The sequence below is a fragment of the Cohnella cholangitidis genome, from assembly GCF_014107495.1.
In the GTDB taxonomy this organism is placed as follows: Bacteria; Bacillota; Bacilli; order Paenibacillales; family Paenibacillaceae; genus Cohnella; species Cohnella cholangitidis.
Window position 1 is genome coordinate 4990069 of record NZ_CP041969.1, and the last position, 56131, is coordinate 5046199.

Annotated in this window: 62 protein-coding genes and 3 pseudogenes (2 of these 65 running past the window's edge); 51 read left to right on the plus strand and 14 right to left on the minus strand. The window is 50.1% G+C overall.

What is annotated here, in order from left to right; all coding sequences use genetic code 11:
- Positions 1-758 carry the 5' portion of a helix-turn-helix transcriptional regulator gene (locus tag FPL14_RS22915; RefSeq protein WP_182299922.1) on the minus strand. The gene continues 133 nt to the left of window position 1, outside the view, so 758 of the gene's 891 nt are visible here — the first part of the coding sequence; it begins with the start codon at positions 756-758; its stop codon lies beyond the left edge, outside the window.
- Between the two features lie 50 nt (positions 759-808).
- Entirely contained in the window at positions 809-1963 is a 1155-nt protein-coding gene (locus FPL14_RS22920) for a LacI family DNA-binding transcriptional regulator (RefSeq protein ID WP_267875385.1), read from the minus strand.
- Between the two features lie 328 nt (positions 1964-2291).
- On the opposite strand from FPL14_RS22920, the gene FPL14_RS22925 reads away from it, so the two are divergent.
- From FPL14_RS22925 to FPL14_RS22945, 6 genes are all read left to right on the plus strand, one after another.
- The gene (locus tag FPL14_RS22925; RefSeq protein ID WP_182299924.1) at positions 2292-3623 is read left to right on the plus strand and encodes a sugar ABC transporter substrate-binding protein; all 1332 of its coding nucleotides are present in this window, start codon (positions 2292-2294) and stop codon (positions 3621-3623) included.
- Positions 3624-3704: 81 nt separating this feature from the next.
- A complete protein-coding gene (locus FPL14_RS22930) occupies positions 3705-4997 on the plus strand; it encodes a carbohydrate ABC transporter permease (RefSeq protein WP_229263632.1) in 1293 nt (430 codons plus the stop codon).
- Entirely contained in the window at positions 4994-5824 is an 831-nt protein-coding gene (locus FPL14_RS22935; protein ID WP_182299926.1) for a sugar ABC transporter permease, read from the plus strand. The genes FPL14_RS22930 and FPL14_RS22935 overlap by 4 nt, the downstream gene beginning before the upstream one ends.
- A complete protein-coding gene (locus tag FPL14_RS30385) occupies positions 5821-5949 on the plus strand; it encodes a hypothetical protein (RefSeq protein ID WP_267875386.1) in 129 nt (42 codons plus the stop codon). Before FPL14_RS22935 ends, FPL14_RS30385 begins: the two co-directional genes overlap by 4 nt.
- A gap of 13 nt (positions 5950-5962) precedes the next feature.
- Positions 5963-7423 (plus strand): alpha-amylase family glycosyl hydrolase, encoded by a 1461-nt coding sequence (locus tag FPL14_RS22940; RefSeq protein ID WP_182299927.1) that lies wholly within the window; start codon positions 5963-5965, stop codon positions 7421-7423.
- A gap of 105 nt (positions 7424-7528) precedes the next feature.
- Complete coding sequence (locus FPL14_RS22945; protein WP_407644627.1) at positions 7529-8953, plus strand: hypothetical protein; 1425 nt, start codon at positions 7529-7531, stop codon at positions 8951-8953.
- A 93-nt stretch (positions 8954-9046) separates the two neighbouring features.
- Here the strand turns inward: FPL14_RS22945 and FPL14_RS22950 are convergent.
- Positions 9047-10800 (minus strand): annotated as a pseudogene (locus FPL14_RS22950) (alpha-glycosidase).
- A gap of 266 nt (positions 10801-11066) precedes the next feature.
- Here FPL14_RS22950 and FPL14_RS22955 point away from each other — a divergent pair.
- From FPL14_RS22955 to FPL14_RS22995, 9 genes and pseudogenes are all read left to right on the plus strand, one after another.
- Positions 11067-11603: a sigma-70 family RNA polymerase sigma factor gene (locus FPL14_RS22955; RefSeq protein WP_182299928.1), complete on the plus strand. Its 537-nt coding sequence runs from the start codon at positions 11067-11069 to the stop codon at positions 11601-11603.
- On the plus strand, positions 11593-12939 hold the full coding sequence (locus tag FPL14_RS22960) for a DUF4179 domain-containing protein (protein WP_182299929.1): 1347 nt from the start codon (positions 11593-11595) through the stop codon (positions 12937-12939). Before FPL14_RS22955 ends, FPL14_RS22960 begins: the two co-directional genes overlap by 11 nt.
- A 50-nt stretch (positions 12940-12989) precedes the next feature.
- Positions 12990-13556 (plus strand): DUF1802 family protein, encoded by a 567-nt coding sequence (locus FPL14_RS22965; protein WP_182299930.1) that lies wholly within the window; start codon positions 12990-12992, stop codon positions 13554-13556.
- A 182-nt stretch (positions 13557-13738) separates the two neighbouring features.
- Positions 13739-14518 (plus strand): Fe-S cluster assembly ATPase SufC, encoded by a 780-nt coding sequence (gene sufC / locus FPL14_RS22970; RefSeq protein ID WP_182299931.1) that lies wholly within the window; start codon positions 13739-13741, stop codon positions 14516-14518.
- Between the two features lie 17 nt (positions 14519-14535).
- Entirely contained in the window at positions 14536-15840 is a 1305-nt protein-coding gene (gene sufD / locus FPL14_RS22975) for a Fe-S cluster assembly protein SufD (RefSeq protein WP_182299932.1), read from the plus strand.
- 2 nt (positions 15841-15842) lie between these two features.
- Entirely contained in the window at positions 15843-17072 is a 1230-nt protein-coding gene (locus tag FPL14_RS22980; RefSeq protein WP_182299933.1) for a cysteine desulfurase, read from the plus strand.
- Positions 17056-17504: pseudogene (sufU, locus tag FPL14_RS22985) on the plus strand (Fe-S cluster assembly sulfur transfer protein SufU). Before FPL14_RS22980 ends, sufU begins: the two are co-directional and overlap by 17 nt.
- A gap of 18 nt (positions 17505-17522) precedes the next feature.
- A complete protein-coding gene (gene sufB, locus FPL14_RS22990; RefSeq protein WP_182299934.1) occupies positions 17523-18920 on the plus strand; it encodes a Fe-S cluster assembly protein SufB in 1398 nt (465 codons plus the stop codon).
- Positions 18921-19345: 425 nt separating this feature from the next.
- Positions 19346-20311 carry a C40 family peptidase gene (locus tag FPL14_RS22995; RefSeq protein WP_182299935.1) on the plus strand — a complete coding sequence of 322 codons (966 nt, stop codon included), beginning with the start codon at positions 19346-19348 and terminating at the stop codon, positions 20309-20311.
- 63 nt (positions 20312-20374) lie between these two features.
- On the opposite strand, the gene FPL14_RS23000 is transcribed toward FPL14_RS22995, so the two are convergent.
- The 3 genes from FPL14_RS23000 to FPL14_RS23010 form a co-directional block, all read right to left on the minus strand.
- Positions 20375-21427, minus strand: coding sequence for an HD-GYP domain-containing protein (locus tag FPL14_RS23000; protein WP_182299936.1), 1053 nt, complete (start codon positions 21425-21427; stop codon positions 20375-20377).
- A gap of 152 nt (positions 21428-21579) precedes the next feature.
- On the minus strand, positions 21580-22626 hold the full coding sequence (locus FPL14_RS23005) for a ThiF family adenylyltransferase (RefSeq protein WP_182299937.1): 1047 nt from the start codon (positions 22624-22626) through the stop codon (positions 21580-21582).
- A complete protein-coding gene (locus FPL14_RS23010) occupies positions 22623-23381 on the minus strand; it encodes a molybdenum cofactor biosynthesis protein MoaE (RefSeq protein ID WP_182299938.1) in 759 nt (252 codons plus the stop codon). The genes FPL14_RS23005 and FPL14_RS23010 overlap by 4 nt, the downstream gene beginning before the upstream one ends.
- A gap of 118 nt (positions 23382-23499) precedes the next feature.
- On the opposite strand from FPL14_RS23010, the gene moaA reads away from it, so the two are divergent.
- From moaA to ytvI, 8 genes are all read left to right on the plus strand, one after another.
- Positions 23500-24501: a GTP 3',8-cyclase MoaA gene (moaA, locus tag FPL14_RS23015; protein ID WP_182299939.1), complete on the plus strand. Its 1002-nt coding sequence runs from the start codon at positions 23500-23502 to the stop codon at positions 24499-24501.
- 12 nt (positions 24502-24513) lie between these two features.
- A complete protein-coding gene (locus FPL14_RS23020) occupies positions 24514-24990 on the plus strand; it encodes a molybdopterin-dependent oxidoreductase (RefSeq protein WP_182299940.1) in 477 nt (158 codons plus the stop codon).
- Complete coding sequence (locus FPL14_RS23025) at positions 24987-26432, plus strand: bifunctional metallophosphatase/5'-nucleotidase (protein ID WP_182299941.1); 1446 nt, start codon at positions 24987-24989, stop codon at positions 26430-26432. Before FPL14_RS23020 ends, FPL14_RS23025 begins: the two co-directional genes overlap by 4 nt.
- A 47-nt stretch (positions 26433-26479) precedes the next feature.
- Positions 26480-27331 carry an undecaprenyl-diphosphate phosphatase gene (locus FPL14_RS23030; protein WP_182299942.1) on the plus strand — a complete coding sequence of 284 codons (852 nt, stop codon included), beginning with the start codon at positions 26480-26482 and terminating at the stop codon, positions 27329-27331.
- Positions 27332-27485: 154 nt separating this feature from the next.
- Positions 27486-28601, plus strand: coding sequence for an HD-GYP domain-containing protein (locus FPL14_RS23035; RefSeq protein ID WP_182299943.1), 1116 nt, complete (start codon positions 27486-27488; stop codon positions 28599-28601).
- 161 nt (positions 28602-28762) lie between these two features.
- Positions 28763-29917, plus strand: coding sequence for a radical SAM/CxCxxxxC motif protein YfkAB (gene yfkAB / locus FPL14_RS23040; protein WP_182299944.1), 1155 nt, complete (start codon positions 28763-28765; stop codon positions 29915-29917).
- A 54-nt stretch (positions 29918-29971) separates the two neighbouring features.
- Positions 29972-31330 (plus strand): hemolysin family protein, encoded by a 1359-nt coding sequence (locus FPL14_RS23045; RefSeq protein ID WP_182299945.1) that lies wholly within the window; start codon positions 29972-29974, stop codon positions 31328-31330.
- A 33-nt stretch (positions 31331-31363) separates the two neighbouring features.
- On the plus strand, positions 31364-32398 hold the full coding sequence (gene ytvI / locus FPL14_RS23050; protein WP_182299946.1) for a sporulation integral membrane protein YtvI: 1035 nt from the start codon (positions 31364-31366) through the stop codon (positions 32396-32398).
- Between the two features lie 90 nt (positions 32399-32488).
- Here ytvI and FPL14_RS30390 read toward each other — a convergent pair whose 3' ends face one another.
- The 5 genes from FPL14_RS30390 to ssuD are packed head-to-tail and all read right to left on the minus strand — an operon-like array spanning position 32489 to position 36328.
- Positions 32489-32827 (minus strand): hypothetical protein, encoded by a 339-nt coding sequence (locus tag FPL14_RS30390; protein WP_220471179.1) that lies wholly within the window; start codon positions 32825-32827, stop codon positions 32489-32491.
- Positions 32824-33297 (minus strand): ATP-binding cassette domain-containing protein, encoded by a 474-nt coding sequence (locus FPL14_RS30395; protein ID WP_220471180.1) that lies wholly within the window; start codon positions 33295-33297, stop codon positions 32824-32826. Before FPL14_RS30395 ends, FPL14_RS30390 begins: the two co-directional genes overlap by 4 nt.
- A gap of 12 nt (positions 33298-33309) precedes the next feature.
- A complete protein-coding gene (locus tag FPL14_RS23060) occupies positions 33310-34350 on the minus strand; it encodes a taurine ABC transporter substrate-binding protein (protein WP_182299947.1) in 1041 nt (346 codons plus the stop codon).
- Between the two features lie 25 nt (positions 34351-34375).
- A complete protein-coding gene (locus tag FPL14_RS23065) occupies positions 34376-35143 on the minus strand; it encodes an ABC transporter permease (protein ID WP_182299948.1) in 768 nt (255 codons plus the stop codon).
- A 6-nt stretch (positions 35144-35149) separates the two neighbouring features.
- Complete coding sequence (gene ssuD / locus FPL14_RS23070; protein WP_182299949.1) at positions 35150-36328, minus strand: FMNH2-dependent alkanesulfonate monooxygenase; 1179 nt, start codon at positions 36326-36328, stop codon at positions 35150-35152.
- Positions 36329-36582: 254 nt separating this feature from the next.
- Here ssuD and FPL14_RS23075 point away from each other — a divergent pair, with 254 nt between their 5' ends.
- The 3 genes and pseudogenes from FPL14_RS23075 to FPL14_RS23085 form a co-directional block, all read left to right on the plus strand.
- On the plus strand, positions 36583-36816 hold the full coding sequence (locus FPL14_RS23075) for a spore coat associated protein CotJA (RefSeq protein WP_182299950.1): 234 nt from the start codon (positions 36583-36585) through the stop codon (positions 36814-36816).
- Positions 36817-36994: 178 nt separating this feature from the next.
- Positions 36995-37228, plus strand: coding sequence for a spore coat protein CotJB (locus FPL14_RS23080; RefSeq protein ID WP_182304115.1), 234 nt, complete (start codon positions 36995-36997; stop codon positions 37226-37228).
- Between the two features lie 16 nt (positions 37229-37244).
- Positions 37245-37448, plus strand: a pseudogene (locus tag FPL14_RS23085) (manganese catalase family protein); the annotation flags it as partial.
- 19 nt (positions 37449-37467) lie between these two features.
- Here the strand turns inward: FPL14_RS23085 and FPL14_RS23090 are convergent.
- The 3 genes from FPL14_RS23090 to FPL14_RS23100 all read right to left on the minus strand — a co-directional run bounded on the left by FPL14_RS23090 (position 37468) and on the right by FPL14_RS23100 (position 40308).
- The gene (locus FPL14_RS23090) at positions 37468-39054 is read right to left on the minus strand and encodes a recombinase family protein (protein ID WP_182299952.1); all 1587 of its coding nucleotides are present in this window, start codon (positions 39052-39054) and stop codon (positions 37468-37470) included.
- A 78-nt stretch (positions 39055-39132) separates the two neighbouring features.
- Positions 39133-39909: an ImmA/IrrE family metallo-endopeptidase gene (locus FPL14_RS23095; protein WP_182299953.1), complete on the minus strand. Its 777-nt coding sequence runs from the start codon at positions 39907-39909 to the stop codon at positions 39133-39135.
- Between the two features lie 21 nt (positions 39910-39930).
- On the minus strand, positions 39931-40308 hold the full coding sequence (locus tag FPL14_RS23100) for a helix-turn-helix domain-containing protein (RefSeq protein WP_229263633.1): 378 nt from the start codon (positions 40306-40308) through the stop codon (positions 39931-39933).
- A gap of 124 nt (positions 40309-40432) precedes the next feature.
- Between FPL14_RS23100 and FPL14_RS23105 the strand changes: the two genes are divergently transcribed.
- The 25 genes from FPL14_RS23105 to FPL14_RS23220 all read left to right on the plus strand — a co-directional run.
- The gene (locus FPL14_RS23105; protein ID WP_182299954.1) at positions 40433-40678 is read left to right on the plus strand and encodes a helix-turn-helix domain-containing protein; all 246 of its coding nucleotides are present in this window, start codon (positions 40433-40435) and stop codon (positions 40676-40678) included.
- 18 nt (positions 40679-40696) lie between these two features.
- Entirely contained in the window at positions 40697-40933 is a 237-nt protein-coding gene (locus FPL14_RS23110) for a hypothetical protein (protein WP_182299955.1), read from the plus strand.
- Positions 40934-40994: 61 nt separating this feature from the next.
- A complete protein-coding gene (locus FPL14_RS23115; protein ID WP_182299956.1) occupies positions 40995-41183 on the plus strand; it encodes a hypothetical protein in 189 nt (62 codons plus the stop codon).
- Between the two features lie 125 nt (positions 41184-41308).
- The gene (locus FPL14_RS23120; protein WP_182299957.1) at positions 41309-41587 is read left to right on the plus strand and encodes a helix-turn-helix domain-containing protein; all 279 of its coding nucleotides are present in this window, start codon (positions 41309-41311) and stop codon (positions 41585-41587) included.
- 60 nt (positions 41588-41647) lie between these two features.
- Positions 41648-41953: a hypothetical protein gene (locus tag FPL14_RS23125; RefSeq protein WP_182299958.1), complete on the plus strand. Its 306-nt coding sequence runs from the start codon at positions 41648-41650 to the stop codon at positions 41951-41953.
- A 486-nt stretch (positions 41954-42439) separates the two neighbouring features.
- Positions 42440-43309: a DeoR family transcriptional regulator gene (locus FPL14_RS23130; RefSeq protein WP_182299959.1), complete on the plus strand. Its 870-nt coding sequence runs from the start codon at positions 42440-42442 to the stop codon at positions 43307-43309.
- Positions 43296-43637: a hypothetical protein gene (locus tag FPL14_RS23135; protein WP_182299960.1), complete on the plus strand. Its 342-nt coding sequence runs from the start codon at positions 43296-43298 to the stop codon at positions 43635-43637. Before FPL14_RS23130 ends, FPL14_RS23135 begins: the two co-directional genes overlap by 14 nt.
- Positions 43634-45040, plus strand: a complete 1407-nt coding sequence (dnaB, locus tag FPL14_RS23140) for a replicative DNA helicase (protein ID WP_182299961.1) — start codon at positions 43634-43636, stop codon at positions 45038-45040. The genes FPL14_RS23135 and dnaB overlap by 4 nt, the downstream gene beginning before the upstream one ends.
- A 19-nt stretch (positions 45041-45059) precedes the next feature.
- The gene (locus FPL14_RS23145; RefSeq protein WP_182299962.1) at positions 45060-45269 is read left to right on the plus strand and encodes a hypothetical protein; all 210 of its coding nucleotides are present in this window, start codon (positions 45060-45062) and stop codon (positions 45267-45269) included.
- 35 nt (positions 45270-45304) lie between these two features.
- Complete coding sequence (locus FPL14_RS23150) at positions 45305-45496, plus strand: hypothetical protein (protein ID WP_182299963.1); 192 nt, start codon at positions 45305-45307, stop codon at positions 45494-45496.
- Positions 45497-45510: 14 nt separating this feature from the next.
- Entirely contained in the window at positions 45511-46044 is a 534-nt protein-coding gene (locus FPL14_RS23155; protein WP_182299964.1) for a hypothetical protein, read from the plus strand.
- A gap of 299 nt (positions 46045-46343) precedes the next feature.
- On the plus strand, positions 46344-46664 hold the full coding sequence (locus FPL14_RS23160) for a hypothetical protein (RefSeq protein WP_182299965.1): 321 nt from the start codon (positions 46344-46346) through the stop codon (positions 46662-46664).
- 244 nt (positions 46665-46908) lie between these two features.
- Entirely contained in the window at positions 46909-47214 is a 306-nt protein-coding gene (locus tag FPL14_RS23165) for a hypothetical protein (protein WP_182299966.1), read from the plus strand.
- Positions 47204-47593 carry a hypothetical protein gene (locus FPL14_RS23170; RefSeq protein ID WP_229263634.1) on the plus strand — a complete coding sequence of 130 codons (390 nt, stop codon included), beginning with the start codon at positions 47204-47206 and terminating at the stop codon, positions 47591-47593. Before FPL14_RS23165 ends, FPL14_RS23170 begins: the two co-directional genes overlap by 11 nt.
- A 197-nt stretch (positions 47594-47790) precedes the next feature.
- On the plus strand, positions 47791-48009 hold the full coding sequence (locus FPL14_RS23175; RefSeq protein ID WP_182299967.1) for a hypothetical protein: 219 nt from the start codon (positions 47791-47793) through the stop codon (positions 48007-48009).
- 102 nt (positions 48010-48111) lie between these two features.
- Entirely contained in the window at positions 48112-48744 is a 633-nt protein-coding gene (locus FPL14_RS23180; protein ID WP_182299968.1) for an ECF-type sigma factor, read from the plus strand.
- Positions 48745-49004: 260 nt separating this feature from the next.
- A complete protein-coding gene (locus FPL14_RS23185; protein ID WP_182299969.1) occupies positions 49005-49553 on the plus strand; it encodes a tyrosine-type recombinase/integrase in 549 nt (182 codons plus the stop codon).
- Positions 49554-49782: 229 nt separating this feature from the next.
- Complete coding sequence (locus FPL14_RS23190; protein ID WP_182299970.1) at positions 49783-50268, plus strand: hypothetical protein; 486 nt, start codon at positions 49783-49785, stop codon at positions 50266-50268.
- Between the two features lie 44 nt (positions 50269-50312).
- Positions 50313-50588 carry an HNH endonuclease gene (locus FPL14_RS30840; RefSeq protein WP_182299971.1) on the plus strand — a complete coding sequence of 92 codons (276 nt, stop codon included), beginning with the start codon at positions 50313-50315 and terminating at the stop codon, positions 50586-50588.
- A gap of 385 nt (positions 50589-50973) precedes the next feature.
- Positions 50974-51348 (plus strand): hypothetical protein, encoded by a 375-nt coding sequence (locus FPL14_RS23200; RefSeq protein WP_182299972.1) that lies wholly within the window; start codon positions 50974-50976, stop codon positions 51346-51348.
- Positions 51341-53083: a terminase large subunit gene (locus FPL14_RS23205; RefSeq protein WP_220471181.1), complete on the plus strand. Its 1743-nt coding sequence runs from the start codon at positions 51341-51343 to the stop codon at positions 53081-53083. The genes FPL14_RS23200 and FPL14_RS23205 overlap by 8 nt, the downstream gene beginning before the upstream one ends.
- A 12-nt stretch (positions 53084-53095) precedes the next feature.
- Positions 53096-53419, plus strand: coding sequence for a phage portal protein (locus tag FPL14_RS29665; RefSeq protein WP_220471182.1), 324 nt, complete (start codon positions 53096-53098; stop codon positions 53417-53419).
- Positions 53410-54297, plus strand: coding sequence for a phage portal protein (locus tag FPL14_RS23210; protein WP_220471183.1), 888 nt, complete (start codon positions 53410-53412; stop codon positions 54295-54297). Before FPL14_RS29665 ends, FPL14_RS23210 begins: the two co-directional genes overlap by 10 nt.
- Positions 54278-54922, plus strand: a complete 645-nt coding sequence (locus FPL14_RS23215) for an HK97 family phage prohead protease (protein WP_182299973.1) — start codon at positions 54278-54280, stop codon at positions 54920-54922. Before FPL14_RS23210 ends, FPL14_RS23215 begins: the two co-directional genes overlap by 20 nt.
- Before the next feature lie 28 nt (positions 54923-54950).
- On the plus strand, positions 54951-56131 hold the 5' portion of the coding sequence (locus FPL14_RS23220) for a phage major capsid protein (protein ID WP_182299974.1). The gene runs 40 nt beyond the window's last position; the window shows 1181 of its 1221 coding nt (coding positions 1-1181); its start codon is at positions 54951-54953; its stop codon lies beyond the right edge, outside the window.

Here is a 56131-nt window from a genome sequence, read left to right on the forward strand (position 1 = left end):
GTTCGGTTCGTGCTCGTCAAGAGGGATTTGGCCTTGGCCATCTTCTGTACGTGTATGTATTCCTGCAAATTCATGCCCATCGTCCGTTTGAAAAGACGGGACAGATAATCGCGGTTGTATCCGTATTTCTCCGCAATGAAGTTGACGGTTAACGGTTCTTCCGCATGCACCCTAATCCATTCCACGATCGAAGCGACCAGAGGATCGGGCTTATAGCGAACTTCATGGGTATTCGCCGACTCCGCTTGCTCGGCTAGCTCAAGCACGATGGAGGTTACCGCGTAGTGAAGGGCGCGACGATAATGAAGCTTCGAGTTGGCCAGATGCTGGAGTTGCTGAAATAAGACGTTGATTCGTTCTATGCTGCTTAATTGGAAAAAAAGCGGGAGGTACAGGGATTCGCTAAGAGAGGAGAGGAATTCGTTCGATTGGCGCAGCTTACGGTCTTGCTCGCGTTGATCATCGTCGGAAAACTGCAAGGAACCGTGAGATAGATAGTGAAACCAATAGAAGATCAGCTCCCCGTCGCTCGGCCGATAACCGGAGTGAGGGAGACCTGGAGGGAGCAGAAGGACGGAACCGGGAATGACCGCGTACCGTTCTTCTCCCTGTTCAATGTACATCGTCCCCCGCACGCCGACTATGATTTCATAGCTGTCGATCGTGCGGCGAGAGTGAGTCCATGGGATGGGGGAGTGAAATTGCCCTGCGGATAAAAATTCTAAAGGTTTACGAATGTCCGTTTTGACGAATCGCAAGGCAGTCGGACTCCCTTCCGTAATCGGATAGGGATATTATACAATAACGGTCACGCGTGCGTAACCGTCCTCAGCGAGGATTCGCGAACGACTAGGCGATGCGGGATAATTTGCCGAGTGGTGATCTCGACTTGCTGAATCATCCGGAGCACCATCTGCGATGCGGTATAACCGAGTTGGTAGGTGCCGACATCGACGCTGCTGATCGGAGGCATCGTCAATTCCGATAATGCGATGTTGTTGAAGCTCACGATCGCCACGTCATGCGGGATGCGGTAACCTAGCTCGGCAAGCCCTTTCAGCACTCCGAACGCCACGACGTCGTCAATGACGACCAGCGCCGTAGGCGGTTCCGGTTGAGACATGATGGATGCCATGGCGCGGTAGCCGCTTTCAAGCAGAAATTCGCCTTCCACGATCCAGCTTTGCTTGACCGGCAATCCGGCTTCCACGAGAGCCCTGGAGTATCCGGCCATGCGGTCTTGAGTCATCGCGAGCTTGGTTGGCCCGCTTACGAAACCTATCCGTTTCTGTCCTTGAGCTATCAGGTGGTTCGTCGCGTCGTACGCCGCTTGCACGTTATCGTTATCCACCGAAGGAACGTCCTCGTAATCCAAGCTGCGCCCTATGAGGGCGAAAGGAACCTTTTCTTTGCGCAGGAAACTAATGATGGGATCGGAGGAACGGGAATAAAGCAGCAGCAATCCATCGATTCTACCCCCGCGAACGAGCCGCGTAACGGTTTCCAGCTCTTCTTGCTCATTGCTTCCGCCGGCCATTAGCAGGTCATAACCCGCGCGGGTTAGTTGAGCGAGAACCCCTCTTATTAATTCATAGAAAAAGAAGTTCAATAATAGCTCTTCCGCCGGTTTCGGCAAAATAACGGCGATCGTGCGCGTCGTCCGCGAGACGAGGCTTTTCGCCATTAAATTCGGATGATATCCGAGTTCTTCCATGATTTCTTTTACTTTCCTGCTTGTCTCTAGGCTAATCCGAGGATGTTCGGCAATGACTCTGGAAACCGTGGAGGGAGATACTCCGGCTTTTTTAGCCACATCTTTAATCGTAACGCTCATCTTAGGTATCTTCCTTTTCCAATGAAAATGATATATATATTGTATCCTATTTAGTCGAAATAGTAATGCAGAACATGGTGAAGGGCTTGTGCAACATTTGCACTCGGATACGCTTACATTGTGCCACATAAGGCACGCGGTAACAACAAACGTAATTGTTTGAAAACAAGAGATAATGAAAGATAACTATAGATTATATTTAGAATTTGACTGAATTAACTCTGTGCAAACGATTTACTTTTTCTCATTTTCGATTATCATGAAATTAGCGTCAAAAGCGCTTACATCGGTCTCAAAACGTTGATATCATCGCATTATAGCGGCTTTTGGCGAAGTTTGAGCAGACTTGTACAAACGTTTGCACAACTTGCGAAGCCAATAAGAACGGTGAGACCAATGGACGGGAACGGGCGATGGCGCTCAATAACCGATATTCAGAGAGGGGTTCTACAGGTTAATGAACAAATCAAAAGGGTTGCTCGTATCACTCGTGCTGATGATGGTATTCGTACTTGCGGCATGCGGCGGTAAAAATGAGAACAACAACGCATCTTCCTCCCCGAGCGCAAGCGCTCCGGCTGCGACTTCCAGCGCATCTTCCTCCGAAGAAGCACCGGCGGAAGAAGAGTACCTGCCTGAAGAAGGCGCTAAATTGGTTGTATGGTATTCCGCAACTGAAAAAGCAATCATCGACGAAGCCGCAAAAGTCTTCAAAGAAAAATATGGCATCGACGTTGAATATCAAGACGTAGGCCCGGACAAATCGATCGAGAAAATGATCACGGACGGTCCTGCCGGAGTCGGCGCGGACGTATTCTTGGCGGTACACGACCGTCTTGGTTCCGCGGTTCAAGCGGGCGTCGTTCTTCCGAACGATCTTCACGCAGACGAGTCCGTCGCGAACAACTCCGAGAAATCGGTAGACGCTCTGTCAATCGACGGTCAATTGTACGGCTACCCGATGTCCGTTGAGACGACGGCCGTGTTCTATAACAAAGACCTGTTCCCGGATACGAACGGAGAAGCTCCGAAAGATTGGAACGGCGTTATCGAATTCGCTAAAAAATTCAATGACACGAAAGCTCAAAAATACGCCTACATGTGGGAAGTCGGCAATGGTTACTGGAGCTGGGGCTTCTTCGGCGGATACGGCGGATACGTATTCGGCAAAGACGGCACGGATCCTGCCGATATCGGCCTGAACAGCGCAGGCGCAGTCGAAGCGGCTAAGTTCTTCGGAAGCCTGAAAGAAATTCTTCCTATCAAAGCTGCGGATATCAAAGCCGACATCAAAACAAGCTTGTTCAGCGAAGGCAAACTGGCTATGAACGTCAGCGGTCCTTGGCAAGTAGGAGAATTCAAGAAAGCTCTTCCGAACGTTGCCGTAATGGAATATCCGACATTGCCTAACGGCAAACCGATGATGCCATTCTCCGGCGTTAAAGGATTCCTGGTTAACGCAAACACGAAATATCCGATCGCGGCTAAATTGTTCGCGCAAATCGCTTCCTCCGAAGCTATCCAAGCGAAAAACTTCGAATTGTTCGGAAGCCTGCCTTCGAACAAAAACGTAGCAGCAAGCCCGGCAGTAAGCGGCGACGCGTTCGCAAGCGTGTTCTTGAAACAGTTCGACAACTCTACTCCAATGCCTAAGATCGCGGAGATGGCCGGATTCTGGGGTACTCACGAAGCTGCTCTTTCTTCCCTCTGGAATGACGGCGCAGATGCTCAAACGACAATGGACGATTGGGCGAAAAAAGTAAAAGACAGCAACGCGGCAGCTAAGTAAATCGTTCCTAAGGCTTAATAAATACCATTCACCCGCCGTTCTACGGCGGGTGTAATGGGTTCAGAAAGGAGATGGCTCAGCTTGAAGCGAAATGCAGTAGCCGCCGGTTGGCTTTCGGTACTGTGCGCCGGACTTGGACAGTGGTATAACAAGCAATACGCGAAAGGCCTGCTGTTTGTTTTTATTCACGCTATCGGAATTTACCTCGTCTCGACGACCTTATTCACTAAAATCAAAGGACTTATCACCCTTGGCGAACAAGGGCAACACTTGGAAAAAGTAGGTAAAATATTCAAAAACGTTCCGGGAGACCACTCCATTTTCATGATGATTCACGGAGTTCTTGCGGTCATTGTTTTGGGTCTGTATATCGTCTTCTACATTTTGAATATTCGCGATGCCGTAGCTGTAGGCCGCAAACGGGACACGGGAAGTGCAGTGAAGGGATTAAAAAACGATATTTTCCCCTGGGCGCTTCTGGCGCTGCCGATTATCGGAGTTCTGTTTTTCACAATCATGCCTATCGTGTTTACTTCTTTGCTCGCATTTACCAACTACGCTTCGCCCCATCATATACCGCCGAAAAATTTGGTGGACTGGGTCGGCTTCGGAACCTTCGACAAGCTGTTTAACATGAACGTCTGGGCCGACACCTTCGGAGGTGTCTTGACCTGGACGATTATCTGGGCAATTCTGGCAACCGTCACCTGTTACTTCGGCGGGATTCTGGTTGCGCTGCTTATCAATCAACAAGGAATCAAGCTGAAGGGCTTCTGGAGAATGCTGTTTATTATTCCTTATGCGATTCCTCAATTCGTTTCCTTGCTGATCATGAGAAACATGCTGAACGAGAAGTTCGGGCCGATTAACCAATATTTCAGATATTTCGGTTTGGAAGGGTTACCGTGGCTGAACGATCCGTTCTGGGCCAAAGTATCCGTTATCGTAGTCAATATGTGGATCGGAATTCCGGTTTCGATGGTACTGGTCATGGGAATCCTGACGACGATCCCGAAAGATTTGTACGAAGCCGCGGACGTAGACGGAGCATCCGCGTGGATGAAATTCCGCAATATCACGATGCCGTATGTCCTTTTTGCGACGGCGCCTATCTTGATAACGCAATTCGCGGGCAATATCAACAGCTTTAACGTCATCTTCCTGCTGACCGGGGGTAATCCGGCGACGATGAAGTATAACAACGCCGGACAGACGGACTTGCTGGTTACCTGGTTGTACAAGCTGACGCTCGATTTCAACCAGTACAATATCGCTGCCACTGTAGCGATCCTGCTATTCCTAATCATCGCAGTCATGTCGGTTCTGTTGTATAGCAGAACTAGATCGTTCAAGGAGGAGGACATGATCCAATGAAACCGCGTATATTCTTCAGTTACCTATTGTTGATCCTGATCGCGCTCGCATGCGTATATCCGGCGTTATGGACGATCTTGTCCTCCTTCAGGGAAGGCAACTCCTTGTTCAGCGACACGATCATTCCGACCAAGTGGACTTTCGATCACTATCGGGATCTGTTCGTGGAAAGAGTGGACAGGAAAATTCCTTACGCGACCTGGTACTTGAACACGATGAAAGTAGCCGTAGCAAGCATGGTGCTTGGAACGCTGATCCAACTGTTGACGGCGTATGCCTTCTCGCGCTTCCGCTTTAAAGGGCGCAAATCCATGCTTATGATCGTTTTGATTCTCGGAATGTTCCCAGGTTTCTTGAGCCTGATCGCTATCTTTACTATTCTCAACACGCTGGATCTTCTGGATTCCTTGTGGGCGCTCATTCTCGTTTATTCCGCCGGGGCAGCTCTCGGGATGTTCGTCGCCAAAGGGTTTTTCGATACGATTCCCCGGAGCTTGGAAGAAGCGGCTAGAATCGACGGCGCAAGCCACATGAGGATATTCGTAAGTATTATCCTGCCTTTGTCGAGACCTATTATTACTTATATCTCGCTCACCACTTTCGCGGGGGCATGGGTAGACTTCATTTTCGCAAGAGCAATTCTAAGAACGCCGGAAAACTGGACGCTGGCCGTAGGACTTTGGAATATTATCGATTCCTATAACAGCACAGAGTTTACCTTGTTCGCCGCGGGCTGCGTCCTTGTGGCGATCCCGATAACGCTTCTCTTTATGTACACGCAACGTTTCTTGGTTGACGGCTTAACGGCAGGAGCCTCCAAAGGATGAGGAAAGCGATCAAGCATTCGCTTGGGCTCTTGTTCGCAACGATGCTGCTAGCCGGGTGCACTTCCGCTCCCCCCGCGGAGTCGCCGGCAGCGTCACAGGCGGTTCAACTATCCCCCGAAGGTTGAAGGGCCGACGAACGTGTATTATGAAGTATTCGTTCGATCCTTCGCGGATTCGAACGGCGATGGCATCGGAGATTTGAACGGGCTGACCGATAAGCTGGATTATCTGGACCGCTTAGGAGTAGATGGTCTGTGGTTAATGCCGATTCAGCCCTCTCCGAGCTATCATGGGTACGATGTGACGGACTACTACGGAATTAATCCCGACTACGGCACGATGGATGATTTCAAACGATTAATCGCGGAAGCTCACAAAAGAGATATTCGTATCCTGATGGATTTGGTCGTTAATCATACTAGCGTGGAGCACCCGTGGTTCGTAGATTCGGCCGCAGGCAAGGACAGTCCTTACCGGGACTGGTACACATGGGTCGACGACGCGGAGAGCGCGACGCCGGCCGACAGCGCGACAAGCAATCCGGCTTGGCATGCCGCGCTCAACGGCCATTATCTTGGCGTATTCTGGGAAGGGATGCCCGACCTGAATTTCGACAATCCGAAGGTTCGCCAAGAAATGATCGCCATCGGCCAGTACTGGCTGAAGGAAGGCGTAGATGGCTTCCGGTTGGATGCGGCTAAGCATATTTACGGCGATTTTAATGCCACGGTCGGTTCTAAGCCTATTCAAGCTAAAAATAAAGCTTGGTGGCAGGAATTCCGGCAAGGTTTAAACGCGGTGAAACCGGATGCTTATTTGGTCGGCGAAGTGTATGACAATACGGCTATCGTCGCCCCTTATTTGGATAATGCGTTTAACTCGGCGTTTAACTTCGATCTGGCCGAGTCGCTCATTAGCTCCGCATCCTCGGAGAGCGCGTCCGGCATCGGATTTACGCTGTCCCGGATCCACGAGTTTTTCTCCAAGACTTCGGGCGGCAAGTTCGCGGACGCCCCGTTCTTGTCTAACCATGACCAGAACCGCGTCATGAGCGCGCTCGGCAACAACGTCGATCATGCCAAAATAGCCGCCTCGATGCTGCTCACGATGCCGGGAAATCCCTTCATCTATTATGGCGAAGAGCTGGGAATGAGCGGAGTGAAGCCGGACGAGAGAATCAGGGAACCGTTTCCGTGGACGCGGAATGCGGGATCGCCGGAGGAAACCGCTTGGGAAAGCTCGACTTACCGGGATCCTGAAGTATCCGTAGAGGCGCAGGAGAGCGCCCCCGACTCGTTGCTTAACCATTATCGAAAGCTAATCTCTTGGCGCGCCCAGGAGAAGGCTTTAAGAGAAGGGACGATCGGTTCTTACGATACGGATAGTTCGTTCGTGACTTCTTACACGAGAGTAAGCGGAGACGAACAAGTATTGGTGTTGCACAATATGACCAAGGATCCTCAAAGCTTAACGCTTGAGGCAACCAAGTCTCAGCCTACCGTATTCGCCAAAATAGCTCATTCGAATAACTCCGAAGCGAAGCTTGATGGCCGGAAGCTCGAACTGCCGCCTTATTCGACGGTTATCTTGAAACCCTGAAAGATTTTCAAAGAATTTCAACCCCGAACCCGAACCCCCTTCAGGTTCGGGGTTTTTTAATTGTACGAACGCTATCCATCCTCCGACATACAATGAAGCACTTACATGAAAGACTGGAGAGTGGCTCTGGTGGACATTCAATTAACTTCGCTGCATTGGGTCTATTTAGCCTTCATTGCCTTTATTTTAGCGCTGCTGTTGAAGCGTCGGGACACGACTCTCATTTGCGTTGCCGGTATTTTCACGCTCGGCTTGATCGCTACGGAAAGCTTGAACGGCTCCGTGTCCGGCATTTTCAATAGTTTCATCTTCGCGACCAAAGAATTGCTCGGCACTATTTTCATTATTTCCATAATCGTCGCGATGAGCCGCGTATTAATCATTACGGGCATAAACGAAACGATGGTAAAACCGCTTACCGGATTTCTGCGAACCCCGACGCTGGCCTTCTGGGGAATCGGGATCATCATGTTGGTAACCTCGCTGTTTTTCTGGCCGTCTCCCGGGGTTGCGTTAATTGGAGCCGTTCTTCTTCCCGTGGCCCTGCGCGTTGGATTGCCGGCGCTTGGAGCGGCTATCGCCATGAACCTATTCGGGCATGGGATCGCTTTATCCGGCGACTATATTATTCAAGGGGCGCCTAAGCTGACGGCTGACGCGGCAGGTTTGCTGGTGTCGCAAGTCATGGAAGCGAGCGTGCCTCTCGTCATCGTAATGGGGTTGGTGACGACGATCGTCGCTTTCTGGATGATGCGCAAGGACATGAAAAACGGAAAATGGAGAGACGGTCTCGTAAGCGGAGCGGGAACCGGCGTAACGGGAGCAGGTTCTGCGACGGTTGCCTTGCCCCAATCGCTTAAGAGGGTTCTGGCGATGATCATTCCGCTTTTATTCGCTATAGACGTAGTCGCCATGTTCGTCTTTGATCTTCAAGGCGGGGATGCCACGGCATTGATCGGGGGAACCGCGGTAGTCATTCTGATCGGAGTGACGATGATCGCGCATCGAAACAAGGGCTTGGAAGAAACGACTTCCTATTTAATAGAAGGGTTTCAATTCGGATTTCGAGTATTCGGTCCCGTTATCCCAATCGCCGCGTTTTTCTATTTGGGGGACTCGGCGTTCAAGGATTTGTTCGGCGATCAACTGCTACAAGGCTCGCACGGAATCGTGAACGATCTCGGGGTCGCGCTGGCGAATCACGTTCCGATGAACGGAGCGGTCGCTTCCGCGACGTTAACGGCGACTGGAGCTATTACGGGGTTGGACGGCTCGGGGTTCTCGGGCATCTCTCTCGTCGGCTCTATCGCTCACATGTTCTCTGCGGCGATCGGAACGGGAGCGGCTACATTGACCGCGCTCGGCCAAGTGGCGGCGATCTGGGTCGGCGGCGGCACGTTGATTCCGTGGGCGCTTATCCCGGCGGCGGCGATCTGCGGCGTGAGCCCGTTCGAGCTGGCGCGACGCAATTTCAAGCCGGTGTTGATCGGTTTGGCCGTAACGACGTTCGTTGCGATGTTCTTAGTTTGAAGATTAGTTTAAAGAAAAAAAGCTGTGCTCCCTGCTCATGATGAGAAGAGGGGCACAGCTTTCATGCGTTCCAAGGTTCGAACAATGGCCGGTCTACTTCAGTTGCAAGACGGCAAATCCGATCGCTGGAACGGATACTCTCAGCATGCCGGCCGACGCGCTCAGGACGCCGTCGCCGAACACGACTCGGTAAGCGGAGGTTTCGCTGCCATCCACGGGGATAGGCACGGAACTGCCGCTCTCGCTTGCGTTCAGCACGACGATGAATTTTTCTCCGTCCGCTTCGCGCGCATACGCAACCGATTTATCGCCGGGCTCCGAGTATAGCAGTCGGTAGCTTCCATCCCGCAAGGCGCGATGATCGTTGCGCAGCTTCACCAAGTCAGCGAAAAATCGGAACAAATCCCGATCTTGCTTGGATGTATCCCATTCCATGCATTTGCGGCAGCCTGGATCGTGCTCTCCCGTAAGACCGATCTCGTCTCCGTAATAGATACACGGCGTACCCGTAAGCGTAAACGGAATGGCGTAAGCCAGCTTCATTCGGCGTTTGTCTTCATTGCAGACGGTAAGCAACCGCGGCGTATCGTGGCTTCCCAGCAAGTTAAACGCGACTTCGGATGCTTGCTGCGGGTAAGCGGCATGCAAATAACCGACCAAATCGGCGAACTGGCGGCCGTCTCGGGTATCTTTAACCGCATAATCGATGACGGCTTCGGTCAAAGGATAGTTCATAACGGCATCGAATTGATCCCCGGCTAGCCATGGCTGGGAATCGTGCCAGATTTCCCCGAGAATATACGCTTCCGGATTGGCGGCCTTGACTACGTCGCGGAATTTTCTCCAGAAGCGGTGATCCACTTCGTTGGCTACGTCCAAGCGCCAGCCGTCAACGCCGATATCTTCGATCCAATACCGGGCAACCTCGAGCAAATATTCCTGAACGGCGGCGTTCTCCGTGTTGAGCTTAGGCATATGCGGCTCGAAGGCGAATGCATCGTAAGTCGGCACGCGATCCCGGACCTCAAGCGGGAACTCCCTTACATGGAACCAGTCCGCGTATCGGGAGTCGGCCCTTTCTCCTTCACGTCGAGGAACGGAGGGAACATGCCGCCGCTGTGGTTGAATACGGCATCCAGCAGCACTTTGATCCCGCGTTCATGGCAGGCTTGCACCAGCTCTTTCATTTTCTCGTTAGTCCCGAAGTGCGGGTCGATCTTCATATAATCCATCGTATCGTATTTGTGATTGGTAACGGCTTCGAACAACGGATTAAAATAAATCGCGTTAATTCCTAGATCAGTCAGATGGTCGAGATGATCGATAATGCCTTGCAAGTCTCCTCCGAAAAAATTGTGAGGAGTAGGCACTCCTCCCCAAGGCTCCACGTTGCTCGGATTAATGGACGGATCTCCGTTCGCGAATCGTTCCGGGAAGATTTGATAGAAAACCGCGTCTTTCACCCAAGCAGGAGGAGCGAACACGTCCGCCGGATTAAGGAACGGATATTCGAAATACAGATTCAGGTTATCCGGCTCGCTATCGTGGAACCCTTGCTCGTTTAACCAGATCGTTTCCGTTCCGGATTGAAACTTAAAGCCGTATTTCAGCCTGCGATATGTCGGCTTGATCTCAGCCTGCCAATAATCGAACAGGTTATCTTGGGAAATGATCTTCATTGCGGAAGTTTGCGAACCAAGAGTCGGCCAAATGTATTTGTCTCCGTGGATAAGGGTAACGGACTCGACGTCATCTCGTTTGGTGCGAATGCGCACATGAATCGTTTCGCGATCGTAGGCATAAGACCAATTGTTCTTAGGACGGTGGTAAATAGCTTCTTTTTGCATGAGATGAGCTCCTTTGTTTGAATAAATAGGGCACGATAATTCCCAACATAACAAAAAATAGGCGCAACCAAGGAACATTCGCTCCGAGGTTGTGCCTATCGTCGTTTGACTGGGCAACAGGGCCTTTAGATTTAATGAACCCATTATACGCTATAATGAGTCGAAATGGAATCTTCTAAATAAAATGAACCGAGATTGCCGCTCCGACATCTAACGGATAGGAAACATTAAGATCGTCATAAATACGCAAAAGAGAGGGGAACGTTATGTCGGAACTGGCATGGAAAACAGACGTGCAGCTGGCTTGTTCCGGCGATCGGGACGCCTTCGCGAGGCTTGTTCGCGAGATGCAAAACGAGCTTTACGGGATGGCCAGGACTCTGCTGAGCAAGGACGAAGATTGCGCCGACGCGATTCAAGAGGCGATCCTGAAAGCCTACCGCGGCGTTCCGAAGCTACGGGAGCCGGCTTATTTTCGAACATGGATAATGCGGATATTGATTCACGAATGCCAACAAATTTACCGTAAGCAGAAGCGGACGACGCTATCGGATAATCTACCGGAGAGAGCCGCGCAGTCGGCGGAGAGCGATCTGGATTTGCGGCAAGCCGTGGAGAGGTTGGAAGAGCCGTTGCGATTGTTGGTTAAGCTGCATTATTTCGCGGATATGCCGCTCGCGCAAATCGCCGAGATGATGGACGTTTCCGAAGGAACGTTGAAATCGAGATTGTATCGGGCTAGACGTTATTTGGCTAAGTGGCTGAATTTGCCGGAGAGAGGGGAAGTCGGTTATGAGTTCTAACGAATTGGACGCGCTGCTTCGAAACGAGAGGCCGGCTATGCCGTCGAACATGCCTTGGAGCGTTGCGCAACGAATGGAAGAAACGCTGCAAGCCTTGCCGACGCGGGACGCGCTAAAGCGGGGAACGCAACGGATTCGCAGGCTGGCGGTTGCGGTCGCGTCCATCGCGGTTATCGGAGGCGCGGTCGCGAGCTATGTTTTATTTGCCAAGGATCAGCCTTCGGAAATCGCGAAATTGCCACCCGATAGCACGGTCGAGCAACGATCGGAATTCATTCGGACTCCCGTACTGGGCTCGTTGATCCATGATGCGAATATGGAAAAGAACGGTCCGGCCGTGACGGATCAAGGAATTACGTTAATGGTGCGCGACGTTACTTATGACGGGTCCGAGATGGCCATACGATACTCCGTTCAGTCGGATAAAGAAATTGACGGATATATGATGGATGCTATTCTGGCAATGGATAGTCGCGATATTGGAAAAGTGGGGTACATCTCATCCTCGGAAAATTATGAGCAACTACAGCATCGTTACGAGAAGTTGGATTCGGATCAATACGAGGGGGCTATTAACTCTTGGAAACTAGCCTACTCGGACTATCGTCCGGAATCCTTTAACTTAAAATTGGAAGTTACGAGAATCGGCAATCAAGCCGGTAACTGGTCGTTGAACATTCCGGTGTCCAAAACCCCGGACATGACCGTCGTTACGTCCGACTTAATGAAGACGACGGATGAGGGCACTCTGGAATTGAATCGGATTGTGCTTTCTCGGATATCTTCTCAAGTGGAATATCGCTTCGAGGGGGGGGGTAAGAACAAGTCATCCTGGTTCGGCGTAGAAGTGACGGATGACAAAGGAATCCATTACGGAAGCCATATCGCAGATAACGTTACTTCATTGGGTTATATGGACTTAGGTCCCGTGGCTAGCGGAACGCAAGCATTGATTATTCGCCCCTTTTACGAGGACTTTCGAAATAGTAAGAAAATAGAGGTAAAGGATCTCTTCCACACTCCGATGCTGAAGCAGCCGACGGAAGACGAGCCGCTTGTCTTGCCTCTTGGGGAAGGGCGAGAGATGTACGTTACGGGATTGGAATATTTGGCGGACAAAACGATCGTACATTCGAAGTCGACATCGGTGAGCGGAGGGTTTGCCATTCAAGACGAGAACGGCAAATTGCTTCCGGTTCTGTCGTTTGGATCGGACGGCTCGGTCGAATTCAAGCCGATTCCCGAAGATGCTAAGCTGACTTTTCTAACCCGACCTACATATCCGCGGACTTACATTCCCGAGCTCGAGCTTAGAGTCGACCTCCCTCAACGGTAACTGTGCTATAATGAAACCATTATTGTTGAGGCAAAGGGGAGCAGCTCAGAATGGACAATCCGATCGCGCTCAGGGAATGGGCGGTAGCAGTCAAGGCGCTGGAGGAAGGCCGGCAAGTCATCGTCTTGCGCAAAGGCGGGATTTCCGAAGAGACCAAGGAATTCAGGTTGGAGAGCCCGCGGTTTTATTTATTCCCTTCCTTCGAGCACCAAAGAGCGAATCTGGTCAAACCGGAAGCGAGCGGGATGGTCGGTCTGACGCAAGCCGAGGCGGAGGAACTGGACGGCCAAGTACGCATAGCCTCGTATGCGGAAGTGATCGAGGATATTGAGGTGACGGACGTAGAGACGCTGCAGAGGCTGGACGGACTGCACATCTGGACCGAGGATTACGCGGAAGAACGATTGAAATGGAAGAAGACGAAACCTCTGCACGTTCTAGTGCTTAGAGTGTACAAATTGGATACGCCGCAAACGATTCCGATGAAGGAAAGCTACGGCGGCTGCAAATCTTGGATAAGCATTGAAGATATTTCGTCGGCGACGATGAAGCCGGTGCTGAACGATAGAGACTTCGAGCAGCAGGCCAATGCGGTGAGGAAGCGAATAAACGGTTAACGGAACGGCCATTCCGGACCTCTTACCCATGCGGAAGAGGCCCGGTTTGCTTTTTTGCCGTTTCTTTCATAAAATTGTTATTGAGAATCAGTGAGAATCAAATTAAAATGATTATAAATAAGGATTTATTTTAGTTGCAGCTTTGACTTCTATAAATCCTCATAGAAACTTGGAGGTTAAGTATGTCTACTCAATTCGAAATTCAAGGTTTGAAGTCGTCCATAGAGGGCAAAGAGATTTTGAAGGGGATCGATCTTAAGATCAAAGGCGGCGAAGTTCATGCGATCATGGGCCCCAACGGTACGGGTAAAAGTACGTTGGCATCCGCGCTCATGGGCCATCCCAAATATGAAGTAACGGACGGTTCCGTAACGCTTAACGGCGAAGACGTGCTAGAGATGGGCGTGGACGAGCGCGCGCGCGCGGGCCTGTTCTTGGCAATGCAATATCCTAGCGAAATTACGGGCGTGACGAACGCGGACTTCCTGCGCAGCGCTATCAACGCTCGTCGCGAAGAAGGCAACGAGATCTCCTTGATTAAATTCGTGCGCCAAATGGAAGGGAAAATGAAGGAACTGGAAATGAACCCCGAGTTCATGCACCGTTACCTGAACGAAGGTTTCTCCGGCGGCGAGAAAAAACGGAACGAAATTTTGCAAATGATGTTGCTCGAGCCTAAGCTCGTCATTCTGGACGAAATCGATTCCGGTCTCGATATCGATGCTCTCCGCATCGTAGCCGAAGGCGTTAACGCCATGCGTTCCGAGGATCGCGGTTTCCTGATCATCACTCACTACCAACGTTTGTTGAACTATATTACGCCTGACTTCGTGCACGTCATGATGCAAGGGCGCATCGTGAAATCCGGCGGGCCGGAGCTGGCTCACCGTCTGGAAGCCGAAGGATACGATTGGGTTAAAGAAGAACTGGGCATCGTCGACGAGACCGTCGGCCAGGCTTAAGAGGGGGCATAGCAATCATGAGTACACCTACCACCTCCTTCGGCCGGGAAGCGGCTGCCGCGTTGGCTCGCAGCAAGAATGAACCGGCATGGCTCGTCGCTCAGCGCGAAGAAGCCGGACAATTGGCGACGGAATTGAATTTGCCGAAGCCGGAGAAGCTCCCGCTTACCCGCTGGACGTTAGACCAATACGGCACGAACCGTCCCGGACAGACCGTATTGTCCGTATCCGATTTGCCGGCCGCCATTACGGCGCTGCTTCCGGAAGATCATGCAGGCACGTTGATCGTGCAGCACAACTCTTCCGTTGTCTTTACCCAGTTGTCCGATGAATTGAAAGCGCAAGGCGTTATCTTGACTAGCATAGAGGATGCCGCGCGGAATCATGAAGAGCTGTTCCGCAAACATTTTATGACCGCATATACGAAAGACGAGCACAAGCTGGCGGCGGTGCACGCGGCGTTATGGAACGGCGGGGTATTCTTGTACGTGCCTCGCAACGTAACGATCGAAGCTCCTATTCAAGCGCTTCTGTTCGCGGACGACGCGGAAGCGACATTCATGCCGCATATTCTCGTGATCGCGGATAGCAACAGCCGCGTCTCCTTCGTAGAACAGCTTGCGTCCTCTTTAGGGGATTCGACGGCAACGCTGCTTCATAACAGCGCGGTAGAAGTATTCGCCAAAGCGGGAGCGGTTGTCCAGTACGCGGCAGTTCATCAGATGGACAATAGCGCGATCGACATTGCATACCGTCGCGCCGTCTTAGATAACGATGCTCGCATCGAATGGATCATCGGAGACTTGCATAACGGCAATTCCGTTACGGACACGAAATCGGTGCTTAAGGGCAACGGCTCGACTTCCGATTCGAAGATCATTTCCGTCGGAACGGGAAGCCAGCGGATGAGCTTGACTACGCAAGCCGTTCACTTCGGCCGTTCGACCGAGAGCGACATGATTACCCGTGCCGTCATGAAAGAAGAAGCGACCGCGATCATTAACGGCATCACGAAGATCGAGAAGGGCGCAACGAAAGCGAACGGCCAGCAGACGGAGAAAGTTCTGATGTTGAGCCCGAAAGCGCGCGGAGACGCCAACCCGATTCTATTGATCGACGAAGACGACGTAAAAGCGGGCCATGCGGCCAGCGTCGGCCAAGTGAACGCCGACCAAATATACTATTTGATGTCAAGGGGTATCTCTCGCAGCGAAGCGGAACGTTTGATCATTCGCGGATTCCTTGATCCGGTCGTTTCCGAAATTCCGCTGGAAGGGCTGCGCGAGCAATTGCACCGCATCCTCGAAAGAAAGCTGGGCTAACTATGGATCCCATCGCGTTGAAATCGGAATTTCCGATTCTTCATCAAGATATTAACGGTCATCCGCTCGTATACCTGGATAATGCGGCTACGACACAGAAGCCGCGATCCGTTATCGAAGCGGTTAAACGCTACTACGAGTGGGACAACGCCAACGTGCACCGCGGAGTTCATACGCTAGGCTCGAGGGCGACGGACGCCTATGAAGGAGCAAGGGAGAAAGTCGCCCGGTTCCTCAATGCTCCCGCTTCCCGCCAGATTATTTTCACGCGCGGAACGACGACGGCATTGAATATCGTAGCTTCCGGCTATGCCCGCCAGACGCTTCGCGAGGGCGACGAAATCGTCATTACACCGATGGAGCATCATAGCAACTTGATCCCTTGGCAGCAAGCCGCCAAGGCTACGGGAGCCACCCTGAAGTACATTCCGTTGCAACCGGATGGGACGATTACGCTCGAGGACGTAGAAGCTACCGTGACTGAGCGGACGAAAATCGTCGCCATCACGTACGTCTCCAACGTGCTCGGCACCGTCAATCCGATTGCCCGGATCGCCGAGATCGCTCACCGTAAAGGCGCGATTATCGTCGTTGACGGCGCGCAAAGCACTCCGCATCTTAAAGTGGACGTACAAGCGCTCGACGTGGACTTCTACGCGTTCTCCGGCCATAAAATGTGCGGACCGACCGGAATCGGGGCATTATACGGGAAAGCGCAATTGCTTGAACGTATGGAGCCCGTGGAGTTCGGAGGCGAGATGATCGATTTCGTCGAGCTGCACGATTCGACATGGAAGGAGCTGCCTTGGAAATTCGAAGGCGGTACGCCGATTATCGCAGGCGCCGTAGGATTAGGCGCGGCGATCGATTTCCTCGAGCAGGTCGGCCTTCACAATATCGACCAGCATGAGAAAAAGCTAACCCGGTATGCTATGGAGAGGCTTTCCGCTATTGAAGGCTTGACGATCTACGGACCGCGCGAAGAACGGGCCGGGCTCGTGACCTTCAATCTGGGGGATGTTCACCCCCATGACGTCGCGACCGTGCTGGATACCGACGGAATTGCCGTTCGCGCAGGGCATCATTGCTGCCAGCCGCTCATGAGATGGCTGAAAGTGAGCGCGACGGCGAGAGCGAGCTTTTATTTATACAACACCGAGCAAGATATCGACCGGCTGGCCGAGTCCTTGGTTAAAACAAAGGAGTTTTTCGGTTATGAGTCAATTAGATGATTTGTACCGCCGCGTCATTATGGATCACTATAAAACGCCGAGAAATCGCGGCGAGCTAGAAGAAGGCTCCGTTACGGTTAACTTGAACAATCCGACCTGCGGCGATCGGATTTCCCTTCAGCTTCAACTCGAGGACGGGATTGTCCGAAACGTTAAGTTTACCGGAGAAGGCTGTTCGATCAGCATGTCGTCGGCTTCGATGATGACGGAAGCGGTCATGGGCAAGACGAGCGAAGAAGCGCTCAAGCTAGCGGATAAGTTTTCCTCCCTGATGAAAGGCGAGCCCGTCGAATTCGAAGATTACGAAGACGTCGAGGCGCTGTCGGGGTCAATAAGTTTCCTGCGCGGATCAAATGCGCGACGCTCGCTTGGAATGCGCTTCGCAAAGGCGTAGAGCACGGAGAAGGCAAGCATGAAGGCATTGAAGAATAAACAAGGAGGTTGAACGTTATGGCTAAGCAAATGCCCGAGATGGAAGAGTACAAATACGGGTTTCGCGATGAGCATAAAGCGATTTTCCAATCCGGTAAAGGCCTGACCGAAGAGATCGTCCGCACGATCTCGGAAATGAAAGGCGAGCCGGAATGGATGCTGAAATTCCGCCTCAAATCGTTGGAGCAATTCCGCAAGATGGAAATGCCTAAATGGGGCGGCAACATGGACGATCTGGATTTCGAGGACATCCAATACTACGTCAAACCATCCGAGAAACAAGGGAAAACGTGGGAAGAGGTTCCGGAAGAAATCAAGGCTACGTTCGATAAGCTAGGTATTCCCGAGGCGGAACAGAAGTTCTTGGCGGGGGTATCGGCCCAGTACGAGTCCGAGGTTGTCTACCACAGCATGCAAGAGGATCTGGAGAAGCAAGGCGTTATCTTCATGGATACCGACACCGCTATCCGCGAGCATCCGGAAATTTTCAAAGAATACTTCGGCACGGTCATTCCCCCAGCCGATAACAAATTCGCGGCGCTTAACAGCGCGGTATGGTCGGGCGGAAGCTTTATCTACGTACCGAAAGGCGTTCAATGTACGGTTCCGCTTCAAGCCTACTTCCGCATCAACTCCGAGAACATGGGCCAATTCGAGCGTACGCTGATCATCGCGGACGAAGGCAGCTCCGTTCACTATGTCGAAGGTTGTACGGCTCCGGTATACAGCACGAACTCGCTTCACAGCGCGGTCGTTGAGATTATCGTCAAGAAGGACGCCCGCGTCCGTTACACGACGATCCAGAACTGGGCGCCCAACATCTACAACCTCGTTACGAAACGCGCGGTTGCGGAAGAGAACGCGACGATGGAATGGGTCGACGGCAACATCGGTTCCAAGCTGACGATGAAATACCCGGCCGTCGTTCTGAAAGGACGCGGAGCGAAAGGCATGGTACTCTCCATCGCGGTTGCAGGCAAAGGCCAGCACCAAGACGCGGGCGCTAAAATGATTCACTTGGCGCCGGACACGAGCTCGACGATCGTATCCAAATCGATCTCCAAGCACGGCGGTAAAGTGACGTACCGCGGTCTTGCCTCTTTCGGACGCAACGCGGAAGGCGCGAAATCGAACATTAAATGCGATACGCTCATTCTCGACGACCAATCGACGAGCGATACGATTCCTTACAACGAAATCATGAACGACAACATTACGCTAGAGCACGAAGCGACGGTGTCCAAAGTATCGGAAGACCAACTGTTCTATCTGATGAGCCGCGGATTATCGGAAGCGGATGCTACGCAAATGATCGTTATGGGCTTCATCGAGCCGTTCACCAAAGAACTGCCGATGGAATACGCGGTCGAGATGAACCGTCTGATTAAGTTCGAGATGGAAGGTTCGATCGGTTAAGTAAAATATAACGTTAATAAAATGAAATCCCGTCCGGCCTTAAGTGGCTGGACGGGATTTTCTTTATGGCAGCGGCTCGTTATTTCGATTCGTCAGGCTCCGACATAAACCAAGCGATATGCGTACATTTTCGACAGACGAGTATGGTGGCATTTTTGTTTGCCCAATCTAATCCGAAAAAAGTCGCTCCCCTTGAATTCAGTTGCCGGTAGTCTTTATCAAAGGTATCGTTTCCGCAACATGGGCATGAGAGCGAAGCGCCGCCAGCATGATATCTCATCGTAAACCGCTCCTTTTTATTCTTGTTCCTCTTTCGTGAAATATACGTACTTTAATCTCAAAGGTTGCATAGCGGGCATAAAAGGTAAGCCGCAACGCCATTCTATAGGTGAATGACTATCTACTTGGAAGGCGGATTAAACTCCATGAAGCTCACCAGAACGTTATCGTTAGCAACATTCCTGACCTTGTTGGCCGGCTGCGTCCAGAATCCAGGCGATACGATGAATCTTAAGCAGCATTCCGGTCCGGTCAAGGTTCAGTCCAACGGACAATCTCCGGCGGATTTGACGGAAGGCCGGCACATCGTACCGATCCAAAACTTGCAAAATACGGGCTATGTTTCTCTAGACGATCTTGCCCAAGCAACGGGGTATCACGGAGCCTGGTTGCGGGACGGGACGTACGGAGTAGGCGACTACGATGCGGCATGGTTATTCAAAACGGGAGACAGCACGGTAACGGTTGCCAACAATAAAGTTGAAATGCCGGCTTCGGCGATCAAAGACAATAATCATTTGTACATTCCCGTTGCTGCATTGCAGAAGCTGTTCGGAGACGTAACGGTGTTTACTGTCGAACCGGACGATGTCGCCTTTTTCCCCAAGCCGTCGCCTAACGAAACGGGAGCGAACGGCCGTAATTTGGATTTCGCGGATGCCCGGCCTACGAAACCCGCTTTAGCGGCGGATTCGGAAGGAATTATGAATGCGGCAAGCGAAGATTCGCGAATGATCGCGTTCGCCAAGAAATTTCTGGGGATCAAATACGAGTTCGGTACAGGCGCGTACAAACAAACCGGAACTTTCGATTGCTCGTCGTTTACTCGCTACGTCTTCGACCAGTTCGATGTAGACCTGCCAAGAATAGCTAGAGCGCAAGCCGAGAAAGGACATTATGTCGACAGAGATAAGCTTGAAGTCGGCGATTTGTTGTTCTTCTATGTGCCCGGGCGTTTCAAGAGCAATGAAACGGTAGGGCATGTAGGCATCTACATGGGCAACGGGAATATGATTCATGCGAGCCCTAAGCCGCAAGACGGAGTTCAAATTACTCCGATCAACAAAGCCTACTGGAAAGATACCTTTTTGTACGCCAAACGCTATTTGTAATTTCCGGAACAACAATAAAAGGCAATTCCTTGAGCCCGCGGCTCGGGAATTGCCTTACGTTATTTAAGCATGAACGTGTTTGATTTCATAATTCCGTTTCACGGACAGATCGAGAAATTGATCGCCGACTTGTACGAGCGGCCGGAAAAAGTCGGTCGGATGGGTCATGACGATCGTTCCGATTTCTCCAGTCGATAATTCAACGCTCTTGCCGATAAAATTGGGAACCATATGACGGATAAAAGTATGGGTGATATCCGGATCGAGCTCCCGGAAGCTTAGCTCGAACATCTCCCGTAAAACGTGCAGCAGATCTCTTTTCTCGCGGTATACCCGAGAAGATATCATAGCGCTATAGACGTCTGCCACGGCAACGACTTTGGCCATCGGATGAATCTGATCTCCCGAAAGTCCGTGCGGATAGCCTTTGCCGTCCATTCGTTCGTGATGCTGCAAAGCGGCTAGAGCGATTGCGTTGTCGTCGAAGGAGTTTTTCAGGATATCGTATCCGAATTGAGGATGGTTTTTGATTTCGTTGTATTCTTCGTCCGAGAGCTTGGTAGGTTTATTAAGAATCGTTTCGGCGATCTTGCATTTGCCGATGTCATGCAGAAATCCCGCTTTGCCGGCCCGTACGGTCGCTTCCTCGTCCCAGCCCAGCCAACGCGCTATGTAGTAACTAAGCATGCCTACTTGTACGGAATGCTGGTAAGTGTAGTCGTCTTGGCTATTAAGCATCAGCAATAAAGAGACGACATCGCGTTCCGCGCGGAAGTTCTCGACGAGAGGCTGGAAACTTTCTTTGACATCGTCCTCGTAAATACGCCCTTCCTCCAGAGCGCGTTCGAACAACTGCTCGGCTCCGGCTACCGCGTCGTGGTAGAGCGGGCGAAGCAGCGGATTGTAAGTAGAAGGCGCAGGCTCTTCTTCGGCTTGAAAAGGCGCGTTGCCGGGGCGCCATTCGATTTCGACGAAATCAATCTGGTGTTGGTACATACGAGATAATTCTTTTTCGTTAAGAACGGTCCCTTTGGAAAGGACGTGTAACCCGAAGGAGTTAAATATATCTTCGGATAATTGGTCTCCCGAACGCACATCCGTAATATGAACTCTCATATGACACCTCGATAAGGTTATCGTGAAGAAACGACGATTTTCGATGAAATTCTTCCCAATTCCTATGCTACCAAGTTAAGCGTTTTCTTGCAATAAATTGTTGGTAGATTCTTTAAGGCGTTAATTTAATTTCAGGGATTCCGCAAATTTCATCATTCACCCATTAGCTCAGCGTAAATCCGCCTGGCCAGCAAGGGATCGTCCGTGCCCATGACGAGCGCGCGCCCGTCCGAGAAGAGCAAGAAAGTCATTCCGTCAGGTAAGTGCAATCTTAAGGAGTAAGGATTGAGTTCGGTACGTCCGGCTTTGCCGAACCGCAGCTCTATCGATCGCAGGTCCAAGGATAAGGGGGTTCCCGGCGACACTTGAACCGTATTGCGTCCGCAAAGGGATGCGGTCATGGTTTCGCTCTGCTTTTCCTCGTCCAGCAATGCGAAACGGCGCTCGCCGCAAACGGGGCAGGAAATCTTCCTGGCTCCTTGGACGGATAAAGATTGCCAATTATGCTGCCAGAGGTCGATCTGCAACAGAGAGCCGTGCAGAGCTTCAGGCTGGCCCGTCAGCAGCTTGATCGCTTCCATGACTTGAACGGAACCTATCGTGTCCACGATAGGAGAGAGCACTCCCGCCGTTTCGCATGTATCCAGCGAGCCTCCCGGAGGAGGCTCCGGAAACAGGCAACGCAAGCATGGAGTCGACCCGGGAACGACCGTAAGCGACATGCCGGAGGCGCCGACCGCTCCGCCGTATATCCATGGAATCCGATGTTTGACGCTGAACTCGTTAATTAAATATCTAACGCTGAAATTGTCCGTTCCGTCGACGATAACGTCGGCTCCGGATAGAAGCGCTTCCGCGTTGAAGGAAGATAAGTCCGCCACGCGGGGAACCAGGTTAATTCCGCTATTGACGGCAGATAGCCGGGAAGCGGCGGCGATCGCTTTCGGAGTGCCGCCAGCCGCGTCCGTCTCGTCATAAAGAAGCTGCCGCTGCAAATTGCTTCGATCCACGATATCCCTATCGATCAGGGTGAGCTTACCCACGCCTGCCCGGGCTAAGTGGTTGGCGATTACGCAGCCTAAAGCGCCGACTCCGACGATAGCCGCGTGGGAACCAAGCAAGCGCTCCTGCCCTTGTTCCCCGATCGCCGAAAATCGCGCTTGCCTGGCGTAACGCGAATCCTTGCCGGCGCTAGTCATTGTTCCTCTCCTCCAGCTCCGTCAAGCGAAGCGATCGGATTCCAAGGTCCCAACTGATGGCCTTTCCACTCCGTACCGTCCTCGTAAATTTCTTTTTTCCATATTGGCACCTTCTGCTTCAACCGTTCGATCGCATAACGGCTCGCTTCGTAAGAAGCGGCCCGATGGGAGGAAGAGATGGCGATGACGACGCTGATCTGCCCGATCCCGACAGTGCCGATCCGATGGGATATGGCGCACAGCGTGCCAGGCCAACGCGCGGATATTTCTTCGCCGATCTGGGCTAAAGCCGACTCGGCCATGGGGATGTACGCTTCGTATTCCAAAGTGACGGTCCGCTGTCCCGCCGTCCATTCTCTAGTCGTGCCAACGAAAGCGATAGCGGCTCCGTGGTCGGGATGGTACACCTTGGCTAAAATGCTATTTACGTCTATATCGCTTTCGGTTATGACGTACCGCGGCTCTTCGCCGATACCGTCGTCCGCGATCGTGCCGCCGTCCGAACCTCCCGAGACCGGAGGCAGCAAAGCGAGCTCGTCCGAGCTGCTTACGAGAGTGTCGTCGCCGGCATAGGATTGATTTTGCGCCAAGAAACATACGGATAGAATATCCGCGTGTTCGGGATATTGAGCTGCAAGCTTCTGCTTGATCTGTCCTGCCGTAAGCCGGGAGTCTTCCCAATCTTGTTGAATGGCGCGCGTTCCTAATCGTTCGGCAAGTCCTGCGAATAATGAGATCGTCCAAATGTTTGTCATCTTTATTTACAACTTCCTCCCGCGAAACGTTGAACATTACTTACCAAGCATACCATATCGCTTGCGAAAATGTTATGCTAGAAGGACACCAGAAACGGCACCGAAGGAGAGAGTCGAGATGCCAGACTTAATAGATCGGTTCGGAAGAAAACACACCTACTTGCGTATTTCCGTAACGGATAGATGCAACTTGCGATGCCTGTATTGCATGCCCGAAGAAGGCATGGTTTTTATGGAGCAGGAAAAATTGCTGTCTTACTCTCAGATTATTGAAGTCGCGGCCAGCGCCGCCAAGCTCGGCATTCGCAAATTCAGGATTACCGGGGGAGAGCCGCTCGTCAGGCCCGGACTGGAAGAGCTGATCGCCGGCTTGTCGGCTTTGCCCGGCGTGGACGATATATCTCTGACGACCAATGGATTGTTATTGGCTCCTCAGGCCGCGAAGCTTAAGCAAGCGGGACTTAAGCGCGTGAATATTAGCTTGGATACGATGGATTCCGCCCGGTTCAAATTTATCGCCCGTCGCGGGAACCTTGATAAAGTATGGGAAGGAATCGAAGCGGCGGTTGAAGCGGGATTAAACCCGATTAAGCTTAATTGCGTGCTGCTCAAAGGAATCAACGAGGATGAAATCGGACGGTTCCTCAAGCTGTCGATGGAACAACCGATGCATATCCGATTTATTGAATACATGCCGATCGGACACGATGACGATGGCTGGAGGAAACACTATCTTCCGCTCTCCAGAGTGTTGGAAGAGGCGGCGCGCTTGGGCTACGAGCTTGTTCAGGAAGAAGGACCGATGGGAAGCGGGCCTTCCGAGAATTGGAAAATCGTCGGCGGCGCGGGATCGTTCGGGCTCATCCATCCGATAAGCGAGCATTTCTGCAAAAGCTGCAACAGGTTGAGATTGACCGCGGACGGTCATATTAAACCGTGTTTGTATTGGGTTGACGAGCTGAATGTCAAACCTGCGCTCGGCTCTCCGGAAGCGATGGAGCAGTTGTTCCTGAAGGCGATGGACATTAAGCCGGAAAATCATGAAATGGCCGCATTGCTTGCGGGAGACAAACAAAGCCATGTGCCGACGGAGCGGCGGATGTCGCAAATCGGCGGTTAGGAGAGAAGACACTTGTCCGTAATCGTTATTTTGCCGAATGAAGAGAAGTCCGAGACGACGCCGGTAGCGATGGCGGAACTGTCGAATGAGCTTTTCCCCGTCAGCGCGCGCGTTCCCGGAACAGTCGGAGAAGGCTTTGATTTGCTTAAGTGGTACCGCGCTTACGTTCGCTTGAACGTTGCCGACGGGAATCCGACGCCAGAGGAACCGACTCATCTTATCGTAAGGGCGGCCGACGAATTCCAAGCGACCATTCCTTGGCAGCAATTAGACAACGCCCTGTTTCAATACGCGATCGACGGACAACCGCTCGTCAAAGGGAAACCGCTGCGTTTATACGTTCCGGATGGAACAAGCGCGTGCCTAAACGTGAAAAGCGTCGTTTCCATACGTTTCGCAACCGACGCCGCGCTGGGAGAGGAAGCGAAGTACGGTTTTCTAAACGAAGTTTCACCGGATCTGATGATCAAAGGGTTGAAAACCCGATGAGCGAGACGAAACTAACGCTAACCCTGTTGCATACGAACGATACTCACAGCCATTTCGAAGAGGTCTCCCGGATCGCCGGTTATTTCGCGCAAGTCAGAAACCGGGTAGAGCCGGATAATCTGATCGCGATCGATTGCGGCGATTTTCTCGACCGCGCGCGGATGGAGACCGAAGGCACCAAAGGCGCCGTGAATCGCGCGGTGATCGAATATATAGGTTACGATGCGGTTACTCTCGGCAACAATGAAGGATTAAGTTATACTCCCGGCGAGTTGGATGTACTATTCCAAGGGTTGCCGATTCCGCTCGTGTGCTCCAATATGAAGCTTCAGCAATCCGGACAATGCCCCTCCTGGATGGTGCCGTCGCTTAAAATCACGAAATCGGGCGTGCGAATCGGGATCATCGGGCTAACCGCGCCATACAACGATTATTACGACCTGCTAGGCTGGAAAGCGGCGGATCCAATGGCCGCCTTGAGATCGGAAGCCAATCTTCTGCGAGGCGAAGTCGACGTTTTGATCTTATTGTCCCATCTTGGCTTGCGTCACGACGAGAACATCGCTTCTACCGTCGAAGGCATCGATCTTATTTTGGGAGGGCATACCCATCATTTGCTCGAGGTCCCTTTGCAGATCGGAACAACGACCATTTGCGCTGCCGGGAAATTCGGTGCCCATGTCGGACATCTGGAGCTTGAGTTCGGCTCCGATCATAAGTTGATCAAGATATCGGGCGGGAGTCGGGCGACGGAGACGTTTCCCCGCGAACCGGGCTTGGATCGACTCATCGAGAGCTATCGCTTGCAGGCCAAACGGAAGCTGAACCGTCAGATCGCGAATTTGGCGCAACCGATCGAATTGCGGCTGGATCAGGAATCGCCTTTGCCGACATTGCTCGCAAGCGCGGTAAGGCGGTTAACTTCGGCCGAGATCGGGCTCGTGAACGCGGGACAATTTCTCGAGGGATTGCCTGCCGGTCCGGTTACCGAAGAGATGATACATGCGATCTGTCCTTCGCCGATTAACCCGTGCGTTATTCAGCTGCTCGGGAGCTCGATCGTTAGATCGTTAGAAGAGAGCTTGCTGCCCGAGTTTCAAGGACTTGAATTTCGAGGATTCGGCTTTCGGGGGAAAGTACTGGGAACATTGTGCGTAGACGGGCTGGAGATTATAGCGGACCTGGCTCAGGCGCCTTACCGTCGAATCGCGGAAGTCAAGGTCAATGGCGTTCCGCTTGAGGAGTCGCGAACGTATTCCGTCGGAACACTGGATATGTTTACGTTCGGAGTCGGTTATATCGGATTGAAAGAAGGGCAAGACGTTCGTTACTTTTTGCCGGAATTCATTAGGGACGTGCTGGCCAAGGCGCTAAATGAACAGCAGATGATCCAAGACTGCCGTTTGCCTCGCTGGAGGCTTGCGGGTCAGGAGCAAAAATAAATGACCCAAATTCAGAGTTTATCCAAGGTTAGGAGTGAAGGGCAGTCATGCTGCATTGGTTCGATTCTATTATTCTAGGCATCGTAGAAGGATTAACCGAGTTTCTGCCGGTATCGTCAACGGGACACATGATCCTTACGAATAAGCTGCTAGGCTACGAGGAAACGCCCGAACAGCTTAAGACGTTCGAGATCGTTATCCAGTTCGCCGCGATTCTTGCGATCGCGCTAGTGTACCGTCAGAAGATTTTGCAAGTATTCGGTCTTGGCAAAAAGGAAACCGTTCAAGGGCTTTCCGTCGATGCTTTTCCGAAGCGTCGCTTGAATCTCGTTCATGTCGCATTGGGTATCGTTCCGCCGCTCGGAATCGCCTTCCTCTTCCGCGATTACATTAAAGAGATCGGCTTCCATACCGCGCCGGTTCTATGGGCGCTCGTCGTCGGCGGTATTTACATGTGGGTGACCGAGGCGTTGTACGATTCGGGCAAAATCAAACGAACGGCGGAGACGATGGATGACATTTCGTACAAGCAAGCGCTGCTGATCGGGGTGTTGCAGTGCGTATCCGCCGTCTGGCCGGGTTTCTCCAGATCGGGATCCACCATTGCGGCCGGGATGTTAGGCGGCGTAAGCTATCGGGCATCCGCGGATTTTTCGTTTTTCATCGCGATTCCGATCATGACGGTCGCGACGGGTTATGAAGTACTAAGCAATATAGATAACTTCCGTTCGGGCGCGATCGACGTTGGATTTTTATTGACCGGATTTATCGTTTCTTTCCTCGTGGCATGGATCGTCGTCGTTGCGTTTTTAAAAGCTTTGCAGAAGTTTAAATTAAAATATTTCGCTTGGTATCGTTTTGTGATTGCCGCTCTATTCTACGTTTTTATCATGAGATAGAAACTGCCGCATGATGAATTATGTCGATTTATGTGGAAAAAAGTGATATATCTATATTGAAAACTCTTAAATAATCGAGTCGGACTTCCGATGTTAAGAATAACGGTCTAGAATTCAAGTTGAAAATTTCCAGTAAAAGGGGGGAAATGAAGAAATGCGCATGATGCCGATTTCTCTAAGTCGGCCGGGCATGAAACTGGCCAAGAAAATTTACTCCGATGACGGCATCGTGTTATTGGCCGAAGGGGTCGAGCTGACGTCGTCGCTCATCCGCCGATTGGGAGATTGCGGTGTCAGTTTCCTGTATATCCAAGATGCGAGATTGGACGACTTGGTCGTACCGGAGCTGCTGAGCGAAGAAACGCAACGAAACACGATTCAAGCGATTCGTCACGCTTTCCGTGAGTTCGTCGATTTTCCTCGTCGCAACAAATCCGCAACATATCCTTACATCGGACGAAACATGCGCAACGCGATGCAACAAATTATGGACGAACTTGGCAGCAGCAAAGACGCGATGATCATGCTGATGAATTTGCATACGGTAGATCATTATTTGTATATGCATTCGTTGAACGTGTGCGTATATTCGACTCTGCTTGGCATCGCCAGCGGTTATGACAATGAGCAACTGATGACGTTGGGGCTTGGAGCGATGCTGCACGACATCGGCAAAACCCAAATTTCCATGCAGGTGTTGCTGAAGCCGGGAGAGCTATCGGCTTACGAGTTCGAAGAGATGAAGCGGCATGCGGAACGCGGCTATTATCTGCTCAAAGACGAGCCTAACATTCCTTTGCTGGCGGCCCATTGCGCTTACCAGCACCACGAGCGGATTAACGGTTCCGGTTACCCGAGAGGGATCAAAGGCGATGAAATCCATGAGTACGCCAAATGGATCGGCATCGTGGATTCTTACGATGCCATGACCAGCCACAGAGTCTATCGCGATGCTATGCTTCCGCACCAAGCGGTGGAGGCATTGTACGCCGGCAGCGACATACTGTACGATACCTCGAAGCTGCAATTGTTCCGGGATAAGGTAGCCATTTATCCCATCGGAATTACGGTAAAGCTTAATACGGGACAAAGCGCGGTCGTCAGCGACATTAATTCGACGTGCGTCCATCGCCCCGTCATCCGCGTCCTTACCGACGAAGAAGGCATGGAGCTTAAGGTGCCGTTCGATATGGACTTGTCGAAGCATCTTAACGTCTTGATTTCGAAAATCGAGCTGAACTCGGACGAAATGAGTTCGCAGCCCGCATGACGGAGTTTAACGGCTGACCCTGAAGCAGTGTGGATACTGCGAAGGGTTAGCTTGTTTTATTTTACCGATCGTTGAACTATCGAACTTTATTAAGAGTTTGTTTTTATTCCTCTCGACCAGTACAATAAAAGGAACGTAACAAACGACAGGAGTATGAACAAATGCAAGCAATTTCCCAACCGGCTGCAGTGGCTCCGTTCGCGCCGCCATCAGGCTGGAGAGCTTTAAACCCTTCGTACGATCCTTGGGATCCGATCCGTTCGCTGCAACGGTTCGGACGCCATGAGCTTACGAGCGTCGAATTAACCGTCACCCATTTGTGCAATATGAGATGCGAGCATTGCGCGGTCGGAGATAGCCTGACGATGAAAGAGGCGCCGAATATTCCGCTGGAGCTGATTTTCAAAAGACTAGACGAAGTCGAGCACCTAGAGACGATCAGCATGACCGGCGGAGAACCGACTTTCAGCATGGACACGGTCCGCAACGTGATTATACCCGTATTGAAGTACGCGAGAACCCGCGGGGTGCGCACGCAGTTGAACTCGAACGTCACGATGGATTACGAAAGATACGAGCTTATCGCGCCTTTTTTGGATGTCATGCACATATCTTTTAATTATACGGAAGCGGCGGACTTCCATCAGGTCGGATTCGCCCGGACAGGCCGCGAAGTCAAACCGGCGGCGACGGCCAAGATGTACGAGCGAATGATCGAGAACTCGCGGAAGCTTGCCGAAGGCGGTTTATTCGTCTCCGCTGAATCCATGATCAACTTTAGAACGTATAACAAGATATCGGATATCCATCGGATCATTGTCGAGATGGGTTGCCTGCGTCATGAGGTACATCCTATGTACCCCAGTTCCTTCGCTTCGGGTCTTCCCGCTATTACCCGCAAGCAAATGTTCGAAGCCGTGGAGACGCTATTGAACACCCGCGATCCGAACGTTTGGATGTTGTTCGGCACTTTGCCCTTCTTCGCTTGCAGCGAAAATGAAGTGGAGCGGCGGTTAGTAAAAAGGCTAAGGGAAGAAACTAACGTTACCGTTCGCAATGATCCGGATGGACGAAATCGGGTAAACGTAAATATATTCAGCGGAGACGTCTACGTTACGGACTTTGCCTCGGTGCCATCATTCGGAAATATTCATAACGAAAAGTTAGACGATGTATTCGCCAAATGGCGGGAGCATCCGATGCAGCAAGCCGTGAATTGCCATTGCCCGAGCGCAAGCTGTTGCGGTCCTAATTTACTCGTATCCGATATGTATTATCGAGAAGTCGATTTTACCAAAAGGCTTGCAATCCCCTAAGGCATCGAGCCTTGAATTGTCCGGACGGGGTAGATGAGGAGGAGCACGATTTAATTGGAACTACAATGGGGTTTAATTTTTTGGAACGTTGTTTTGGTCTTGTTTCTAGTGTTTCTTAACGGTTTTTTCGTGGCATCGGAATTCGCGCTGGTCAAAGTGCGTCAAACTCGGTTGACCCAATTGAGCAACGAAGGGAACGTACGCGCCAAATACGCCCTTAAGGTCAACAAAAGATTGGATGCTTATTTGTCGGCGACTCAGCTGGGGATCACTCTGGCTTCGCTCGGACTCGGTTGGGTAGGGGAGCCGGCGATCGCCGACTTGATTATCGCTCCGTTGCTGCACGATTTCGGCGTCACCGATGAAACCGTTATTCATACGATCGCATTTACCGTAGCCTTCTGCGTCATTACTTTCTTGCACATCGTGCTTGGCGAATTGGCGCCCAAATCGTTGGCCATCCAGCGGTCCGTAGGCGTTTCGCTCTGGCTTTCGTTCCCGCTGTTGATGTTCTACAGACTGTTTCTTCCCGTCATTTGGTTCCTGAACGGTACCGCTAATCGCCTGCTGAAGCTTGTCGGCGTAGAGCCTGCCAGCGAGCATGAAGCTGCCCATACCGAGGAAGAAATCCGCATCCTGATGGACCAAAGCGCGAAGAGCGGCATTATCGATAAAGACGAAATGACTTTATTCGATAACGTCTTCGAGTTCGCCGACCGCGTAGCCCGCGAGGTTATGTTGCCGAGAACGGATATGGACTGCTTATTCACGAATATGTCCTATGCGGACAACATGAAACAGGTGTATCTGTCCAAGCATACCCGTTATCCGGTTGGCTTAGAGGATAAAGACCAGATTCTCGGTTTCGTGCATATTACCGATCTATTGACCGCGGATCCGGACGAAGAGCACGATCTCAAGGAATTCCTTAGGCCGATACTGAGCGTCCCTGAATCGATGGAGATCAGCAAAATATTGAAGCTGATGCAGCGGAAAAAATCGCAGGTCGCCATCGTCATCGACGAATACGGCGGAACGGCCGGAATGCTTACAGCCGAAACGATTCTAGAGGAGCTCGTCGGCGAGCTGCACGACGAGTTTGACGATGAGTTGCCAATGGTCGTCGTAAAAGGAGAATTAACGTCCGTAGAAGGGCGTATGCTTATTGAAGACGTAAACGATTTGTTCGGTCTCGAGATCGAAGACGAGGAAGTGGATTCGATCGGCGGTTGGTTGTTCAATTACCTGGAAGGCAATATTTCCAAAGGCCAGAAGGTCAATTACGAGAACTACGTGTTCGAGATCGCGCAGACCGAGCGCTTGCGGGTTCAACGGGTACATATTTATAAAAATAAAACGGCCCCGGTCGAAGTCGGGGAGCCTGGATCGCAGTCGAAAGATCAAACGAAATAATCGGGGGATTACGGGAGTAAGAGGAGATAGGCCATGCCGATTCGAACGTTGGTGTTGATGGTTGTTTCGCTCGCCTTTCTGTATTTATTGTTTACGGTGGGCGCTCCGTTTCTATTAGCTCTAGTCGCGGCTATCTTTCTTGAGCCGTTGACGGAGCTGCTCATGGTCAAGACCCGAATGAATCGATTGGCCGCCTCCACGATCTCCAGCACCTTGTTTACGGTCATTTTGCTCGGGCTCTTAGGCTTGATCGGGATGAAGCTGGTCAGCGAGCTTAGAGCGTTCTTCGATAAGCTTCCGGGCATGCTCGAGACCGCGAATGATTACATACGCGATTTGATCGAACAGGCTCAACGGTATTCCAGCAATGGATCCGCGCCCGTCCCCGACCAATTGGAGCAATGGGTTACGAACGCAACCGGGGCTCTAACGCAGCTGTCTACAAAAATTTCCGGAGTCTTGTTCGGTTTCGCTTCGGGAATACCGGACTTCTTCATCTTCTTCATCGTATTTTTGGTAGCCGTGTATTTATTCACTTTGAGCTTGCCCGTTATGAAGAGCTCGTTCTTGTCTTTGTTCGAGGATAAGTCCAAGCTTCAGGTTGAAGAGGTATTGGTAAGCTTGCGCAAATCGGTATTCGGATTTCTCCGCGCGCAACTGCTGCTTAGCATTATTACATATGTGTTATCGTTTATCGGTCTATTAATTATTGGCACGGGATACCCTCTAGCGATCGCTCTATTGATTGTGGTCGTGGATATCTTGCCCGTACTCGGCGTCGGATCCGCGCTAGTGCCGTGGGCGTTATATCAACTGGTAACGGGTAATGTATACACCGGTGTCGGCTTGATTCTGCTGTTCCTCGTCATAACGGTCGTTCGTCGCATCGTGGAGCCGAAAATATTGGGAGATGCGGTCGGTATCGGGGCTTTGTCCGCATTGATCAGCCTATACGTGGGGTATGAGCTCGTGGGCGTTATCGGTGTGTTCTTAGGCCCGATCGTCGTTATCGTATTCATGGCGATGCGCAAGGCAGGCTTGTTCGACTTCAAGATCAAGTTCCAGTAGTCCCGTTCCCGGGAAATAGATAACACAAAGAAAAATGGAGGGCCTCGGCTGGGAGGCTCTCCATTTCGATTTTGCGCGAGATTAACGAGTTTACATGCGTTCTAGCAACGTCTCCCTAAGGAACGCATATTCTTTGCTCTTGCGTAAAGACGCCGTGCTTCCGCCTTCTTCGAACAGGGGATTCGCCATATCGGTGCCGATCGTTCCCGGGGAACCGCGCATGACGATAATCCGCGTGCCTAAGAACAAGGCTTCATCCACATCGTGCGTAATGAAGAAGACCGTACGGCGCTCGGTGCGCCAAATCGATTTGAGCAAATTTTGCAACGATTCCCGGGTAATGGCATCCAGTGCGCCGAACGGCTCATCCATCAGCATGATCCGCGGCTCGGAAGCTAGCGTTCTGGCGATCGCCGCCCTTTGTTTCATTCCTCCGGACAGCTGGAAGGCAAATATTGAGCGTAAGGCCCAAGCCCTACTTGAGCGATTATTTCCGAGGCAATACCGTTGCGCAGTTGCTTGGGAACTCGCTTCATTTTCAGTCCGAACTCCACGTTTCGTTGCACGTTAAGCCAAGGAAACAGGTTGGCATGCTGGAAAACGACGCCTACTTCGGCATTGGGAGAGGAATGGGCTCGACCCAACACGTTGAAGCTCCCGTCCGTCGGTTGCTCGTATCCCGCAAGCAAGCGAAGCAAGGACGTTTTACCGCATCCGGATGAGCCTAACACGGCTACGAATTCATGCTCTCGAATGGTTAAGTCGATCCGTTCAAGAACTTGTTTGTTCTGACTGCCCGAACGATAGCTCAATGACAGATCGCGAAGCGCGATTAGAGTCTCAGCTTCGGCGGAAGGGGAGCGATCGGCCCGGCTGTCCGTAGAGATAGAGAGCGCCATACTCCGGACCTCCTATCGTTTCAATGCTTCTTGGCGAATCGCATTCCGAAAGCTCTGGATATCGGGAGCGGACGGAATTTGTTTCTGGTCGACTAGAAATTGTCCGGTCTGAAGAAGGACGTCCGCAAAGCCGCTTTCGCTTTTTTGGCTGCCCAAATATTTAGCGTCGCCCTGCTCCTCGGAAGTGAGCCATACGAGTTGCTTCGTCTGAGCGAGCGCGTCGTTCTCGTCGGTGCTGAGCACGGGCGCCAACGCTTTGGCGACCTCTTGCGGGTTATCCCGGTATTGCTTAACTGCCTCATCGAGCACGGTTACGTAATCCTTCACGAAATCCGGATAATCGTCGGCGAACGCGGTGCGAACGACGCCTACATCGGCGGTAATGATTCCTTTGTCCGCCAGTTGCTCGGCCGTAATCAACACGGAGCCGTCATCGGCAATAAGCTTGGCGAGCGTCGGGTTCCATACGAATGCGCCGTCGATGTCTTTGCGTTGCCATGCCGCGAGAATATCCTGCGGCTGCAGGTCGAGAATCGTGACCGAAGCGGGATCTACCCCGTCCGATTTCAAGGCGGACAGCAAGCTGAAGTGAGCAGTGGAGCCGAAAGGCACCGCAACCTTCTTGCCGGCCAAGTCCTTCACGCTTTTAACGTTGGAGCTGTTGCGCACCGCTAACGACTCGGCTTCTCCTATAATGTCGTGAAGGAAGTAGACTTGATAAGGCAGTTTGTTCGTAATGCCTATGGCGACCGGAACCGAGCCTGCCAAACCGAGATCGATGCCTCCTGCGGCAATGGCCGTATTCACGTCGCGGCCGGAATCGAAAGCTTTCCAAGTGATCTTGGTATCCGGGAATTTTTTCTCCGCCAAGCCTTGCGTTTTGACTAGCAATTCCGCGTTCGGAATGACTTGATAGCCAATGGTCACTTCTTTAGGAGTTTTCCCCTTGTTATCCGAATCGCCGGAACCGCAACCTGCCGATAGAACGGATAATACGATAATAAGCGCTAACGATAAGAGAAGACTTTTTCCTTTGAATAGGTTTGCTGCCATGTTGATTAACCCCATCTCCGTTTTATTATTCTTTGCCTTTCCAAGGTACCCGGTTATGCTCCAGCCATCTGATCGACGCATCGATCAAAATGGCGATTAACCCCATAAGGATAATGCCGGCGAAAATGATGTCGCTGCGAAGAAATTTACTAGCGTCGAGTACCAACCAGCCCATTCCGGATACGGCAGCTACCATCTCCGCGGCAACCAGCGTCGTGTACGTCATGCCGATCGACGTGCGGATGCCGGTGAAGAGATCCGGCAACGTTGAAGGGAAGATAACATGGGCGAAAATATCCCAATCCTTCGCGCCGAGAGAGCGAGCCCCGTTAATTCGATCGCGAGGCACTTTGGAAACGCCGGATACGACGGATAAATAAAGCGGTGCAAATGCCGCGAGAGCGAGCAAGGCTACCTTCGAGGAGTCGCCGATGCCGAGCCATAGTACGAGCAAAGTGTAATAGGCGAGCGGCGGAAGAGGACGATAGAACTCGATGAAAGGATCGACGAACGCCCGGACTTTGGCAAAATACCCGCTCAATAGACCAAGAGGAATCGCGGTCAGCAGGGCGATGGCGAAAGCAAGGGCCAATCGCTTTAAGCTTTGGCCGATATGGATGATTAAAGGGCTTCCTTTGTAACCGTCTTGCATGATTTCCATGAAGGCGTTCCATACCGCTGCCGGAGTCGGCAGGAATAAAGAACTGACGGCGCCGCTTAAGCTTACGATCCACCATGCTCCGAGAGCCGCGAGTACGGCAACGAAAGAAATTCCAAGATTGCGAACGTTCATCGGCGGTCATTCCTTCCGGTTGAAAGTCGGGATAGGCAGAGGGGCGCTGCCGTTTGCCGCAGGGAAGTGCTCATATGCAACGATCTCGCCCGCCGGGGGGTTCTGCTGCCCGCTGTTGGCCTCGGCAACGGCCGAAGTCCGCGGCAATAACGGGAATAGCAGTTCGGCTATCCTATGAGCTTCCTCAAGATGCGGATATCCGGACAGAATAAACTTCTCGATGCCCAAATCCGCGTATTCGCGAATCCTTTCGGCAACCTGCTCTGGGCTGCCGACGAGAGCCGTTCCCGCTCCGCCTCGGGCCAAGCCGATTCCAGCCCATAGATTGGGGCCGATCGCGAGCTTGGACCGGTCTCCTCCGTGCAAGTCCGCCATCCGTCTTTGACCGTGCGAATCCATTCTCGCGTATACTTTCTGGGCTTTGGCGATCGTATCGTCATCTAGATAACGAATTAAGTCGTTCGCGGCTTCCCATGCTTCCCGTTCCGTTTCCCGAACGATCACATGAAGCCGGATACCGAATCGCAACGTCTTTCCGCTTGCCGCCGCCTGCTCCCGGACGTTTTCGATTTTCTGTCTGATCTGCTCCGGCGGCTCTCCCCACGTTAAATACACGTCGCAATGCTTAATGGCCACGTTGATTCCGGCAGGCGACGACCCTCCGAAAAATAGCGGCGGGTGGGGCCGTTGAACGGGAGGATAGAAAATTTTGGCGCCCGTTACCTTCAAATGCTCCCCTTCATGATCCACGGAATGTCCGCTCAGCGTTGAGCGCCAGACGTGCAGGAATTCATCGGTTACCTCGTATCGTTCGCCATGCTCAAGATAGACTCCGTCGCCTTCCAACTCTTCGGGGTCGCCGCCCGTCACGACGTTCACGAGCAATCTGCCTTCCGAAGCCCGATCGAATGATGAAGCCATTCTAGCCGCCAAGGTGGGAGACATAAGCCCGGGCCTTACCGCTACGAGAAACTTGAGCTTGCGAGTGAACGGAATAAGCGTGGATGCCACGACCCATGCATCTTCGCATGCTCTGCCCGTCGGCAGCAGCACTCCTTCGTAACCCAGTTCGTCCGCGGCCGTTGCGATCTGCCTGAGATACGCGGGCGTTATCGCCCGGGCGCCTCGGTTAGTACCGATGTGGCGACCGTCTCCGTAAGTCGGAATAAACCAAAACAGTTCCATGAGGTTTTCCTCTCTTTCCTTTAATGGGTAACGCAAAAAGATCCATCCAAGAGGAGCCAGATAAAGGCGACTTCGGATGAATCTCCAGTCATCTGGTAGATTCTTTACGAGTTATGAAAAAAATGTTAACCGAATATTCCGAGTATGTCAATCGGAATTTAACGATAAAAATTAAAGGGAAAGAAGACATGTATACCGGGCATAGGATATAAGCGGATAGGTTAGGTGAACTCACATCGAGGAGGTAATAACCGATGTATGATGCCCAGTGGCGAGATTATAAGCCTTTCGTTAGCCCGTTCGACCCTTGCCCTCCTATTCGCGTAAAGTGGTATATCGTACCGCCTAACCAATTTATTAATTTCCAGCCGATGAATTTGCCGCAATATTCATTAGACGAAGCCTTAAGGCGGGGAACTTTATGGCCTGCGCTCTATAGCCCTTATCCGTCCAGACGCGCGGTTAAAGGAGGCAAAGGGAATGGTTGACCGATTCGAACGGGAGGAGCGAGGCGGACGTATTGACCGTAATGAACATTTCGAGTACCGTAACGATCGGGATATTCGCAGCGATCGGGATGTACGAATTGAACGCAACGAACGCAACGAACGCGAAGAGCGAGGCAAAAAACCGGCGCAGAGCCTGCGCGGAGACGAAGCATTTTACATGGAGCTCTTGGAGCTTCAGAAGGTAGATTTCGCTCTCGTGGAGCTGACTTTGTATTTGGATACCCACCCGACGGATATGCAGGCGGTGCAGCAATTTAACCAACTGGCCCAAAGAAGGCAACAAATCGCCAACGAGTTCGAGATGAGATACGGCCCCTTATTGCAGTTCGGACATAGCTACAGCCGTTTTCCGTGGCAATGGGTGGAGAGCCCGTGGCCGTGGCAAGTATAAGAAGGGGGGGAACGTAATGTGGATCTACGAGAAAAAGCTGCAGTATCCCGTTAGAGTAAGCAAGTGCGATCCTAGGATGGCTAGATATTTGGTTGAGCAGTATGGAGGCGCGGACGGCGAGCTGTCGGCCGCATTGCGGTATTTGAATCAACGGTACACGATACCGGATAAAGTGATCGGATTGCTGACGGACATCGGGACGGAGGAATTGGTACATATATGTTATAAGTGATGATAAATTACTGAATGGCTTTAGGGAATAGGTCTAGTGTGAATTGATCTTCAACACCAGACCACCGACCGCCTTTGTCTTTGCGGTAGGTTGCAGAAGATAGAACCGACTTTAACAACTCGTTCTTCTTACTTGCCTCGCTTGTCCTCGGATATAGAGAAAGAACCTCTTTAACTTTTGGTATGATCTCCTTATTAGCAGAGATGCGTTTTTCCTCTTCCTCAAGAACAGCCTCAGCATTCCGTATACCTTCTTCTATTTCTTCAATCGTCTTTTTCAATGCAACAGAACGTTCCATAAACACATCAACCGTATACACTCCCTGTTCCAGTAAATCATGGAGATTGTTTTTTTGTCCCTGCAAGGTCGACAGTTTCTTCCTCATACCCTCTACGGCGCTCTGTACGGCTTTCTGTTTAACTGCGTCAGTCTGTTCAGCAATATGACTCTTTCGTTCCCATTGGGTGCTGTAACGCTTCAACCACTCCGTTAGACCCGATAGAATCCGTTCTTCAACGATATGGAGGTATGAGCTGACGTTTGGGCATCTCGGGCGAGAGCAAATTAGCGAAGTATAATCCTTGTCCTTGTATGGTCGTCCAACCATTGCTTTACCACAAATTCCGCACTTAACTAGACCGGCTAATGGGTTTGTGATTTTCCCTTCGACCGATCGTATATGGGAGTTTCCCTTCATTATCCGTTGCGCAAGATCGAACGTTTCTGATGTTACGATTGCAGCATGAAGTCCTTTCTTTTCTATCGTATTCTCTCGGGCGACCCGAGGGCGGCTTTTTCCATCTTTCTTTCGAACCTGTGGGCGCGATTTCCAACGAACATTTCCAATGTATGTCGGATTCCGCAATATGCCATTTATTGTTGCGACCGTCCATTCTGCTCCCTTGAGAGTTGGTATTTTAAGAGTTTCATTCAAATAACGAGCGATCCGTGAACTACCCATACGCTTTTCGGGATCTGGGTCGGTATATAGAGAGAAGATGAGTTCCACGATCGGGGATTGTTCTTGATGAGGTTCTAGAGTCCATCCCTTACCTTCAAGCTTTTTACGTACATAGCCGTAAGGAGCGATGTTCCCAGCGTATCGGCCATCTATTACTGCGGTCGTTCGTCCGCCCTGTAGTCGGCGTGTGATTGTCTTAAACTCGCGACGACTCATAAATAATCCAAATTCGAAATACTCTTCATCATCTGGGTTTGTTGGGTCGTATGTACGCATAGGCGTAATAATTAACGTGTTAGAATATTTGAATGCTTGAGCAACAATGCCTTGATCCATAGTATCGCCACGGGCTAGTCGTTCAACTTCTACAACCAAGATTCCATTCCATTTACCTCCCTCAACATCTCCAATTAGGCGAATCATCTCCGGACGCTCCGAAATACGTTCTCCTGATGTCGCCGGCTTCTCCTGATACACTTCTGAAATAGTAATATTGAAACGTTTAGCTAGGTCAATGAGCGTTCGTCTGTGTACTTTGAACGTGTCCTCTGCACCGCGAGATTCACTCTCAAGATCTATACGTGATTTACGAAGATAAGCTGCATATTCTCCGGGCGGTAACTGTCCGTACATTTGTATCCCTCCTGAAAAGAAAAAGCCCTGCTCGGGCTTATTTCATGGCGTCCCAAAAAGTGACTTCAAGGGCTATAACTATTCGTAGCCGTACATTCTTCGATATCTGTCGAGCATGTCCTCATTCTTTTTCCAAATAGCTTCGTACCGTCGTTCAAATAAGCGTTGTTTTATTTTTAATAAGCGTTCAGTTTCTTCGATCGCGGCTGCGGACTCCTCATATGCAACCCAAGTCGCGAACTTCGCTTCTAAAGGAGGTTCAGGCAGTACAACTTCTTCAATAGGCGGCCATTCATCCAGCCTTGCAGAACTAATAAGGCTATCACGTATATTTGGAGCAAGGTTATTTATTCGTTTGTTTGCTGCCGTTATATTTACATCGCATTTATCAGAGAGATGCTGAGCGGATAGATCGGCAACACTATTAAATATGTAATTTGGCATCAACACCCGACTCGCGAACCAATGTGCCTCGACTTCCATAATTCCGGCCACATAATCTGGAATAGCGGACATGTCGGAATGACTGTTCAGGAGAAATTGTCCGTGCAATAAGATATGACCGAGTTCGTGAACTTTAGTAAAAAGTTGTCGTCGGCGCATGGTCTGTTCGTCATATTTAATATCTATGTCTGTTGCTAGAAAGATGATATACCTGCACTTATTTCCTTTGATGAGTTTGACCATATAACCATCAGGACCTTCGAGTTCTTCGTATCGAATCTTCCACTTACGCTGCTCAAGGTATTTTTCGATTCGGATCGGGGGGGGAGGATATCCGAGTTCTGCTAGTACCGATTGTGCCACTCGGTTGACAAGTCTAAAGCGCGGAGCGGTCAAGTTCGGTAATTTCAAATTGTGATCGCCCCTTGAAAATTAGTCTTCGTCCTCGTCAAATGCTTTCTTAGCTTGTTCGACAAGCTTCAAGAATTTAGCGTATGCCTTGGGAGACATTTCTTCTTTTGCACGCATGATAAACTGAACTTCCGGAAGGCTGGCAATATCCTGAGAGTCCTTTTTCAAAGTAGGGTCATCAGATCTGCCAAGTAAATAGTCGGTCGAGGTATTAAGTACTTTTGATGTGGTCTGGATGTCCATAGAGTCAGGTATGGAATACCCGCGCTCCCAATTAGAAATAACCTGCGGAGAAACGTTAACGCGTTTCCCGAGGTCTTCTTGGGTCCATCCCCGTTTTTTTCTTAGTTCTTTTATCCTTGATCCAACGCTCTTTTCCATATAGATCACCAATTTCATAGTATCACCAACTAACGGATTATGATATAAAACTAACGAAATATGAGAATATCCCTTGACACTAACGGAATCTGTTAGTAATATGAAATCAACGGATTGCGTTAGTTGAATGGAGGTGATCTCGATGGTACATGAAAATGTTGAGAAAATTCGTACCGCAAAAGGAATTACAAAAACGTTCGTTGCAAATAAGCTTGAACTGTCATTGCAAGGATATCGTCACATCGCCTCTGGTAATGTTCGGCTTGATACGGAGCGATTGAAGGTAATTGGCGAAGTTCTAGGCGAAGATCCGGCAATTTTTTTATCGAATGAACTAACGGAATCCGTTATAAATCGATTGTCCGGTAAGATCGCATCAACAGCTTAAGGTGAGGAGTGAATCTATTTGAAACGCCCAGGACATGAAGAAATCGAGGCAGCTCTCGCACAGATTGCTGCGACTTCGAGCGATTATCACGTTGCGGAAACGCCGGAAAGACTTTTGGAGCTCAGCGGAATGTCCGCGAGCTTCGTGAAAATCGCGGTAGAAACGAAATCAGTCACCCCGTCCGAGCTACGATTGACGGTTGCGCTGTTCAACCAAGCAGCGGACAAGTGGCTCCGACTTTACGAAGCGAGGTGAATTTTGAATGCCCGTCCTCCAGTTACAGCCGCATATAACTCCTAATGGAGGGGATGCGGTTATGAAGAAAGAGAAGGCACCATTGCATGGGAATATCGTTAAAACAATGATGATCGGAAATACGACGATTAATTTTTGCGATGACTGCATTGTTAAGACCCCCGAAGAACTTGAGAAAGTCCTTGATCGATTCCACGCAGCCGGTTGGGCCATTATCGAAGAGTTGGTAGCGAAGGGCGAGTCTGTGTAAAAAGAAAGCCCGCCAACCGGCAGGCCATAAACAGAAGGTGTGGGGTTACACCGGGTACACAACTAGATTACTATAGCCCATTGATCTTTGTCTGTTCCAAGTCGGAACAAGGAGAGGCTAAGAATATGGAACAAATCGGAATGCTATTAAAAAAATGCAGGGAGCGTAAAGGCTGGAGTCAAGAGTTCTTAGCAGAACGGCTGAACTACTCCAGAAGCAGCATAAGCAAGATCGAGAAGGACCGAAAGGGCATCGACTTTCAAGTCGCGATCCAGTGGTTCCGAGAAACCGGCGCACAAGATGCCGCCTACGCGATCATTTCGGGAACGGATGTAATTTCTATTATTCAAAACATTTTCGATATGGGAACCGGCATTATGAACCTCTTATTATTAGTTGCTTAATATACAAATTGTATCATTATTTGAAAATAATAACAAGATGTATCGAAAGGTAGTGATAGTGTGTTCCACGGAAACGACACTCAGCGTGCCGCCAAGCATATTGAAGCGGCTTTGCAACACTTGAACGAAGCAAAGCATCTATTGCTTCGAGCGAAGAACGACCAACGAATTCACCTTTGCGTGAACGTCGGATCGCTGGAAGAAATTAATGCGATTTTGTTAGACCCGCAGTGTACGCCGGATATTGCAGAAAGTTATGACGAGCTAGAATACGCTCCCATATTTGATGACTGCGCATGGGACGGGGATCGCATCGACGCTACAAAATCCATGCTATTCAATCAGTACCTTATGAATGGAGGCTGAGGCAGTGGAAGGGTTAAGGAAACATTTATGTGACCTCATTACATTTCGGAATCTACTGCAAAGGCAAGTAATGGACCCCGAATCATTGGCGCTTGCTCTTTGGTGGCTAGATAAAGAGATTGACGAAGCGTACAGGGACTTGGATGCCTTGATGAGAAGTTCGGCGGCATAAAAATAACCCTTCTGCGGGAACAGAAGAGTTTCGGGCCTTACAAATTATTTAGGACTTTATTATACCACATTCCAACGGGAAGAAGGGAAGGAAATGGGATTTCGATGGAATAAGGAAGGCTCCGAAAAGGCGGTTGTCTGTATGGCATGTAGTCGAATTAAGGCTAAGAGAATGTCTATCGATGAAGCAATCAGATTTACGATTCCTCTTCATTCCAAAAACCCCGAAGCCATCCCTAAGAGAACGTTGGAAAGGTTGCGAAAGCTGATTACGGAAAAAGCGGGATGAATCGATGTCCCAAGGGGGATGAGGTAATGACGGATAGTTACCCGTTTCCGATGTACTCGGGGATCTTCGAACCCAAACATTACGACAGAATAGGGACGGCCCTGTGGTTCTTCTCTTGGTGCATCAACTCCACGACAAAAGAGTCCGAGGAAGGGGACGGAGTGACGTGGGGATACGTGCAAGGCAGTAGACCCATTAAGTTGTCAGAACTGGCCGCTCCATTCGGAGTATCGGAAAAAACGGTTAGAAGATGGATCGACGACCTCGAAAAGTATGGGTACATTCGGACGAAACGAGCGCCATACGGACTAATCATCGCTGTCCGAAACTCGAAAAAGAGAAAGGACAAAAACGTCCAATCTGATGATAAAGAACGGACAAAAATGTCCGATCTCTCAGGTGGAGAATGGACAGAAACGTCCGATCTCTCGGACAAAAATGTCCAATCTAATAAAGACTTTGTAATAGACCTTAATACTTCTTCTTCTGTTTCTTTGGATCAGGAAACCTTGATTAAGAGGTCGTTGGAAATCGAATCACATTTCTGCTTAAGACGAGGAAGGGGCTTTAACGTAAGTCCGGCAGACTTTAAGGCGATTCAAGAGATTGTCGCGGAAGGAGTTCCAACAGACCTGATCAAGTCCAGTATCGACCGCGTGTTCGCAGAGTACAAGCCTAAGCACCAGAGAGATGAAATACGAACGATAACCTACTGCCTCCCGCGCTGCTATGACGATTGGGAGAAGAGTAAGCAGCTTGAATCCATAACTTCTCCTGTCGTGCCGTCGGCGGGGTTAGTCGCCCTTGGGACTCAACGCAAAACGAAGAATCAGCAAGAAATAGACGAGCTTGAAAATTTGATCCGGGAGGAGAGAGAGCGTCTTGAGACTGGATGAGGTGGCCGAGCTCTACAAGCGGATTAAGAAACAATATCCATGGTTCGACGCAAGTATAAATCGCGTCCGAGAAGACCATTCCGATTATCTGCATAAGTTTCCGTTCGAAACTGCTATGGAGAATGTGAAAAACCATATTTTGACGGAACCCCAACCCCCAACAATTGCCCACATCCGCGGTCGACAAGGGGAGTTGATGGAAGCCAAACGAAGCAAAGAATCAGCTTCGGCGCACATGGCTAACTTGGATTCGGCGAGTAAATCTAATATTCCCCCTCCAATCGGATATTGGGAAAATCTTAGATCAAAGATTCGGGGTGACGCATGAACGACTTAGATAACTGGCTGGATATGCAACCGCAAGCAGACATTGAAGCCGAGCATGCCACTCTTGGAGCGATACTTCTTGAACCTGATACGCTTGATTTGGTCAGAGAGAGGCTTCAAGGCGGGGAATTTTACGAACCGGCACATCGGAAAATCTTCCGGGCAATGGTCAAGGTCACAGATAACGGGAACCCGTTGGACCTTCGATCCTTGACGGCTGAATTGTCCGATAGCAAGGAACTTGAATCAGTCGGTGGCATTATGTACCTAACCCGATTGGTGAATTCTACCCCGACGGCGGCGAACGCCGCTTGGTATGCCGAACGTGTTGCGGACGTATTCTTGCGGCGCGAAACCTTCGACACTTTGACGGAGTTATGGCGCAAGGCAATGAAGCAGACGGACACGCGGGCCTTTTTAGAAGTCGCGGATCAAGCCATTAGCAAAATATCCGATCGCGCGGCACCGAAACAGGAATTCAGGAAAATACAAGACGTCATTATCGAAGTCATTGATCAAGCGGAAGTGAAATACAACAACCGCGAGAAGTTCAGCGGCGTGACTGGAACACCTTCGGGCTATGTGGATCTGGATAAAATGACATCGGGATTTCAATCGAACGACCTGATCATCGTCGCGGCTAGGCCGTCAGTGGGAAAAACGGCGTTTGCACTTAACATAGCTCAGAACGTAGCAGTAAGGACCGAGCAGACCGTGGCAGTATTCAGCCTCGAAATGTCGGCGGGGCAGCTAGTTCAGCGAATGGTGTGTGCCGAAGGCAATATCGACGCGAGCCGGATGCGCTCGGGATTCTTCGAAGGGGAAGACTGGGCGAGGATGGGGGAGGCTGCCGGATTACTTGGACAAGCCAACATCTTTATCGACGACACTCCCGGAATAACCGTAAATGAGATCCGTTCGAAATGTCGGCGGCTCAAGAAGGAGCAGGGTATCGGATTGATTCTTATCGATTACCTACAGCTAATTCAAAGCAGCGGGCGCGGGGCAAATAGACAAGAAGAGGTATCGCACATTTCACGGACGTTGAAGCAGATTGCCCGGGAGCTTGAGGTTCCGGTAATCGCGCTATCCCAGCTTTCCCGCGGCGTAGAGCAACGGCAGGATAAACGACCGATGATGTCGGACCTTCGGGAGTCTGGAGCAATTGAGCAGGACGCGGATATCGTCGCATTCTTGTACCGGGATGACTATTACGACAAGGAATCCGAGAAGAAGAACCTTATCGAAATTATCATAGCGAAGCAACGTAACGGACCAGTAGGGACGGTCGAACTCGTTTTCTTGAAGCAGTTTAACAAATTTGTAAGTCTGGATCGTTCTCATGGATCAGCGTTTGCGCCTCCCTTGAAACAAACTGGGACCGATGACAACGAGACGGATTAATAAACCGGAGGTGTGCTGAATGAAAGCAGGCGAAGAGGGTTGGTTCTCGACTTTCGAATTACCCCCGAAAACGGCGATGTTGGTCAAAGAAGAAAAAGAGAAGAAGCACTTTGTACGGATGGATAAACAGGCAAACGGAAACTACATCGTGAAGTATCGCGGACTTACGGAAGCTGAGAAAGCAGATAAGAAACGGCAAGAGAAGATGATGAAAAATATCGTCGGTTGAGAATTAAACCTAGCACCTAAAGGAGAGATAGATAGATGAAAAGCAATCATTCAACGAGCAAATCAGGAGGCATTGGATTTACAGGGTTACTGACCATATTGTTCATTGCATTGAAACTAATCGGCGTTATCGATTGGTCATGGTGGTGGGTTCTGTCACCGATATGGATATCCATCATTATCGTAATGGTGATCCTGTCAATTTTCATTCTAATCACGAAAGGATAAGGAGGCTCAATCCCATGAATGATATAAGCAAACAGAGATATATAGACGGAGATAAGTTGTTGAAGTGGATTGAAGAGCAAATGTTAGCGGGGATCTTTGAAAACGACAACCTTAACACAATCAGAGGGAACGTATTCTCAGGTATTCATGAACACATCAAGTCCGGTCGTTTCGATCTCCTATCCGATCAAGGAGAATCTACAAGGATGCGGGAGGCGTTGGAGAAATTCGCAGACGGCAAAAACTGGACGGTCAGCACGTACAAAAGCGATGTCATTATGGAGTGGAATGAAACGCGATACGGTGACCCGCAAAAGATTGCACGCGAAGCACTCTCCTCCCTTACAGAGGAACGGAAAATACCAACTGATGAGGATTCGATTGCTCGGTACATCGGAGACGTTTTAATTAATGCTGGCGGCTTTCGAGCAGTTAACTGGGAAATGGTGGACATGGACGAGGGGATTATCGATGGTCTCCATGCGGGACGAATTACCATCACGTTTGATTTCCCAGCACTCATCCCAGGAATCACGGAGGAGAGATAGAGCCGATCTATCTGGCGTAGTAGACCCATTATGTGCAGGAGTGAGGTGGAAATAGATGGGCTATGGAATAAAGATGTATCACAAGTATAGACCCGAATCTTTCATTGCAACTCTAAGCTATAAGCCTTCACTCGAAGACATTATTGAGATTGAAGGAGAGTTTTTCAAGGTTCTAAGCGTAGAATCCAAACCTAGAGCCTGTTATGCAACATATGCTTCAAATCACGAGATTTATCAGGTTACTGGATCGTACCCAGGCTAGGTGATTCGATGACCCATTATGCGAAGGAGCGATATTAATGAACATTAAAGAGAAGATGGAATTGAAGTGGGAAGAAATGACTGCCGTAAAAAATGAGCGAGAATCCCTTTTCGATAATTTTGAAGCGAATAAGGAACGAATTGCAGAGTTGCATTTTGAGGTCGAGATTAAGCAATTAGAGTATATGTTTTTGAAGCGAGAGCAGTTAGCTGAACTGAAAAAAACCGAAAAAGTAGCTATCGTTGCTGAATCTGTGGCGAGTGTTGAGAGCATTAATGATACGTGCATTGGGCTTGTTCAAAAACGACTTATTGAGTATGGCTATGAAGAGCGATTAAAGCAAGAAGGATTGCTGTAGCTTATCTGTTGAACAGTACGAAGACAAAGCCGCAAAGGACCCAAAATGCAAACAAAGGAGCGCGATAAAAAATGAAGTGTGAAATGTGCGGTAAAACCGGCCTAGAGGTATCTTTTAATAATTCCACCGAACTATGTGACGGATGCTATCACGAAACTGAGGGCGACGAAGAGCAAATGGAGCGCGAACAGCGCGAAGAATGGTAATGTCGCAGAACGAAGATAAAGCAAAGGAGAGATAGGACATGATTAAACTTACGGACGAACACGGAAATGCAACATACATCAGCCCTGACAATGTAACTGCTATAGCAATTAGAGATCAAATTACAAATGTATGGACATGCGACAGTGGTAGACCGATGACGGTAAAAGAAACACCAGAGGAAGTAACCCGCAAGATACTAGAGTATAAGTTGGCTATGGTGCGGTACAAAGAATCTCAGCACGAAACAGTAAAACACCACGGAGATCCGATCTACTTGTTCGAATGCGCCGAGGATGCTTTAAGGAATCTCGCCGGACTGGAGGATTCAGGACATGACCAATAAAGGAGCGATTGAAGTGGACAAGCAAGCAATTTTGGACGTATTGAACAGCCTTGAAGTTATGGAATATCAAGGTGGCGAAGAAGCTTATGCGCTCGTGGAGAATACCCTAGAAAACCGCGCCGAACTTAACCATGTCGGCATCGCGGAAGAGACGGTTAACAAATACGGCGACAACGAAACATTCTGCATCTTCGCGCTCGCATTCGACAATGGATTTGCGGACTATCACCAGGGCGGGAAACTGTACTTGTTCGGGCCGATCGACGACGACTTGCGCCAACGTGTCATTAATGGAGAGGGTACAGCGATCGATGCCGAACGCCTACTACGTGCGCTTGAGTCGGAGTTATTCGGGGAGGTATCCCGTGACCCAACCTAATGAGCAGATAACCATTGACCTAAATAAACGCCTAATCGCACATGAGGAAGGTGAGGAACCATATGAAATCGATAGATACGAGTTTATCGGTTCAGATGGAATTAAACTCTATATGGGTCAAAGGACGTTAACCCTCCGAAAGTCGCTTGTATCGATTAAGCAATCATCCTATCCCCCAAGGGAGAAGGGAGCAGACAATGAGCAGAGAGGTTAAAACCAAACTGACGAACGCAGAAATAAAAGCGCTTGTTGTTGCTTGCCGGGAATTAAATGACAAGATGGGTTTCGTGATCAAAGAGTATTATGAGGATTTCGATGACCTTGGGTTTAAATCAAACAACGATCTACATGATGGATTAATGTCAGCAACAGAAAAACTGGAATCACTATTAGGGGAGAAGGGAGAGGGGAAATGAAAGACTAAATAGAGAAAACCCCCGAACCTAAGCTGGGGAGCCGGTCGGGGGTTACAGAACACATGATCCTATTATACACCAATATAGGGGAGTGTGGGTTACATGGGTGCATTAAAAATAAAAGTAGAAATAGAGAAAGAAATCATTGAGCAATTGAAGGGGTATAAACGACTATGCGGTCGGATCAAGGTGTTAGAACGCCAGCCGGTCGGCATGGGATATGAGGTAAATGCTTTCGACGAAGACAAACTACAAACGCTTCATGCAAGATTGAAAGGACTCCCGTCTTACATGTACTTGAATAAGCGGGAACAACATCTGGAAACAATCGCTCATGCGTATTTAGAACAATATCCCGTCGGCACAAAATCTCAATTACAAGAGATTAAGAGCCAGCACGGAGCAGACGCCGATGATCGAAAAGACCTTAAGGAGTTAGCGAGAAGGATTCAGAAGGTCAGGGATGCAAGGCTTGGCACCTTGAGGGGAATCGACGCTATTCATGAAAAGGAAGCACAATTAAGGGACTTGATGGACGAACGAGATATGATTTCGAACACGTTGGAGGCGCTTGGGGATGTCAACAATAACTACTCCCGATTGCTTCTTCATCGTTACATCGAAGGGAAAAGCGTCGACGAAGTGGCAAGTATTCTCGGAATCGTCCGTAAGACTTTTGATCGTTGGAGGGTGAAAGCAATAGAAGAATATGCGATTCTAGCGGGAATGTCCTAAACTAGTCGCGTGCATGTCCCTCCTTTGGCGTTTTCTGGAGTTTAACCCGTGTTATTATGCTAGTGTGAAGTAAATAGGCGAAGAGAGGTTGTCCGAAATCGGACGGCCTCTTTTTTATTGGGAAGGTGACAAGATGAACAGGGTAAGAGTTCCGCCGCCAGTCCTCCAGCCCGCAAAATGCGCATCCTGTCCGTGGGGGAATTGGGCGGGGTCGAAACAACATTGTATGTTAGTGAAATGCGTAAAGGAGGGCGCGAATCATGAAAGTCGTACAACCCATACGCGATCCTGACATTATCGCAGATATTAAGGTATGGCTTAAGGAGCGGAACGAACGGAATCACATTTTATTCCTTACTGGCGTCGATACCGGTTTAAGAATTAGTGACGTCTTGAAACTGAGAGTTCACGACGTGACCGGGACACACATCGCCATTCGTGAAGGGAAGACGGGGAAACAAAAGCTTATCCTTATCTCTCCGGAATTGAAACGAGAGCTTAAGCCTTATATCTCCGGGAAGAGCGGTCACGAGTTCTTGTTCAAGAGTCGGCAAGGTCGGAATCAACCAATCGGTCGGAGTATGGCCTATAAGATCCTTCGGCAAGTGGCAGAAGAATTTAGGCTCGATCATATCGGCTGCCATACATTGCGGAAGACGTTCGGTCGGACACTCTATTTCCTTTCGGGTAAGGACGTCGCAATGGTGCAAAATTTCTTCGGACACGTTTCTCAGCAGGACACATTGCGTTATATTGGGGAGTCTCAAGAGACGTTGGACAACCTTCTAAAACGCTATAAGTCGTCTTGAGTTCTCTTCATATAGGATACGTGTAACTGGATTGTTAGGGAGCTTGAGAAGCCTTGATATGAAAGCGAGAGAGGCTATTGATTCAGTTCCACTCCACATATGAAATAGAGAACTCAAAAGAGAGAAAAAGCCAAAATAGCATAAGAAAAGAGGGGCATTTTTGAGGGCAATTTTTTAAGGAGGAATAATATCGGCAGTGTCGAAATTTGATACGAGGGGAGTGATTGAAATGTCGACTAATAATATCATTGCATTATGCATCTCGGGTTATGCAGCTCTTGTGGCAACGCTTGTTTTGTTTTGGAACATGTACATGTATTCAAACGATAGAGGTAAAATCCAAATCGGAGGTTTTTTTGGACATCGTTCAGATGGTTATTCACCAGCAGAAGAAATACTTTACTTCGAATTCGTTAACTCTGGAAGGAAACCTATTTTACTCACCAACTTTGGAGGTTACACCAAAAAGAAATATGTACAAAACGGTAAGTCAGCATTCGTAATAAATATTCCCGGCATTCCTAAAAAACTTGAACCGGGCGACAGACACCAAGTAACTCTCACAAATTTTGAATGTATTGATGACACTGTTAAGAGCATGGTTGCTTATGATTCGTTAAATAATCCTTACAAAATGAAGCGCTCAATATTGAAAAGACTACAGAAAGAAAAGAAAGAAATGAATGAAATGAATGAATCTTACAGAGCATCCTGATGGGGTGCTTTTTATTTTTCTAATAAACGTAAAGGAATAGGATTATGGCGCGTCATCCTGAGATATACGCCGACCCTGAATGGAAGAAGGTCAGGCGGTTCGTCATCGTCCGTGCTAATGGGCTGTGCGAAGGGTGCCAGCGTAAGGGGGTTGTAAAAAGCGGGCGCGAGGTAGATCACATCGTCGAACTTACGGACGAGAACAAGCACGACTGGAACATCGCTTATAACCCGGACAACCTTCAATTGCTTTGCCCTGACTGCCATAACCAGAAGCACGACAGGAGCATAGGGCTTCAAAGCTTCTTAAGTCCACCTTGAAAGGAGGTTGCTTATATGGGGAAAGGCGGGTCATTGGAATACAAGTGTAGAAGATGCGGCGATGTTCGCGATGTGTACCATCTTCCAGACGGACAAGTGGGCTTGATCAATACAGTCCTCGACATTCCATTACCTAGCGAATGGGAACGAGGATTCACACCGCGTATGCTTAATGTTCATTCGTGCGAAGATGGAAATATCGGCGTTGCTGACTTAATCGGAATGAGACACGATGAATGAAGAATCCCCCCCCGGGTCATGTCTTTCGGGTACCCAAAGGGTAACCGTGGAGGGGAGCTACAAAATTACTCGCGGGGTTTTCGTATAGACCCCTCCCCCCAAGAATCAGAGAGAAGATTCGAGAAAGAAAGGAAGGTGATGAGATTTGGCGATTTCATCGGGACCATCTAGAGAAGAACGGATTAAGCGGGAGTTCAATCGGTTGAAGCGATTGCTTAAGGACATTCCGAAAGAAAAGTATTCGGCAGCGGAGGGGATTGTTCGCCGTGTCTCTTTCATGGCGATCACGCTAGAAGATTTGGAAGTCGATATCAACGCGAGTGGAGCCGTCGAAGAGTTCACGCAGGGAGATAACTCTTACGAACGCGCTAGGCCGTCCGTTCAGATTTACAACACGACCGTTAAGAACTACGCGACGGCTTGCAAGCAATTAACGGACCTCGTTCCAGAAGGGAAACCGAAAGTAAATCCTGTTTTAGACCCATTCCAACAAATCATGGCGCGTGGTCAAAGTGGCTAATGTCCCGGAATACATCTACGATTGGCATAGTTATGTAAAACGCGAGCCGGAGAAGCATTGCAAAGATATCAAAGACCTGATGAAGCTTGTCGAAAAGCTACTTAGAAGCAAGACGGTCCGATATGATCCGACGGACGTTGATGCGTTCATCGCCTTTTGTGCGTTGATTAAGCATCGTGAAGGTCGTTGGGCGGGACGATCGTTTGAACTAACGATTGAACAAAAATATATTGTCGCTTGTATCTTCGGATTCAAAATGTACGACGATGAATTAGGCATGGAAGTTAGATACTTCCGTGAGCTAATTCTTTTTGTTGCCCGCAAATTCGGGAAATCGTTCTTTATATCAGCGATTGGACTTTTCCTCCTTATGGCGGATCGCGAACCGGCTGCGCAAGTATGGTGTCTTGCGACGCAGAAGCAACAAGCGGCGATTGTCTACGAAAATGCGAAGGCGTTCTTAATGACGAGCGATGTCCTCACGCCTGCCGAAAATCCGAAGAAATATTGGCGGACGAAGAGGGACAAGGACAATTCTGAAATGCTTCTCTTTCCTGCAACGAACAGTTACATGAAAGCTGGGAGCAAGAATAGCAATTCGCAAGACGGCTTGAACCCGCACGCCTTCATCATCGACGAGGCTCATGCAATCACTCATCGTAACACCTATGACGTTTTCTCGTCCGCTGGAGGAGCAAGAGCGCAACCCCTCGGCGTAACAATCTCGACATTCGGATTTATCCGGGAAGGGATATTCGATAGCTTGCTTGAACGCTGTAAGAAAGTACTTTCCGGTCAGAGCAAGGAACGCTTGTTTCCGATGATATTCCGAATTGATGACGACGATGACCCGGATAACCGTTCATGCTGGATAAAGGCGAATCCCGGCGTTGCGGAAGCAAGACCGACGATGTCCTACTTGGAAGGCGAGTATCAAAAGGCGCTTGAAGATCCGGCGCAAATGCCTTCCTTCCTCGCGAAGCATCTTAATCGAGCAAGTAGCTTGAGCGTCGTTTACTTTGACTTGCCGATGGTGGATCGCTGCGCAATCGAGCTATCCGACGAGGTCATCTTCGGGAAGTACGCGGTCGGCGGCGTGGATATGGCTGAAACGACGGACTTGTGTTGTGCAACTGCACTTGTTCCGATTAATGGAAAACTGCACATATTCCAAAAGTATTTCATTGCACGCCAGCGGATCGAGCAGAACAGCAAGGCGGACCAAATGGCCTATGAAAGCTTTTGTAATACGAAGGCACCGGATCTTCTGAACAAGGAACTACTTCATATCTGCGATGGCAGTATGGTCAAGAAGGCAGACGTTACGGCGTGGTATATGGAGCTATCCGAGATGTATCAGGTCACATTCTGGAAGATCGGATATGACCGGTGGCACGGCGGGGACTGGGTCGACGACATGGAGGCAAACGGATTTCCGAAGGAAGACGAGAAAGGCAGGGGGGTCACGTTCCCCGTTCCGATGGGGGCGAAGACCTTATCCGGTCCCATGAAGGAAACCCGTTCACTTTTTGAAGATGGAGTAATTCAATTCAGTCGGCATAACGGGCTTTTCCGATGGTGTACGACGAACACCGCGGCAACCATTGACATTAATGGGAATATCCAACCGAATAAGGCAAAGAGCAGGGCGCGTATCGATGGATACGTGTCCTTTTTAATTGCCTATATCGCTTATCAGAAAGTTCGGGATCAATTCGAGATGTATCAACCATAGGAGGTGAACGTGTTGGGTATGTGGCAAAGATTTACGAACGTCTTCAAGAAAGAATCGGAGGCGTCCGTTTCAGCGGCGCAAATTATTGACCTGTTGAACAGGGGAACGCCGCTGATGAGCTTCGGGAAAGACCTTTATAATATCCCGGAGGTACGAACGGCTATTAATTTTGTCGCGGAGAAAGTTGGCTGCATTCCGTTCTATCATGCACGGGCGGACACGAAGGGCAACGTGACGCCAATTAATAGTCGGTTGCAATACGTCCTAACCATTCGGACGAATCCTTATCAGACCCCCCAAGTGTTCTGGACCTACGTTGTGACGCGTTGCTCTTAAGCAACAACGTCTTCATTTTCCCGGATTGGGACGAACGGGGAGAGTTAAGCGCGCTTTATACGATGCCGTTTTCGAACTTCATATTCGGACAAGATGAAGGCAGGCTTACGGTCAAGTTTCCAGCGGCTCCGGGATATACGTTCTTCTATGATGACGTTATCCACCTCCAACGTTTTCCGACACAAAACGGAGGCGCGACGAAGCAAGCGACCGGCGGTTACGTTCAGATCGTGAACACGCTGCAAGATCAAGCGGTCAAAGATAGCGTAAACAGCCAGCGTATCGCGGCTTTGCTGATCAACAAGACCCAGCTTAAAGGGGCAGATCAGAAGAAGAAGCTCGAAGAATTTAAGGATCTCTTCTTGACGGCTGAGAATACAACCGGCTTTGGGATGGTAGGCGCGGAGTATGAAGTTCATAACCTTGATTTGAAGATGAACCCTTTGAACAAGGAAGTTCTCGAAACCATCGTTGGATATATGTACTTCTATTTCGGCGGCTCGAAGGAAATTTTCACGCATACCGCGAGTGAGATTCAGAACGAACAATTCGTCGACAACTCGATCCGTCCCCTCGTCTATCAGATCGAAGAGGAGTTAACATTCAAGCTTTTCTCCTTCGAGGAGATCAATCGATTCAATCGGGTATTGGCTGAACTCGTCGATCTGGAGATAAGCACACTTTCCGCGAAGACTACCTTCTACAAGGAAATGTTGTTCGGCGGCGTGATGTCGCGCAACGAGATTCGAAAACGGATCGGATTGTCGGTAGGTCCGGCTCAACTGGATCAGTTCATGGAAAGTAAAAACTTCCAGACCCTCGAACCGGGAACCTATTCCGTGGGGGGAGGTGATAAGAATGAAAACGAAGGAGAATAAGACGTCGCCACTGATGACCAGGACGAAACGAAAAGTCGCATTCAAAACCGATGAATCGAAATTTCGAGCGATCGCGGAAGAAGCGGACGGAAAGCAAGTACGAAGGCTTCGAGGTTATCCCATCTTGTTCGGCGTACCGGGGCGACCGTGGCGCAGTAGCGAATGGGTCGAGAAGGTGGATCGCACCGCACTCGAAGGCGTCGACTTTTCTAATCTCGTCATTTTGCTTGACCATAATACAAATTGGGTTCTAGGCCGTTACGGCAAGAACCTCAAGGCCGTTGTCGATGACATCGGTCTTTTTGTTGAGGTCACGCTTGGGAATACGTGGATGGACGACTATGTGTTCGACCGCGTCGAGCGAGAAATCGTCGACGGTATGTCCTTTTGGTTCGATAGCAAGTCCATTATCGCGAGCGATTGGACGAACAAAATCGACGTCGTGGTCAAGATTAACGAAGTATACGAAGTCAGTATCGTTACATTTCCGGCTTACGAAGAAACGGTCATTATCGCCGAAACAGGCGAAGGGGAATTGGCGGACCCGCCCGAGGACGACGACTCGGAAACGACCGAAGAAGAAGTACGCAAACAAGCGCTTCTCGCATTAATCGATCAACTATAAACCAAAAACCCATTGGGAGGAACAAGACATGAAATATTCGTTAAAAGAAATCGCAGAATTGAAGCGGGAGAAGAGCGAGCTTGAGAAAAAGCGCCTCGCATTGAAAGAGACGGTCAAGAATCACCGGAACGCGTCGGCGGAAGATTTGAGCAAGACAGCGGATGAACTCCGCTCGATGTCGGATCGTCTCGACGAAATCAATGCAGCCTTGGCCGATGCACCGGAACCGCAAAAAAGAGGAGGAATTCCTTACATGAAAACCGTAGAACTGACGGAAGAAAACTTCCGTAGCTCCGACAAGTACCGCGACGCCTTCTATCGGAGTTACATCAACCGCTCTGTCTCTCCAGATGACGAGGAGATCATGTCGTTCGGTAAACGTGCGATCACGGACATGAACGGCGGAAGCGTGACGAGTGGAGCGGCGTTCCTTGTTCCTGAAACGACGTTGAACGTCATTCAATCCATTATTACGAAATACGGTCAAGTCTACGCCGCCGTAACGAAGTACGGCTTCACAGGGGATGTATCGCTTCCGATTGGTACGGCGGGCGCGACGACGGATAATGAAGACGGTACGGTGACGCTTAACTTCGCATTTTCGGAAGCGAAGATCACGCAATCGGCGGTTGTGGCGACGATCAAAATCAAAAACGTACTGCTTAAGAACAGCATTTCCGCGTTGGAAACCTATCTCGCAACTGAGATGGGTAAATATTTGGGAATCTATCTCGACAACGCCGTCATCAACGGCGACGGAGCGGGTGGCAGCTTTACGGGCATCATCCCGGCGATCACGGCAGCACCATCCGAAAAGCAAACCTATTCCACGATGGATTGGGACAAGCTCATGGACATCGAAGGCGACGTCGACAGCCCATACGGAGACGACGCGGTCTTCATTATGCGTCGCAAGACGTTCTTCAACCGCTTCCGCAAGATGAAGGACACGGCGGGATTGCCGATCACAACGAGCGTTCCCATCATTACTGGCGATGGAAAAACGCAATTCTTTCTTGACGGTCATCGCGTCATGTTTACAACGGCTATGGCCCTTGACGACATCTTGTTCGGCGACATCAACCAATACGTCGTCAATGAATCGCAAGAGATCGTAATCGAGTCCTCCAGCGTCGGGGACGATACGTTCGGCAAGGACCAAACGATGTGGCGCGGTAAAGTGTACAGTGGCGGAACGCCAATGTTCGC

Excerpts from the sequence above, each read along its gene's own strand:
- FPL14_RS23005 (WP_182299937.1), bottom strand. The coding sequence starts at position 22,626 with ATGACTAGCGCCGGCAAGGATTCGCGTTACGCCAGGCAAGCGCGATTT.
- FPL14_RS23100 (WP_229263633.1), bottom strand. The coding sequence starts at position 40,308 with ATGAAATTGGTGATCTATATGGAAAAGAGCGTTGGATCAAGGATAAAA.
- FPL14_RS23170 (WP_229263634.1), top strand. The coding sequence starts at position 47,204 with ATGACCAATAAAGGAGCGATTGAAGTGGACAAGCAAGCAATTTTGGAC.
- FPL14_RS23150 (WP_182299963.1), top strand. The coding sequence starts at position 45,305 with ATGAAAAGCAATCATTCAACGAGCAAATCAGGAGGCATTGGATTTACA.
- FPL14_RS23120 (WP_182299957.1), top strand. The coding sequence starts at position 41,309 with ATGGAACAAATCGGAATGCTATTAAAAAAATGCAGGGAGCGTAAAGGC.
- FPL14_RS22925 (WP_182299924.1), top strand. The coding sequence starts at position 2,292 with ATGAACAAATCAAAAGGGTTGCTCGTATCACTCGTGCTGATGATGGTA.
- FPL14_RS23010 (WP_182299938.1), bottom strand. The coding sequence starts at position 23,381 with ATGACAAACATTTGGACGATCTCATTATTCGCAGGACTTGCCGAACGA.
- FPL14_RS23115 (WP_182299956.1), top strand. The coding sequence starts at position 40,995 with ATGAAGAAAGAGAAGGCACCATTGCATGGGAATATCGTTAAAACAATG.
- FPL14_RS22960 (WP_182299929.1), top strand. The coding sequence starts at position 11,593 with ATGAGTTCTAACGAATTGGACGCGCTGCTTCGAAACGAGAGGCCGGCT.
- ssuD (WP_182299949.1), bottom strand. The coding sequence starts at position 36,328 with ATGGAACTGTTTTGGTTTATTCCGACTTACGGAGACGGTCGCCACATC.
- sufC (WP_182299931.1), top strand. The coding sequence starts at position 13,739 with ATGTCTACTCAATTCGAAATTCAAGGTTTGAAGTCGTCCATAGAGGGC.
- FPL14_RS23030 (WP_182299942.1), top strand. The coding sequence starts at position 26,480 with ATGCTGCATTGGTTCGATTCTATTATTCTAGGCATCGTAGAAGGATTA.
- FPL14_RS22980 (WP_182299933.1), top strand. The coding sequence starts at position 15,843 with ATGGATCCCATCGCGTTGAAATCGGAATTTCCGATTCTTCATCAAGAT.
- FPL14_RS30395 (WP_220471180.1), bottom strand. The coding sequence starts at position 33,297 with ATGGCGCTCTCTATCTCTACGGACAGCCGGGCCGATCGCTCCCCTTCC.
- FPL14_RS23165 (WP_182299966.1), top strand. The coding sequence starts at position 46,909 with ATGATTAAACTTACGGACGAACACGGAAATGCAACATACATCAGCCCT.
- FPL14_RS23175 (WP_182299967.1), top strand. The coding sequence starts at position 47,791 with ATGAGCAGAGAGGTTAAAACCAAACTGACGAACGCAGAAATAAAAGCG.
- moaA (WP_182299939.1), top strand. The coding sequence starts at position 23,500 with ATGCCAGACTTAATAGATCGGTTCGGAAGAAAACACACCTACTTGCGT.
- FPL14_RS23065 (WP_182299948.1), bottom strand. The coding sequence starts at position 35,143 with ATGAACGTTCGCAATCTTGGAATTTCTTTCGTTGCCGTACTCGCGGCT.
- FPL14_RS23060 (WP_182299947.1), bottom strand. The coding sequence starts at position 34,350 with ATGGCAGCAAACCTATTCAAAGGAAAAAGTCTTCTCTTATCGTTAGCG.
- FPL14_RS30390 (WP_220471179.1), bottom strand. The coding sequence starts at position 32,827 with ATGAAACAAAGGGCGGCGATCGCCAGAACGCTAGCTTCCGAGCCGCGG.
- FPL14_RS23090 (WP_182299952.1), bottom strand. The coding sequence starts at position 39,054 with ATGTACGGACAGTTACCGCCCGGAGAATATGCAGCTTATCTTCGTAAA.
- FPL14_RS22995 (WP_182299935.1), top strand. The coding sequence starts at position 19,346 with ATGAAGCTCACCAGAACGTTATCGTTAGCAACATTCCTGACCTTGTTG.
- FPL14_RS30385 (WP_267875386.1), top strand. The coding sequence starts at position 5,821 with ATGAGGAAAGCGATCAAGCATTCGCTTGGGCTCTTGTTCGCAACGATG.
- FPL14_RS23160 (WP_182299965.1), top strand. The coding sequence starts at position 46,344 with ATGAACATTAAAGAGAAGATGGAATTGAAGTGGGAAGAAATGACTGCC.
- FPL14_RS23075 (WP_182299950.1), top strand. The coding sequence starts at position 36,583 with ATGTATGATGCCCAGTGGCGAGATTATAAGCCTTTCGTTAGCCCGTTC.
- FPL14_RS23180 (WP_182299968.1), top strand. The coding sequence starts at position 48,112 with ATGGGTGCATTAAAAATAAAAGTAGAAATAGAGAAAGAAATCATTGAG.
- FPL14_RS23105 (WP_182299954.1), top strand. The coding sequence starts at position 40,433 with ATGGTACATGAAAATGTTGAGAAAATTCGTACCGCAAAAGGAATTACA.
- FPL14_RS23000 (WP_182299936.1), bottom strand. The coding sequence starts at position 21,427 with ATGAGAGTTCATATTACGGATGTGCGTTCGGGAGACCAATTATCCGAA.
- ytvI (WP_182299946.1), top strand. The coding sequence starts at position 31,364 with ATGCCGATTCGAACGTTGGTGTTGATGGTTGTTTCGCTCGCCTTTCTG.
- FPL14_RS23130 (WP_182299959.1), top strand. The coding sequence starts at position 42,440 with ATGACGGATAGTTACCCGTTTCCGATGTACTCGGGGATCTTCGAACCC.
- FPL14_RS23145 (WP_182299962.1), top strand. The coding sequence starts at position 45,060 with ATGAAAGCAGGCGAAGAGGGTTGGTTCTCGACTTTCGAATTACCCCCG.
- FPL14_RS23185 (WP_182299969.1), top strand. The coding sequence starts at position 49,005 with ATGAAAGTCGTACAACCCATACGCGATCCTGACATTATCGCAGATATT.
- sufD (WP_182299932.1), top strand. The coding sequence starts at position 14,536 with ATGAGTACACCTACCACCTCCTTCGGCCGGGAAGCGGCTGCCGCGTTG.
- FPL14_RS23035 (WP_182299943.1), top strand. The coding sequence starts at position 27,486 with ATGCGCATGATGCCGATTTCTCTAAGTCGGCCGGGCATGAAACTGGCC.
- sufB (WP_182299934.1), top strand. The coding sequence starts at position 17,523 with ATGGCTAAGCAAATGCCCGAGATGGAAGAGTACAAATACGGGTTTCGC.
- FPL14_RS23190 (WP_182299970.1), top strand. The coding sequence starts at position 49,783 with ATGTCGACTAATAATATCATTGCATTATGCATCTCGGGTTATGCAGCT.
- yfkAB (WP_182299944.1), top strand. The coding sequence starts at position 28,763 with ATGCAAGCAATTTCCCAACCGGCTGCAGTGGCTCCGTTCGCGCCGCCA.
- FPL14_RS22965 (WP_182299930.1), top strand. The coding sequence starts at position 12,990 with ATGGACAATCCGATCGCGCTCAGGGAATGGGCGGTAGCAGTCAAGGCG.
- dnaB (WP_182299961.1), top strand. The coding sequence starts at position 43,634 with ATGAACGACTTAGATAACTGGCTGGATATGCAACCGCAAGCAGACATT.
- FPL14_RS23215 (WP_182299973.1), top strand. The coding sequence starts at position 54,278 with ATGAAAACGAAGGAGAATAAGACGTCGCCACTGATGACCAGGACGAAA.
- FPL14_RS22935 (WP_182299926.1), top strand. The coding sequence starts at position 4,994 with ATGAAACCGCGTATATTCTTCAGTTACCTATTGTTGATCCTGATCGCG.
- FPL14_RS22945 (WP_407644627.1), top strand. The coding sequence starts at position 7,529 with ATGAAAGACTGGAGAGTGGCTCTGGTGGACATTCAATTAACTTCGCTG.
- FPL14_RS23080 (WP_182304115.1), top strand. The coding sequence starts at position 36,995 with ATGGAGCTCTTGGAGCTTCAGAAGGTAGATTTCGCTCTCGTGGAGCTG.
- FPL14_RS30840 (WP_182299971.1), top strand. The coding sequence starts at position 50,313 with ATGGCGCGTCATCCTGAGATATACGCCGACCCTGAATGGAAGAAGGTC.
- FPL14_RS23025 (WP_182299941.1), top strand. The coding sequence starts at position 24,987 with ATGAGCGAGACGAAACTAACGCTAACCCTGTTGCATACGAACGATACT.
- FPL14_RS23155 (WP_182299964.1), top strand. The coding sequence starts at position 45,511 with ATGAATGATATAAGCAAACAGAGATATATAGACGGAGATAAGTTGTTG.
- FPL14_RS22920 (WP_267875385.1), bottom strand. The coding sequence starts at position 1,963 with ATGTGGCACAATGTAAGCGTATCCGAGTGCAAATGTTGCACAAGCCCT.
- FPL14_RS22955 (WP_182299928.1), top strand. The coding sequence starts at position 11,067 with ATGTCGGAACTGGCATGGAAAACAGACGTGCAGCTGGCTTGTTCCGGC.